52 protein-coding genes and 1 tRNA gene (2 of these 53 cut by a window edge) are annotated in these 57671 nt (G+C 45.3%); 24 read left to right on the top strand and 29 right to left on the bottom strand.

Annotated elements, in window-relative coordinates; all coding sequences use genetic code 11:
* The 10 genes in view from R7093_RS18490 to R7093_RS18445 are tightly spaced (at most 20 nt apart) and all read left to right on the top strand, a layout consistent with a single transcriptional unit that may run on beyond the window.
* Positions 1-1392 carry the 3' portion of a glycosyltransferase family 2 protein gene (locus R7093_RS18490; RefSeq protein WP_248524857.1) on the top strand. Its footprint begins 315 nt before the window's first position, so 1392 of the gene's 1707 nt are visible here — the last part of the coding sequence; the start codon falls outside the window, past its left edge; its stop codon occupies positions 1390-1392.
* Positions 1376-2929, top strand: coding sequence for a histidine ammonia-lyase (gene hutH / locus R7093_RS18485; protein ID WP_170966928.1), 1554 nt, complete (start codon positions 1376-1378; stop codon positions 2927-2929). The genes R7093_RS18490 and hutH overlap by 17 nt, the downstream gene beginning before the upstream one ends.
* Complete coding sequence (locus R7093_RS18480; protein WP_005388315.1) at positions 2929-3375, top strand: acyl-CoA thioesterase; 447 nt, start codon at positions 2929-2931, stop codon at positions 3373-3375. The genes hutH and R7093_RS18480 overlap by 1 nt, the downstream gene beginning before the upstream one ends.
* Complete coding sequence (locus tag R7093_RS18475; RefSeq protein WP_025587200.1) at positions 3375-3995, top strand: LolA family protein; 621 nt, start codon at positions 3375-3377, stop codon at positions 3993-3995. Before R7093_RS18480 ends, R7093_RS18475 begins: the two co-directional genes overlap by 1 nt.
* The gene (locus R7093_RS18470; protein ID WP_318146775.1) at positions 3967-6309 is read left to right on the top strand and encodes an MMPL family transporter; all 2343 of its coding nucleotides are present in this window, start codon (positions 3967-3969) and stop codon (positions 6307-6309) included. Before R7093_RS18475 ends, R7093_RS18470 begins: the two co-directional genes overlap by 29 nt.
* The gene (locus R7093_RS18465; protein WP_005382290.1) at positions 6306-6917 is read left to right on the top strand and encodes a DUF3261 domain-containing protein; all 612 of its coding nucleotides are present in this window, start codon (positions 6306-6308) and stop codon (positions 6915-6917) included. Before R7093_RS18470 ends, R7093_RS18465 begins: the two co-directional genes overlap by 4 nt.
* A gap of 20 nt (positions 6918-6937) precedes the next feature.
* Entirely contained in the window at positions 6938-8125 is a 1188-nt protein-coding gene (locus R7093_RS18460; RefSeq protein WP_318146774.1) for a beta-ketoacyl-[acyl-carrier-protein] synthase family protein, read from the top strand.
* Positions 8118-8582 carry a hotdog family protein gene (locus R7093_RS18455; protein ID WP_017634799.1) on the top strand — a complete coding sequence of 155 codons (465 nt, stop codon included), beginning with the start codon at positions 8118-8120 and terminating at the stop codon, positions 8580-8582. The genes R7093_RS18460 and R7093_RS18455 overlap by 8 nt, the downstream gene beginning before the upstream one ends.
* Complete coding sequence (gene fabG, locus R7093_RS18450; RefSeq protein ID WP_005388326.1) at positions 8579-9304, top strand: 3-oxoacyl-ACP reductase FabG; 726 nt, start codon at positions 8579-8581, stop codon at positions 9302-9304. Before R7093_RS18455 ends, fabG begins: the two co-directional genes overlap by 4 nt.
* On the top strand, positions 9301-10524 hold the full coding sequence (locus R7093_RS18445; protein ID WP_033906903.1) for a beta-ketoacyl-ACP synthase: 1224 nt from the start codon (positions 9301-9303) through the stop codon (positions 10522-10524). Before fabG ends, R7093_RS18445 begins: the two co-directional genes overlap by 4 nt.
* Positions 10525-10708: 184 nt before the next feature.
* Here the strand turns inward: R7093_RS18445 and R7093_RS18440 are convergent.
* Positions 10709-10785 (bottom strand) — tRNA-Arg (locus R7093_RS18440).
* Between the two features lie 203 nt (positions 10786-10988).
* Here R7093_RS18440 and folD point away from each other — a divergent pair.
* Positions 10989-11849 (top strand): bifunctional methylenetetrahydrofolate dehydrogenase/methenyltetrahydrofolate cyclohydrolase FolD, encoded by an 861-nt coding sequence (gene folD / locus R7093_RS18435; protein WP_054702170.1) that lies wholly within the window; start codon positions 10989-10991, stop codon positions 11847-11849.
* 68 nt (positions 11850-11917) lie between these two features.
* On the opposite strand, the gene R7093_RS18430 is transcribed toward folD, so the two are convergent.
* From R7093_RS18430 to R7093_RS18415, 4 genes are all read right to left on the bottom strand, one after another.
* Entirely contained in the window at positions 11918-13117 is a 1200-nt protein-coding gene (locus R7093_RS18430; protein ID WP_005382298.1) for a NupC/NupG family nucleoside CNT transporter, read from the bottom strand.
* A gap of 257 nt (positions 13118-13374) precedes the next feature.
* A complete protein-coding gene (locus tag R7093_RS18425) occupies positions 13375-14319 on the bottom strand; it encodes a LysR family transcriptional regulator (RefSeq protein ID WP_005382299.1) in 945 nt (314 codons plus the stop codon).
* An 88-nt stretch (positions 14320-14407) separates the two neighbouring features.
* Positions 14408-15379, bottom strand: a complete 972-nt coding sequence (locus tag R7093_RS18420; RefSeq protein ID WP_005388330.1) for a lytic transglycosylase domain-containing protein — start codon at positions 15377-15379, stop codon at positions 14408-14410.
* A 48-nt stretch (positions 15380-15427) separates the two neighbouring features.
* On the bottom strand, positions 15428-15709 hold the full coding sequence (locus R7093_RS18415) for a YcgL domain-containing protein (protein ID WP_005382303.1): 282 nt from the start codon (positions 15707-15709) through the stop codon (positions 15428-15430).
* A gap of 197 nt (positions 15710-15906) precedes the next feature.
* On the opposite strand from R7093_RS18415, the gene minC reads away from it, so the two are divergent.
* Genes minC through minE form a run of 3 tightly spaced genes read left to right on the top strand, consistent with a single transcriptional unit; the run spans position 15907 to position 17665 of the window.
* The gene (gene minC, locus R7093_RS18410; RefSeq protein ID WP_005382304.1) at positions 15907-16569 is read left to right on the top strand and encodes a septum site-determining protein MinC; all 663 of its coding nucleotides are present in this window, start codon (positions 15907-15909) and stop codon (positions 16567-16569) included.
* 17 nt (positions 16570-16586) lie between these two features.
* Complete coding sequence (gene minD / locus R7093_RS18405; RefSeq protein WP_005388331.1) at positions 16587-17399, top strand: septum site-determining protein MinD; 813 nt, start codon at positions 16587-16589, stop codon at positions 17397-17399.
* A gap of 2 nt (positions 17400-17401) precedes the next feature.
* Positions 17402-17665, top strand: a complete 264-nt coding sequence (minE, locus tag R7093_RS18400; protein ID WP_005388332.1) for a cell division topological specificity factor MinE — start codon at positions 17402-17404, stop codon at positions 17663-17665.
* Between the two features lie 77 nt (positions 17666-17742).
* On the opposite strand, the gene rnd is transcribed toward minE, so the two are convergent.
* The 7 genes from rnd to R7093_RS18365 form a co-directional block, all read right to left on the bottom strand.
* Positions 17743-18861, bottom strand: a complete 1119-nt coding sequence (gene rnd, locus R7093_RS18395) for a ribonuclease D (protein ID WP_031777213.1) — start codon at positions 18859-18861, stop codon at positions 17743-17745.
* A 78-nt stretch (positions 18862-18939) separates the two neighbouring features.
* The gene (gene fadD, locus R7093_RS18390) at positions 18940-20631 is read right to left on the bottom strand and encodes a long-chain-fatty-acid--CoA ligase FadD (protein WP_005382216.1); all 1692 of its coding nucleotides are present in this window, start codon (positions 20629-20631) and stop codon (positions 18940-18942) included.
* A gap of 106 nt (positions 20632-20737) precedes the next feature.
* A complete protein-coding gene (locus R7093_RS18385; protein WP_005382215.1) occupies positions 20738-21592 on the bottom strand; it encodes an alpha/beta fold hydrolase in 855 nt (284 codons plus the stop codon).
* A 6-nt stretch (positions 21593-21598) separates the two neighbouring features.
* Positions 21599-22156: a Slp family lipoprotein gene (locus R7093_RS18380; protein WP_005382214.1), complete on the bottom strand. Its 558-nt coding sequence runs from the start codon at positions 22154-22156 to the stop codon at positions 21599-21601.
* Positions 22157-22197: 41 nt separating this feature from the next.
* Positions 22198-22503, bottom strand: a complete 306-nt coding sequence (locus R7093_RS18375) for a hypothetical protein (protein WP_017819942.1) — start codon at positions 22501-22503, stop codon at positions 22198-22200.
* Positions 22504-22563: 60 nt separating this feature from the next.
* Positions 22564-23265 (bottom strand): tRNA (adenosine(37)-N6)-threonylcarbamoyltransferase complex dimerization subunit type 1 TsaB, encoded by a 702-nt coding sequence (gene tsaB / locus R7093_RS18370; RefSeq protein WP_017819943.1) that lies wholly within the window; start codon positions 23263-23265, stop codon positions 22564-22566.
* Between the two features lie 29 nt (positions 23266-23294).
* On the bottom strand, positions 23295-25235 hold the full coding sequence (locus R7093_RS18365; RefSeq protein WP_005382210.1) for an ATP-dependent DNA helicase: 1941 nt from the start codon (positions 25233-25235) through the stop codon (positions 23295-23297).
* A gap of 218 nt (positions 25236-25453) precedes the next feature.
* Between R7093_RS18365 and purU the strand changes: the two genes are divergently transcribed.
* The 3 genes from purU (at position 25454) to R7093_RS18350 (ending at position 28486) form a co-directional block, all read left to right on the top strand.
* Positions 25454-26287, top strand: a complete 834-nt coding sequence (gene purU, locus R7093_RS18360) for a formyltetrahydrofolate deformylase (protein WP_005382206.1) — start codon at positions 25454-25456, stop codon at positions 26285-26287.
* A gap of 206 nt (positions 26288-26493) precedes the next feature.
* Positions 26494-28113 carry a serine protease gene (locus tag R7093_RS18355; RefSeq protein WP_318146773.1) on the top strand — a complete coding sequence of 540 codons (1620 nt, stop codon included), beginning with the start codon at positions 26494-26496 and terminating at the stop codon, positions 28111-28113.
* Positions 28114-28117: 4 nt separating this feature from the next.
* Complete coding sequence (locus R7093_RS18350; protein ID WP_054728945.1) at positions 28118-28486, top strand: hypothetical protein; 369 nt, start codon at positions 28118-28120, stop codon at positions 28484-28486.
* Positions 28487-28558: 72 nt separating this feature from the next.
* Here R7093_RS18350 and R7093_RS18345 read toward each other — a convergent pair whose 3' ends face one another.
* Positions 28559-29155 (bottom strand): VOC family protein, encoded by a 597-nt coding sequence (locus tag R7093_RS18345; protein ID WP_025766980.1) that lies wholly within the window; start codon positions 29153-29155, stop codon positions 28559-28561.
* Positions 29156-29375: 220 nt separating this feature from the next.
* Between R7093_RS18345 and argS the strand changes: the two genes are divergently transcribed.
* The 3 genes from argS to R7093_RS18330 all read left to right on the top strand — a co-directional run bounded on the left by argS (position 29376) and on the right by R7093_RS18330 (position 32334).
* Complete coding sequence (gene argS, locus R7093_RS18340; RefSeq protein ID WP_005388349.1) at positions 29376-31109, top strand: arginine--tRNA ligase; 1734 nt, start codon at positions 29376-29378, stop codon at positions 31107-31109.
* A 124-nt stretch (positions 31110-31233) separates the two neighbouring features.
* A complete protein-coding gene (locus tag R7093_RS18335; protein WP_005382194.1) occupies positions 31234-31662 on the top strand; it encodes an HIT family protein in 429 nt (142 codons plus the stop codon).
* A gap of 150 nt (positions 31663-31812) precedes the next feature.
* Complete coding sequence (locus tag R7093_RS18330) at positions 31813-32334, top strand: YqhA family protein (RefSeq protein WP_005382193.1); 522 nt, start codon at positions 31813-31815, stop codon at positions 32332-32334.
* Positions 32335-32442: 108 nt separating this feature from the next.
* Here R7093_RS18330 and R7093_RS18325 read toward each other — a convergent pair whose 3' ends face one another.
* The 5 genes from R7093_RS18325 to znuA all read right to left on the bottom strand — a co-directional run bounded on the left by R7093_RS18325 (position 32443) and on the right by znuA (position 40473).
* On the bottom strand, positions 32443-32673 hold the full coding sequence (locus R7093_RS18325; RefSeq protein ID WP_005382192.1) for a FeoC-like transcriptional regulator: 231 nt from the start codon (positions 32671-32673) through the stop codon (positions 32443-32445).
* Positions 32670-34946, bottom strand: a complete 2277-nt coding sequence (gene feoB, locus R7093_RS18320; protein ID WP_033906911.1) for a Fe(2+) transporter permease subunit FeoB — start codon at positions 34944-34946, stop codon at positions 32670-32672. The genes R7093_RS18325 and feoB overlap by 4 nt, the downstream gene beginning before the upstream one ends.
* The gene (locus tag R7093_RS18315; RefSeq protein WP_005382190.1) at positions 34946-35173 is read right to left on the bottom strand and encodes a ferrous iron transport protein A; all 228 of its coding nucleotides are present in this window, start codon (positions 35171-35173) and stop codon (positions 34946-34948) included. The genes feoB and R7093_RS18315 overlap by 1 nt, the downstream gene beginning before the upstream one ends.
* Positions 35174-36005: 832 nt before the next feature.
* Entirely contained in the window at positions 36006-39383 is a 3378-nt protein-coding gene (locus tag R7093_RS18310; RefSeq protein WP_318146772.1) for a helix-turn-helix domain-containing protein, read from the bottom strand.
* A gap of 202 nt (positions 39384-39585) precedes the next feature.
* A complete protein-coding gene (gene znuA / locus R7093_RS18305) occupies positions 39586-40473 on the bottom strand; it encodes a zinc ABC transporter substrate-binding protein ZnuA (RefSeq protein ID WP_033906913.1) in 888 nt (295 codons plus the stop codon).
* A 78-nt stretch (positions 40474-40551) separates the two neighbouring features.
* Between znuA and znuC the strand changes: the two genes are divergently transcribed.
* Both znuC and znuB read left to right on the top strand, forming a co-directional pair.
* A complete protein-coding gene (gene znuC, locus R7093_RS18300; RefSeq protein WP_213893642.1) occupies positions 40552-41340 on the top strand; it encodes a zinc ABC transporter ATP-binding protein ZnuC in 789 nt (262 codons plus the stop codon).
* The gene (znuB, locus tag R7093_RS18295) at positions 41333-42118 is read left to right on the top strand and encodes a zinc ABC transporter permease subunit ZnuB (RefSeq protein WP_005382183.1); all 786 of its coding nucleotides are present in this window, start codon (positions 41333-41335) and stop codon (positions 42116-42118) included. The genes znuC and znuB overlap by 8 nt, the downstream gene beginning before the upstream one ends.
* A gap of 119 nt (positions 42119-42237) precedes the next feature.
* On the opposite strand, the gene sucD is transcribed toward znuB, so the two are convergent.
* The 8 genes from sucD to sdhC all read right to left on the bottom strand — a co-directional run bounded on the left by sucD (position 42238) and on the right by sdhC (position 51947).
* Complete coding sequence (gene sucD / locus R7093_RS18290) at positions 42238-43110, bottom strand: succinate--CoA ligase subunit alpha (protein WP_005382181.1); 873 nt, start codon at positions 43108-43110, stop codon at positions 42238-42240.
* Positions 43110-44276, bottom strand: coding sequence for an ADP-forming succinate--CoA ligase subunit beta (sucC, locus tag R7093_RS18285; protein WP_318146771.1), 1167 nt, complete (start codon positions 44274-44276; stop codon positions 43110-43112). Before sucC ends, sucD begins: the two co-directional genes overlap by 1 nt.
* 213 nt (positions 44277-44489) lie before the next feature.
* Complete coding sequence (odhB, locus tag R7093_RS18280) at positions 44490-45698, bottom strand: 2-oxoglutarate dehydrogenase complex dihydrolipoyllysine-residue succinyltransferase (protein ID WP_005382177.1); 1209 nt, start codon at positions 45696-45698, stop codon at positions 44490-44492.
* Between the two features lie 28 nt (positions 45699-45726).
* Positions 45727-48552 carry a 2-oxoglutarate dehydrogenase E1 component gene (gene sucA / locus R7093_RS18275; protein ID WP_005382176.1) on the bottom strand — a complete coding sequence of 942 codons (2826 nt, stop codon included), beginning with the start codon at positions 48550-48552 and terminating at the stop codon, positions 45727-45729.
* A gap of 171 nt (positions 48553-48723) precedes the next feature.
* A complete protein-coding gene (locus tag R7093_RS18270) occupies positions 48724-49434 on the bottom strand; it encodes a succinate dehydrogenase iron-sulfur subunit (RefSeq protein WP_005382174.1) in 711 nt (236 codons plus the stop codon).
* A gap of 15 nt (positions 49435-49449) precedes the next feature.
* Positions 49450-51216 carry a succinate dehydrogenase flavoprotein subunit gene (gene sdhA / locus R7093_RS18265; protein WP_318057852.1) on the bottom strand — a complete coding sequence of 589 codons (1767 nt, stop codon included), beginning with the start codon at positions 51214-51216 and terminating at the stop codon, positions 49450-49452.
* Positions 51217-51561: a succinate dehydrogenase, hydrophobic membrane anchor protein gene (gene sdhD, locus R7093_RS18260; RefSeq protein WP_005382169.1), complete on the bottom strand. Its 345-nt coding sequence runs from the start codon at positions 51559-51561 to the stop codon at positions 51217-51219.
* The gene (sdhC, locus tag R7093_RS18255; RefSeq protein ID WP_017634811.1) at positions 51555-51947 is read right to left on the bottom strand and encodes a succinate dehydrogenase cytochrome b556 subunit; all 393 of its coding nucleotides are present in this window, start codon (positions 51945-51947) and stop codon (positions 51555-51557) included. Before sdhC ends, sdhD begins: the two co-directional genes overlap by 7 nt.
* Before the next feature lie 396 nt (positions 51948-52343).
* Between sdhC and R7093_RS18250 the strand changes: the two genes are divergently transcribed.
* Positions 52344-53633: a citrate synthase gene (locus tag R7093_RS18250; protein WP_005382163.1), complete on the top strand. Its 1290-nt coding sequence runs from the start codon at positions 52344-52346 to the stop codon at positions 53631-53633.
* Positions 53634-53725: 92 nt separating this feature from the next.
* On the opposite strand, the gene R7093_RS18245 is transcribed toward R7093_RS18250, so the two are convergent.
* Positions 53726-54484, bottom strand: coding sequence for a Nif3-like dinuclear metal center hexameric protein (locus tag R7093_RS18245; protein ID WP_025766984.1), 759 nt, complete (start codon positions 54482-54484; stop codon positions 53726-53728).
* A gap of 232 nt (positions 54485-54716) precedes the next feature.
* On the opposite strand from R7093_RS18245, the gene R7093_RS18240 reads away from it, so the two are divergent.
* Entirely contained in the window at positions 54717-55490 is a 774-nt protein-coding gene (locus tag R7093_RS18240) for a DUF1853 family protein (protein ID WP_318146770.1), read from the top strand.
* 61 nt (positions 55491-55551) lie between these two features.
* Here R7093_RS18240 and pgm read toward each other — a convergent pair whose 3' ends face one another.
* Together pgm and seqA are read right to left on the bottom strand one after the other, a co-directional pair.
* A complete protein-coding gene (gene pgm, locus R7093_RS18235) occupies positions 55552-57198 on the bottom strand; it encodes a phosphoglucomutase (alpha-D-glucose-1,6-bisphosphate-dependent) (protein ID WP_065274259.1) in 1647 nt (548 codons plus the stop codon).
* Positions 57199-57290: 92 nt separating this feature from the next.
* Positions 57291-57671, bottom strand: partial view of a replication initiation negative regulator SeqA gene (gene seqA / locus R7093_RS18230; protein ID WP_005382149.1) — the 3' portion only. It continues 162 nt past the right edge of the window; only the last 381 of its 543 coding nucleotides appear in the window; the start codon falls outside the window, past its right edge; it ends in the stop codon at positions 57291-57293.

The following is a 57671-nucleotide window of genomic DNA, read 5'->3' as shown; positions in this document are numbered from 1 at the left end:
AACGCCAGCGAAACAAAACCAGATAACCTGATTTCGGGCCAACCGATATACGACGAGAGCGTACCTAAATCCCGTTTGTATGGTCGCTACGCTACGCACGTGTGGGTGTGGATAGAAACCTTGTCACTGTCTATCAAAGACAGCATGTGCGGTTTTCGCGCCTACCCAGTGGCGAAAACGGTCGCCGTGTTGAACAAGTACAGTATCGGCAAACGCATGGATTTTGATATCGAAATTCTAGTGCGAATGTACTGGGAAGGCGTCGACATTGATTTTGTTCCAACGCGCGTGATCTACCCTGAAGGTGGCATTTCCCACTTCGACGCATTGTGGGATAACGTCAAGATAAGCTGGATGCACACTCGCCTATTTTTTGGCATGTTGCCGCGCATTCCTTCGCTACTCGCCAGAAAGCGCCAAAACACAGATGACAGTAATGCCCACTGGTCGAAACGAAAAGAACAAGGCACGATTTTAGGCATCAAAACCTTACTCGCGGTTTACCGCTTGTTCGGCAGAAAAGCGTTTGACCTGATTTTAAAATTAGTCATGCGCTACTACCACTTCACGGGTAAATCTGCCCGTGAAGCGTCTGAGATTTACCTGCAAAACTTGCAGTACTACGCAACGCAGCAGAGCATCGCACTACCAAAACAGTTGGACAGCTATCATCATCTGCTTTCTTTTGGGCGAACCATGCTCGACAAACTGGCAGCATGGCAAGGTGACTTTAACGTCGATAACCTAACCATTCACGGCCAGCATCATTTCGAAGAGATGGCGCAGAAAAAACAAGGCGTGCTCATTTTAGGCTCGCACCTTGGCAATATCGAACTCTGCCGTGCGCTTGGTCGTCGACACTCTCATGTCAAAATCAATGCCTTGGTATTTACCCAACACGCTGAACAATTTAATGCGGTAATGAAGGCGGTAAACCCAAATTCGGAACTGAATCTGATTCAAGTCAGCTCAATGGGACCAGACACCGCGATTCTGCTTCAACAAAAAATCGAGCAAGGCGAATGGGTGGTGATCGTTGGCGATCGCACTTCCACCAGCAAAGAAAATCGTGTCGTTTGGGCAGATTTTCTTGGTAAACCTGCACCATTCCCGCAAGGCCCATTCATGCTAGCCTCGGTATTAAAAGCGCCGGTTTACTTACTCTTCGGCCTACGCGACGATGAAGCGAACACTCCGCATTTTAATGTGTACTTTGAACACTTTAGTGACCAAATCACGCTACCGCGCAAGGAGCGTCAGCAGGCACTAGAACACGTTGTTCAACAGTACGCCCACAGATTAGAACACCACACACTGCAAGCGCCGTTACAGTGGTACAACTTTTTTAACTTCTGGACTTTAAGTAATCAGCCACATGACAAACAACAATAATCACAACATCACTTTTGGTGCCCAATCTTTAACCATCGAAGATGTCGTTGCCATTGCTCAAGGTGCAAAGGCAAACATGAACACCTCGCCAGAATTTACCGCGAAGATTGATCGTGGCGTGGCGTTTCTGGAACGGTTACTGAAAGAAGAAGGCGTTATTTACGGCGTAACCACGGGTTATGGTGATTCATGCACCGTGGCGATTCCACCTGCTCTTGTGGATGAACTTCCGTTGCACCTTACGCGCTTCCATGGCTGTGGCTTAGGTCAAATCCTTTCTCATGAGCAAGCTCGTGCGGTGTTGGCGACACGTTTATGTTCATTGTCGCAAGGCGTATCTGGCGTGTCTCACGATCTGTTGAACCAAATCGTTGCGCTTATCAACCACGACATTGCGCCGCGTATTCCACAAGAAGGCTCGGTGGGTGCAAGTGGCGATTTAACGCCTCTGTCTTACCTAGCGGCGACCTTAATTGGCGAGCGTGAAGTGCTTTACAAAGGCGATGTGCGACCAACACAAGAAGTGTTTGCAGAGCTGGGCATTGAACCAATTCGCCTAAAACCAAAAGAAGGTTTGGCGTTAATGAACGGTACATCCGTGATGACTGCCCTCGCCTGTCTTGCCTACAAACGAGCAGAATACCTAGCGCAGCTTTGCACCAAGATTACCGCGATGGTCTCTGTGGGTATGCAAGGTAATGACTTCCACTTTGATGAAGCGTTGTTTGCGGTAAAACCTCACCCTGGTCAACAGCAAGTTGCGGCTTGGCTGCGTGATGATCTCAATGCTGAACGTCCGCCACGCAATAGCGACCGACTGCAAGATCGCTACTCGCTGCGTTGTGCGCCACACGTGATTGGCATGGTTCAAGACTCACTGCCTTGGCTACGTCAATTGATTGAGAATGAACTAAATAGTGCCAATGACAATCCAATTATCGATGGCGACAACGAGCGCGTTCTGCACGGCGGTCACTTCTACGGTGGTCATATCGCAATGGCGATGGACACATTGAAAGTGAACATTGCCAACTTAGCTGATTTGCTGGACCGTCAGATGGCGCAACTGATGGATTACAAGTTCAATAACGGCCTGCCGTTTAACTTAACCGGTGCAGAAGGCGAGCGTAAACCGATCAACCACGGCTTTAAAGCGGTTCAGATTGGTATCTCAGCTTGGACGGCAGAAGCGTTGAAAAACACCATGCCAGCGAGCGTTTTTTCTCGCTCAACCGAATGTCACAACCAAGACAAAGTGAGCATGGGCACCATTGCGGCTCGTGATTGCCTACGCGTACTTGAGTTAACAGAGCAAGTTGCTGCGGCTTCACTCCTAGCAAGCGTTCAAGCGGTTGAGATTCGTCGCCGTCATAACGAATTGGACGAACACCACATGAGTCAGAGTTTGCGAGTAATTCGTGACGCCGTACTGAGCGAGTTTGAATTTGTGATTGAAGATCGCCCGTTAGAACAAGATTTGCGTCATTTCATTGAACGCATTCAGCAACGTCATTGGCCACTCTACGCGGAGGTATAATGCAAGAGCAGGTTCTCTACCCATTAGAAGCGGAGGTGACTATGGTCACCTCATTCCAAGATGCTGACCCGATGGGCGTGATATATCACGGCAACTTCTTTCGGTATTTTGAAGAAGCGCGTCGTGTGCTGATGGAGAAGATCCAATACAGCTATCGCGATATGCAAGACTCTGGGTACATGTGGCCGATCATCGACACGCGCGTTAAATACGTCAAGGCGATTCCGTTTAATCACACCATTCGCATTACCGCGCAACTCACTGAGTGGGAAAACCGCTTACGTGTGGATTACGTGATTTACGACGCCGAAACGAATCAACGTATGTGCAAAGCGCATACAACGCAAGTCGCCGTATCCATTGAAAAGCAAGAGATGTGCTTTGTGTCTCCAGCAGTCTTTTTAGATAAAGTAGAGCAATGGCACAACCATGGGAGCCTGAACTAATGCAAAAGTGGTTACTCTCTTTTTTGTTGATATTTTCTGTTCCAGCACTGGCCACACCGACTGCAAACGTAACGGATTTGGCATCGCTTCAGCAGCAGTTGTCTCAGCATGAAATCGTACGCGGAGATTTTACGCAGCAGCGTCATCTGGAAATGTTCAGTCAACCTCTAACCTCTAAAGGTCAGTTCACACTGAGCAAAACACATGGCTTGTTGTGGCAACAAACAGAACCTTTCGCAGTCAATTTGGTATTGACGGAAAACAAACTTCGTCAGACTTTTGCCGACCAAGCACCGAAAACGATCTCTGCACAAGAAAACCCAATGGCATTCTACTTTAGCCACGTGTTTTTATCCGTGTTCCACGGGGATACTTCTGCACTGCAAGAACAATTCACACTCGATTTTTCAGTTGAGAACAATCAGTGGCAGCTCGTTTTAGTGCCCAAACAGTCGCCATTAAATGCGGTGTTTCAATCCATCACTCTTTCCGGTAAAACGCACATAGATCGCCTAACCCTACAAGAGCTGCGTGGCGATAAGACCGAAATCACGTTTGCTAACCAGACCTCTCTACCTCAGGAACTCACGGATGCCGAAGACGCTCAATTCCGTTTCTAAACTCAGTCTCGGCACTCACACCTTTGCTCTGGTTTGGCTCAATCTCGTTGTTTTAGCGGGCGCGTTGCTACTCAAACAATGGGTTTGGAGTGCAGAATCTCCGATTGAGACCAACATTTTAAAACTGTTGCCGAAGAACCAACAAAACCCAGTGGCTGAGCAAGCCTTTGAGTCGGTCTCGGCAAGTATGAGCGACAAAGTCATTTTCGTGATCACAGCGCCGGACAAAAATGCCCTTTTTGCAGCGGCCACTGAATTTGATAAGGGGTTACGACAAAGTAATCATTTTCGCGATGTGGTGGGGAAAATCTCACCTCAAGAGCAGCAAGCTTGGGCGAGTTACTACTTTAAGCACCGTTTCCAATTGCTGACGCCTGAACAACGAGAGCGTTTAAGCAAAAATCCAGAGCAGCAAGTGCAGCATGTAATTCAGTCTCTGTACAACCCGTTTTCTGGAGTGACCGGGCAAGAGTTACAAAATGACCCTTTCTTGTTATTTCGTGATTATTTAAGCCAAGTTACCCAGCAATCTTCCTCTTTCCGGTTGGATAACGGCTATCTATCCGTCGAAAAAGACGGTGCTCAATACTTGCTTATTACTGCTGAGATAAAAGACTCGCCTTATAGCCTAACTGGGCAGCTTGCAGTCCCTGATATTCAAGCGCTAGAACAAAGCGTCGCGCAGAAATATGGCGCTGAAGTCGCACATACTGGCGTTCTATTTTACGCCGACTTTGGTACGCAAAGTGCAAAATCGGAGATCAGCACCATCGGTGTGTTCTCTCTGCTCGGTATCATTGCATTGTTCGTGTTGGTCTTTCGTAGTGTGATGCCACTGTCTCTCGCGCTGCTTTCCATCACCATTGGTTTGCTCGTTGCGTTGTCCGTTACGACGTGGATTTTTGGAAAAGTCCATCTGTTCAGCTTAGTGTTTGGCGCAAGTTTAATCGGCGTGTCTATCGACTACGCATTCCACTACCTAACCGAACGTCTTGCGGCGGGAAATGAATGGGATAGCGAGCAAGGGTTAAAGCATATTTTCATAGCTATCACACTTGGCTTAATCACCAGTTTGATCGGCTATTTGGGCATGTTAGTGGCACCGTTTCCTGGTTTGCAGCAGCTTGCGCTGTTTTCATCCATTGGTCTGATTGCCGCTTACATCACAGTGGTAGCTTGGTATCCGATACTGGCTCGTAACCCATCGCGCACCATTTCGACTTTACCGGGACAATCACTGTTGGCGAAATGGTTAACGCTTTGGAATCAACCTCGAATTAAAGTCGGATTACCGATGTTATGTGTGGTTGCGAGTGGCTTTTTCTTGCTGCAATTGAACTACGATGACGACATTCGTCTGCTGCAAACGATGCCGAAAGATCTCAAGCAGCAAGAAACCTTGATTACGACGCTCAGTGGCATGCAATCTTCGCAGCAAATGTTGGTCGTTACCGCCGACGATGACGAAAGCCTAATGAAAAAGCTGGAGTCTTTGACACCAACTTTAGAAGCGTGGAAAGCGGAAAGCACCATCGAAAGCTACCAGAGCCTGAGCCGCTACTTGAGCTCAGTGGAACGTCAGCAACAAGACTATCAATTGATTCGCGATCTTTACGCGACACAATCCAGCCCACTTACTTCCGGGTTGGGCTTAAGTAAAAAGCCCAAAATGGACGCCGACTTTATCCCTGTTACGGTTGAACAGTACTTGCAAAACCCGGTATCAGCGCCTGTACGTTTTCTTCATTTGGGTAAAATTAAAGAAAAATCGGCAACGGTTGTGGTGTTAAACCAATTGCAAGACTCCGCTGTTGTTAAGGCATTTGCCAAATCACAGTCTGATGTTGTTTACCTAAACAAAGCTGAAGAAATATCCGCCCTATTTGGTGAATACCGAATCAAAATCATGGAGCTATTGGCAGCCGCCAGTGCTGTGATCTTTCTGGTATTAATCAAGCGGTACGGTCTGCAACACAGTTGGCGAGTTTTACTGCCATCATTGATTGCTTGCGCCTGCGGTCTGGCAACTGCTGTCGCGATGGGAACAACATTAAACCTGTTCAACTTGCTTGGCTTGGTGCTCATTCTTGGTATCGGGATCGATTACACTCTGTTCTTTGCCGAGAAAGCCCGCAGTGTGAGCACACTATTGGCGATCACCCTTTCGGCAATCACCACTGTGTTGTCATTTGGGTTGCTGTCACTAAGCCAAACTCACGCGATTCACAGTTTTGGCATTACGGTGTTAAGTGGTATTTTTGTCGCTTGGCTGCTCTCTCCGATTGCAATTAAAACAGAGGAAACGACGTCATGATTTTCAATCACGCCTTTCGCTGCGCGACGTTATTCGCACTGAGCCTGTTTTTAAGTGCATGCAGCTTGGTCCCTCACCAATCGACGCCTCAGGTCGACATTGACGAGCACACCCAAGTTAGCTTACCCACTCCCGCAAGCTTGGGCTATCAGTTGTCTGCCAGTCAGTTAATTACGGCTTCTTGGGCAATAGATGGTAAAACCACATCTGAGCAACTTCCGGTACAACTGCAAGTGACCAACAACGAAGTGGTGCTGGCAGGCTTCTCATCCTGGGGGACAAGAGTACTCTCACTGTCTTACGATGGAGAACAAATTCAAACCGAAGTGCTCAACGGTTTACAAGGTTCGCTACCGCAGCCAGAACAGGTATTATTTAACCTGATGATCACGCTCTGGCCGAGTTCCGCTTGGGAAGGATCGTTAAATGAGGTAAGGTGGCGAATTATTGATAAAAATAATTCTCGCGCCATCTTTGATAGCGACGGTGAAAAGATCATTGAGATTCAATACAGCTCTTCTAACAAGTTAGAGGGTAAGATTGATTTTCATCACCTCAAACATCAGTTTTCAATTTCTATTCAAACACTGCAACATCAGATTAATTAAGAACAATTTAGAATAACAATATGCCTATTCGCTCTTCTCAACCTTTGTATATTCAGGCCTGTGGCTTTCACTCTGCCATGGGACAAGATGATGCGCTCATCCACCAGTGTTTATCGGGAGCGAAGCCATCCAACATGGTGGTTGACCGAGATATTTTAAATTCAGGCCGCCAAACAGTAATCGGTCGAATTGCACAGACGTTACCGCAATTACCGACCGCACTCAGCCAGTTTGATACGAGAAACAACCGCCTCGCACTTTCGGCTTTGCAGCAAATCGAAGGCGACGTGCGTGACGCCATGGCTAAATATGGTCGTGACCGTATCGCAGTCGTGATCGGCACCAGCACATCTGGCATTTCAGATGGCGAAATCGCATTTGGTGAAAAGCTGGCAAAAGGTAATTTTCCTGCCGACTACCATTACACCAAACAAGAGCTTGGCAACTGCAGCGATTTTATTGCCGCCTACTTTGATTTGAGCGGCCCACATTACTCAGTTTCAACCGCCTGTTCTTCTAGTGGCCGTGTCTTTTTAACCGCGCAACGCATGATTCGCTCTGGCATTGTTGATGCGGTTATTGTGGGTGGTGTGGATACCATTTGTCGCCTCACACTAAACGGCTTTAACGGTTTAGAAGCTCTATCCGATAGCCTTTGTAAGCCGTTTGATCAACATCGCAACGGCATCAATATCGGCGAAGCCGCAGCATTAATGTTGCTAAGCAAAACACCTGCGCCCGTTGCTCTTCTCGGAGCTGGCGACAGCTCAGACGCACACCATATTTCCGCACCACATCCAGAAGGGTTAGGCGCAGAAGAAGCGATGAAAAAAGCGTTGGCCAATGCAGGACTTACAGCGCAAGACATTGGTTACATCAACGCGCATGGCACAGCAACGCCGTTAAACGATGCGATGGAAAGCAAAGCCATTCATCGCTGCTTTGGTGACTCCGTTCCCGTAAGCTCGACAAAGCCACTTACCGGACACACATTAGGCGCAGCAAGCGCAACGGAAGCCGCGATCGCTTGGCATATTCTCAAGTACAACCTTGATTTGCCAATACAACACTGCGAAACCAAAGCAGACGATATCCATATATCGTTAGTTGAGACGCCAACCAAACTCGGTAACAAAGCGATTCTCAGCAACTCTTTTGCTTTTGGTGGCAATAATATTAGTCTTATTTTTGGTTACTCTCATGACTAAACTTCCTCCCATCGAACAACTTTTGCCACACGACAAACCAATGATCTTGGTTGATCGTGCTTTGGATGTTCAACAAGATACGATTCACTGCCAGGTTGATATCGCAGAACACAACCCGTTCTTCGACTCGGCCTCTCAAACTGTGCCAGCTTACGTTGGCATTGAGTTTATGGCGCAATCTGTCGCGGCGTGGTCTGGTTACCACGCATTAATGAAAGAACAAGCGCCACCGATTGGCTTTTTACTTGGTAGCCGTCGATACACGTCTGAATGCGATACGTTTTCTCGCGGACAGGTGCTCGATGTGTATGCTGAAAAAGTTATGGAAGATAACGGTATGGCGGTTTTTTCAGCCCGTATTGAGCTACAAGGAACTGTTGTAGCGACTTGCCAATTGAACGTTTACGTTCCATCAGAAGAAAAATTACAAGAAATGAAAATCAGGAGTCAACAATGACCCGACAAGTCCTCGTTACAGGTGCCAGCAAAGGCATCGGTAAAGCCATTGCCGTTCAATTAGCCAAAGATGGTTTCCAAGTCATTGTCCATTACATGGGCGATCAGCAAGGCGCGCAAGACACCCTAAACACCATCGAACAGCATGGTGGTAGCGGTCGTCTTATCCAATTCGACATCAGTGACCGTGCAGATTGTCGTGAGAAGCTCGAAGCCGATATCGCCGAACACGGCGCTTACTATGGCGTCGTAAACAACGCTGGCATCACAAAAGATACCGCTTTCCCTGCGATGACCGAAGAAGAATGGGATGGTGTGATTCATACCAACTTAGATAGCTTCTACAACGTTCTTCACCCTTGTGTTATGCCAATGGTGCAAAAGCGCAAAGGCGGCCGAATTGTTACGCTTGCATCAGTCTCTGGCCTAATGGGGAATCGTGGTCAAACTAACTACAGCGCAGCGAAAGCGGGCGTAATTGGTGCAACAAAATCACTCGCGCTTGAACTGGCAAAACGCAAAATCACCGTCAACTGCGTTGCTCCAGGGCTTATCGACACAGGCATGGTAGACGAACACGTGAAAGAACACGCGATGCCGCAAATTCCTTTGCGCCGCATGGGAGAGCCAGAAGAAGTTGCTGGTTTAGTCAGTTACCTTATGTCTGACATCGCAGGCTATGTAACTCGCCAAGTCATTTCGGTAAACGGAGGCCTAGTATGAGCCGTCGAGTTGTTGTAACCGGAATGTCAGGCGTGACTGCGTTTGGTAACGATTGGCAATCTGTCGAACCAAAACTGCGTGATTGCCAGAACGCGACGCAATACATGCCTTCTTATGAACAGTATGATGGGTTGAACACCAAGCTCGCGGCACCAATTTTAGATTTTGAACTGCCAAAGCACTACAAGCGCAAGCAAGTACGCGGCATGGGGCGTGTTTCCAAATTGGCGACCGTCGCAACAGAAAACGCACTAAGCCAAGCAGGTTTGATTGGTAACGACGTACTCACCAATGGTCAAACGGGTATCGCATACGGCTCATCAACAGGCAGTACTGACGCAATCGGCGCATTTGGTGTCATGCTGAATGAGAAAACCACTAAAGCGATCACCGCAACGACTTACGTGCAAATGATGCCGCATACCACGGCAGTGAACGTTGGTCTATTTTTCGGTTTGAAAGGCCGAGTGATCCCAACCAGCAGTGCATGTACCTCTGGCAGCCAAGCAATCGGCTACGCCTACGAAGCGATCAAGCACGGCTACCAAACGGTCATGGTTGCTGGTGGCGCTGAAGAATTGTGCCCAACGGAATCCGCTGTCTTCGATACCCTTTTTGCCACCAGTCTAAAGAATGAAGACCCGAAAAGCACACCAAGACCTTATGACTCCGATCGCGATGGTTTGGTGATTGGTGAAGGTGCGGGAACGCTAGTTCTGGAAGAGTACGAACACGCCGTCGCTCGTGGCGCGAAAATCTATGCAGAAATCATCGGTTTTGCCAGCAACTGTGATGCCGCACACGTCACTCAACCACAGATGGAAACCATGCAAATCTGTATGGAAATGGCTTTGCAAAACGCGAGCATTCCTGCTGAGAAGATCGACTATGTATCTGCTCACGGCACTGCCACCGACCGCGGCGATATTGCGGAAAGCAACGCAACAGCGAATGCTCTGGGCAAAGTGCCAATAAGTTCACTCAAGAGCTACTTTGGCCACACACTAGGCGCCTGTGGCGCGATTGAAGCGTGGCTAGGTTTAGAAATGATGCACACAGGTTGGTTTAACCCAACGCTCAACCTAGAAAACCTCGACGAGCAATGTGGCGATTTAGACTACATCGCCGGACAAGGCCGAGAGCTGGACGTGAAATATTTGATGAGTAACAACTTCGCCTTTGGCGGCATCAACACCTCCATCATCTTTAAAAAGATGTAATTCCCTTAGTAAATGCAAAGCGCTGGTTAACCAGCGCTTTTTTGTTGGTGGCTATCCAGATTGCTAGAAATTGCAATGACTAGAATGCCATTCAAAAGTTGTAGATAGAGTGGCAATTACAGCCAAAAACCTAAAAACGACAAAGCCCCGACAACTCAAAGAGTTATCGGGGCTTTTGAATAAATGGCACGCCCTATTGGATTCGAACCAATGACCACATCCTTAGAAGGGACGTGCTCTATCCAGCTGAGCTAAGGGCGCGCTACAGGGACAGGATTATACGAGTTCAAACGGGTAAATCAACGGGTTTTCATAACATTCTGATCTGAATGCCTAAAAAAAGTCCATTAAAACGCTTAATGTTCAAAAACACCACAAAGCAAACGTTTGCGTATGGATGTTGATAAGAAATTCTGCGACAATGCGCCGCAGATAATCTGCCTTCTTAATTTATAAGGAAAGTCATGACTGCTCAAAATATAGACGGAACTCTCATTTCCCAAACTGTTCGATCCGAAGTGGCTGCACGTGTTAAAGCACGTGTTGAAGCTGGGCTACGTGCTCCTGGTTTAGCAGTGGTTCTAGTTGGTGAAGATCCTGCTTCTCAGGTTTATGTCGGTAGCAAACGCCGCGCATGTGAAGAAGTTGGGTTTGTTTCTAAGTCTTTTGACCTTCCTGCGTCTAGCTCAGAAGAAGAGTTACTAGCGCTGATTGATGAATTAAACAATGATGATGAAATTGACGGCATTCTAGTGCAATTACCCCTTCCTGCAGGTATAAACACAACACATGTTTTAGAGCGCATTCACCCAGAGAAGGACGTGGATGGCTTCCACCCTTATAACGTTGGCCGTCTTGCGCAACGTATTCCAAAGCTTCGCTCTTGCACGCCAAAGGGCATCATTACCCTACTCGACCGTTACAACATTGAGCTACGTGGTAAACATGCGGTTGTGGTTGGCGCATCAAACATTGTTGGTCGTCCAATGACACTTGAGCTGCTGCTTGCGGGCTGCACAACAACAACATGTCACCGTTTTACCAAAGACCTAGAGAGTCATGTGCGTCAAGCTGACGTTGTCGTGGTTGCGGTTGGTAAGCCTAACTTCATCCCTGGTGAGTGGATTAAAAAAGGCGCAGTGGTGGTCGATGTCGGTATTAACCGTCTTGACTCAGGCAAACTAGTTGGCGACGTGGAATACGACAAAGCACGTGAAAGTGCGAGCTTTATTACTCCTGTTCCTGGTGGCGTTGGCCCAATGACCGTCGCAAGTTTAATTGAGAACACGATGCTCGCTTGCGAACAGTTCCACACAGACAAATAACGTAAAACTTCAGATACGAAAAAGGCTCCGCAAGGAGCCTTTTTGCTAATTGTTGATATCTATTTCAATTACAGACTTAAAATCACGCCCGCAATCGAAGCGCTCATTAAGTTCGCCATGACACCAGCGATAATCGCACGGAAACCATGCTTAGAAACAAATGCACGCTTTTCTGGTACCAAAGAGCCCAACCCACCAATCAGCATCGCCATGCTTGAGATATTTGCAAAGCCACACAAAGCAAACGTCACGATTGCTTGTGAGTGTTCACTAAGTTGAGACTTCACTTCTGCAAGCTGGATGAAAGCGACGAACTCATTCACCACAATCTTGTTACCAATCAGCGATCCTGCTGTGGTTGCTTCTTGCCATGGTATACCCAACAACCAAGCGACTGGCGCAAACACAAAACCTAGGATTAGCTCAAAACTTAAGGGGGTCCCAATAAGATCACCTATCCAGCCTAACATGCCGTTTAGCATTGCAATGACACTGATAAATGCCAGTAACGTACCACCGACCGATACAGCAATGCGTACTCCCGCCATGGCACCATCGGCTAATGCTTCTACTACGTTGGTTGCACGTGGAATTTCAACTTGGCTAATGTCGATATCTGCTGCTTTATCCGTATCTTCTGGCATTAAAATTTTTGCCATCAACAAGCCGGCAGGTGCAGACATAAATGCAGCAGCAATAAGATAGTTGAGGTCGACACCCAGTGATGCGTAACCAACCAACGTTCCGCCAGCAACTGACGCTAAACCACCTGTCATAACTGCAAAGAACTGCGAGTCAGTCATGTGTTTTAGGTAAGGCTTTACCATTAATGGTGCTTCAATGGTGCCAACAAAGATATTCGCCGTAGCAGACAAAGACTCAGCACGACCGATACCCAGCAGCTTTTGAATACCACCACCGATAAAGTTAATGATTTTTGGCATCACACCAATGTGATAAAGACCTGAGATAAGAGAGGAGAAGAAAACGATGATACCCAGAACATTGATCGCAAAGGTGAAGCCCCCTGTCGCCAAATTACCGAATAAAAACGCAATGCCCTCTTGACCATAGTTGATCAAATTCGACACAACACTGCTCACTGAATTCAGCGCATCTCGTCCTGCTGGTACATATAAAACCAACAACGCAAACAGTACCTGCAAAGCAAACGCAAACGACACTGTTCTCAGCTTTATATTTTTTCTATTTGTAGAAAGTAGCCATGCTAGGAATAGTATGGCTACGATACCAATAATTGAGTTCATAAAATGAATCCGACAGAAGGGGGATATGGAAGGCACCGGATTGTATAGCGGACTCAAAATGCTGCAAGTTGAGGATGTTAACAGTGTGAAAAGTTTAAGCGACCAATAACTGACCAACAAAATAACCAATTGAATTTATTAAAGATAAACGTTTGCTTATTTTAATTATTTCCATATGGAAAATATGTTTCTGGTTCAGGAAAAATTTTTGTGAAGTGAATCACCTTATGTGTCGTTCTACAACGTCATTGATCCTGTTATTTAGGAATAGAGATGTAAGGCGCCAAACGTTGGTCCCAATGACAAGGGTTGCCGATCTTCTGTTTGATAAAGTTAATCACTGCGGATATTTTTTTTGGCATATGCTGGCGGCTTGGGTATACCGCATAAAACGGCATCGACTGGCTGGCTTTCCAGTCAGGTAACAGCTGTATTAACTTACCCGTTCTAAACTCATCCCCCAGCAAGTAAGTGGCAAGGTAGGCAATACCCCAACCTGCAATAGCCGCATCCCGAACGGCTTCTGCCAGATCCACTGAATAGTTACCCGAGACTTTTACATTCAATTCTTGCTGATCTTTGGTAAACGCCCACCCCGTATAGTCACGCTCCCAGCTTCTGTATATGAGGCAGTTGTGAGCAGATAGGTCATCCGGTTCTGCTGGCGTGTCATGTTTCAATAAGTAATCTGGCGATGCCGCAACAACAAACTGGCAATCCGTCAAACGCTGCGCAATGTAACCTTCAGGCAAATGCTCGTTGTTGGTTACCCATAAATCGAGCCCTTCGGCTAACATATCGACCTTATAGTCAAACAGATGTACTTCCACTTGAAGTTGAGGATACAGTTCGCGTAACTCTTGAATCGCTGGAATAATGTGTAAGGTACCAAATGATTGCGACAACCCAAGACGTACCAAACCTGCTACTTCATCCCGCTGGGTTTCCATCTCTAATGTGGCGCTGCTCACCGCTTGTACCACTTGCTCACAGTGATGAAAAAAGGTTTTCCCTGCCTCAGTCGGCGTAAAGCTTCGCGTAGTGCGTTGAACAAGCTTGATACCAAGAGACGCTTCTAACTGACTCAACTGTTTGCTCACATGAGACACCGACACGCCTAAGCTCTTTGCAGCAGCTGTGAAGCTTTTGTGTTTAAGAAGAGCGGAGAAAATCACCATTTGTGCGGCACGTTCAGATAACACGCTTTACCTCGATTTGGTTATAGAAAAAACAAAGGGCTCCGAAGAGCCCTTGTATTGAAGACTGAATGCCAAATTGTTTGATGGCAGATCAGTATTTAATGCGGTCAGCCAAGTGACTCACAGCAAGTGCGAAGTAGTAAGAGCGGTTCCACTTCATCAATACGTTGTAGTTATTGTAAACCAGATACGTACGACCATTCTCGTCGTCCGGCATGATCAACCATGCTTTGATGTCTTCATCCAGTTTTGGCAACGGGCTACCGTCATATTTTGTGATACCTAATTGGCTCCACTCTTGAAGGTATTTGCCTTTTTCAGCCGTGCGCCCTTCTAGACTGCGATCAATATTTTTAGGAACCTTAACTTGGCGACCCCAAGTATATTTATCATCCCAACCAGACTTGCTCAAATAGTTAGCGGTTGATGCAAACACGTCCGCTTCAGATTGCCATATGTCTTTTTTACCATCCCCGTTGCCGTCAGCAGCAAAACGAAGGAAAGAGCTTGGCATAAACTGGCATTGACCCATCGCACCAGCCCATGAGCCTTTAAAGTTCTCTAGCTCAATATGGCCTTGATCGAGGATCTGCAGTGCCGACATAGTCTCTTTACGGAAAAACTCTTCACGACGGCCTTCAAATGCCATTGTGGATAGTGCATCAATCACTTTAAAGTTGCCGGTAAACTTACCAAAGTTACTTTCAACTCCCCAAAGTGCCACAATAAAGCGCGGGTGGACACCGTACTCATCGCCTATACGCTTTAGCTCGGTGTAATGCTCTTTGTAGAGTTGTCTGGCTTGCTTCACCTTCCATTCAGGCACCGCGCGAGGAATGTACTCATCCAATGTCAGTTTCTTTTCTGGTTGGTTTCGGTCCGCTTTTACTGCTCGGGGCTTGTACTCAACATTAGCAAAAGCAGCACTAATGACCTGCTCTGAGATACCTTTATCACGAGCTTCAGCACGCAGCTTATTCAAGTATTCATCAAAACCCTCGCTACTTGCAAAAGCCGAGGTACACATACCAACGCTAAGCATGGTAGCCAGTATCTTTTTCATATTGCCCTCCTTGAGCAAGGCAGAAATCCCAGATGAAAAACGATGACGTTATTCGCCTTTCTGCTGGGCTTTTTGTTCTTTGTACTTTTCTAATAGGTTCTCCGGCGGCGGTGGAACCTGAAGAAAGAAGCCATCATTTTGTAATGAAGCCTTCACTTTTTCGATATCAACTTGTGCCAATTTACGGCCATCAAGTTTAATCGTCATGACAGCGATAGGCTTACCGAACATCTGCATTAAGGTGTCAGGAACCTGTGAAAAATCATCCTTTTTCGGAATATAGAGATAAGTACCTTCTTTTTTCGAGCTTTTATAAATAGAACAAAGCATGACACGCCTTTTATGCTGATTTAGCCGCGTTGAGTGCGGATTAGGTTGAAAACGTCAAATTCTCGCAAACTTAATAGCAAATTTGAGATTAATTCACCTATTTGCCCACGAGAGAACTTGCTGCGTCAAAGGATGAAATATAACATGACATACCTAGTTTAAGGCAACGCTCTTTCAATAAAGGCAAGAAGTCCACGATGACCCATTCACCAGACCTTAAAGGTAGCAGTTTTACATTGTCAGTTTTACACCTTTCTGACAATGAGATCGCAAAGACTGTCGAATTTTTGCAAGAAAAAGTTTCTCAAGCACCTTCTTTTTTTGCATCCGCGCCTTTGGTAATCAATATAGCAAAAGTACAAGGCGACATTGATTTCCCTAAGCTTAAACAAGGCATCTCAGATGCCGGTTTTATTCCGGTCGGTGTAACGGGCTGTAAAGACAAGCGTGTACAAAACCTTGCTTCCGAAGCTGGCTTCGCCATTATGTCGGCGAGCAAATCGCCAAGCCAAGCACCTGCCAAAATGGCACCAACGAAAGTAGTTCGTACGCCTGTCCGCTCAGGACAACAGATCTACGCAAAAGATGGTGATTTGGTGGTGCTAGCGCACGTAAGTGCAGGTGCTGAAGTCATTGCTGACGGCTCTATTCATATCCATGGCACACTTCGAGGTCGTGCGATTGCAGGAGCAAGTGGTCAGCAGGAAGCGCGTATTATTTGCCACGATTTACAAGCAGAACTGGTATCCATTGCGGGTGACTACTGGTTAAGCGATCAAATTGAAAGCGAGTACTGGCAAAAGAAAGTAATGATCAGTAAAGCCGATGAATCATTACATTTAGAAGTTCTCGCGATTTAATCTAAAAAGGAAAAAAAATGGCACGCATTATTGTAGTAACGTCTGGTAAAGGTGGCGTTGGTAAAACCACTTCAAGCGCAGCCATCGCCTCTGGTCTAGCTCTTAAGGGAAAAAAGACCGCGGTGATCGATTTTGACATCGGTTTGCGTAACCTCGATCTAATCATGGGCTGTGAGCGCCGCGTCGTGTATGACTTTGTAAACGTCATTAACGGCGAAGCGACATTAAACCAAGCGCTGATCAAAGATAAGCGCACGGACAACCTATTTATTCTTCCTGCTTCTCAAACTCGTGATAAAGACGCACTGACAAAAGATGGTGTTCAGCGCGTATTCGGCGAACTTGATGAAATGGGCTTTGATTTCATTATTTGTGATTCACCAGCAGGTATAGAGCAAGGCGCGTTAATGGCCTTGTACTATGCCGATGAAGCCATTGTCACAACGAACCCAGAAGTCTCTTCTGTGCGTGACTCTGACCGCATTCTCGGTATTTTAGATTCTAAGTCACTGCGTGCAGAACAAGGGCTAGAGCCAGTAAAACAGCATCTGTTACTGACTCGCTACAACCCATCTCGCGTCACTCAAGGCGAAATGCTAAGCGTTGAAGACGTTGAGGAGATCTTACATATTCCACTACTGGGCGTGATTCCAGAAAGCCAAGCCGTGCTTAACGCGTCAAACAAAGGTGTGCCAGTCACTTTTGACGATAACACCGATGCGGGTATGGCTTATTCTGACACCGTTGATCGCTTATTAGGCAATCAGGTTGAATTTCGTTTCCTTACTGAGGAGAAGAAAGGACTCTTTAAACGACTCTTTGGAGGCTAGACATGTCATTATTAGAATTTTTCCGTCCACAGAAGAAAACTTCTGCGAATCTAGCTAAAGAGCGTTTGCAAATCATTGTCGCAGAGCGCCGCAGCCAAAATGATCCTGCGCCGTCTTACTTGCCTCAATTAAAAGAAGACATCTTGAAGGTGATCAGCAAGTACGTGGCAATTGATCCAAATATGGTTGACTTAACATTTGAGCACAAAGACGACGATATCTCAGTTCTTGAGCTAAATGTGAAGCTACCAGACGAAGAAAAGTAATCAGTTTCTCTCGCCAGACGAATGCTCTAATTAGAACGAAAAAGGTTGGCATCGAGGCCAACCTTTTTCATCTTTCATTACTTTAATGCTTTGTTCATCTTGTCGCCGAGTAAATCCAAACGCCACCCTTGCATCAAATCAGGCAACACTTCTGGGTCACGATCTTTTTTCCAAACCCAACTGATCAACTGATTGATCTGCTTTTTAGAGGCAAGGAACTCCGTGGCTAAACCAGACTTCTGCGAAGCCGATTTCACCAAGTCTTTCATATTTTTGAAGACCTGCTTGTAACCCGGATAGTCCATTAAACGCTCAATTTTCGCAGGATACTCTTCAGAAGGTGTTTGCTTCGCTTGTTTAACAATCGCGGCAATCTTCGCGCCATGGCGGTTAATCGCTCGGATATCAATATCTTCTGCTTCCATCTTCTTAAAGTTCGTTAAACCAAGACGAGCGACCGTTAATAGATCACCTTCTTTGAAGATAAAGTTCAGCGCTAAATCTCGTTTGATTGCTTCACGATAACGCCACGTCGCCAATGGCTTTAAAATCGCCAGCTCAGAAGGTTTTAATTGCCAAGCGCCCTTAATATCAAGGTAGGCATTCTCTTCATTGGTTACGCGAATACGTTTCGAAACGAGTAAATCACTTTCTTGCTGTACAGCTTCCCACCAACCTGCTTGCGTCACCTTATCGAACAGCTTTTCGTATAACGGTAACAAGTAATGAACATCTGCGGCAGCATAATCTAATTGCTTTTGTGTCAGTGGACGAGCCATCCAGTCGGTACGTGATTCACTTTTGTCGAGCTCTACGCCTAAATATTCTTCCACCAGCGATGCGAAGCCTGTCGATAGGCCGTGACCGAGAAAAGCGGCCATCAGCTGCGTATCCACCATAGGGAATGGTGTACAACCAAAAGCGTTTTGGAAAACTTCTAAATCTTCACCACATGCGTGCAGCACTTTTAGCACAGAAGTATCTTTTAATAGCGCTACAAACGGCGTCATATCCGTTAATTCAGTCGGATCAATCAGCGAGAGGCGATTACCATCGAAAAGCTGAATCAGACCTAACTGCGGGTAGAAAGTGCGAATACGAACGAATTCGGTATCCAGCATCACTACGTCTGCCTCTCGGGCATGAGTGCAAACCTCTTCTAGGTCTTTGTTTTTAGTAATAATTTGATAGTTCACATACTTCTCGCTATAAAAATGCCAGCAAAACGCTGGCATTCTATCATTTTTTAAATCTCTCGACTCGACGAAATCGGCTTATGCGCTTTTCTTCGCAAGTTCAGCGTCATTCTCTTCGCGTAAAACACGACGCAAGATCTTACCGACATTGGTTTTAGGTAAGTCTTCGCGGAACTCAACCAACTTCGGAACTTTGTAGCCAGTTAAGTGTTCTCGACAATGCGCGATCACTTCGTCTTTGGTCAAGCTCGGATCACGTTTCACGACATAAATCTTCACTAATTCACCAGACACTTCATGCGGCTGACCAATAGCAGCAACTTCAAGTACTTTGCCGTGTAGTGCTACAACGTCTTCAATTTCGTTCGGGTAAACATTAAAGCCTGATACTAAGATCATGTCTTTCTTACGGTCAACGATATGCAGGAAGCCTTCGTCATCGAACTTAACGATGTCGCCAGTTGATAGCCAGCCGTCTTCGTTAATCGTATCTTTCGTTGCTTCAGGTCGTTGCCAGTAACCTTGCATAACCTGAGGACCACGAACTTGAAGTTCACCAGTTTCAGTATTCGCAAGAGCGTTGCCTTCTTCGTCCACGATACGAACTTCTGTTGATGGTACCGGCAGACCAATAGAGCCATTGTATTCAACAAGATCATGCGGATATGCCGCCACCAACGGAGAACACTCTGTTAGACCGTAACCTTCGAGCAAATAGCAACCCGTGGTCTTTTGCCATCTTTCTGCCACTGAGCGCTGCACTGCCATGCCGCCGCCAACGGCTAAACGTAGATTACTGAAATCCAACTCGTGGAAATCTTCATTGTTGACCAATGCATTAAATAAGGTATTCACGCCCGTAATCGCAGTAAACGGATGCTTTTGTAGCTCTTTCACGAACCCTGGAATATCTCTAGGGTTGGTAATAAGTAAGTTACGACCACCCATTTCGACAAACAGCAGACAGTTTACGGTAAGAGCAAATACGTGATACAGCGGTAATGCTGTTACGACTAATTCACGCCCCGGAGATAAAACCGGTCCGTACGCGCCTTTTGCCTGTAGAACGTTCGCAATCATGTTGCGGTGAGTCAGAATCGCGCCTTTCGCGACACCTGTCGTCCCCCCCGTATATTGCAGGAATGCAATGTCATCCCCAGACATAAACGGTTTAACGTATTGTAGACGACGACCTTTACGTAGAGCCTGACGCATTGAGATTGCACCAGGTAAATCGTACTTAGGCACCATGCCCTTAACGTACTTCACGACAAAATCGACAATCGTACCTTTCGCTCGTGGCAGCATTTGACCAAGACTGGTTAACACTACGTGTTTGACTGGTGTTTTATCGACAATTTGTTCTAACGTATTCGCAAAGTTAGACACAATCACAATCGTCGTCGCACCTGAGTCATTCAATTGGTGTTCAAGTTCACGAGGAGTGTAAAGTGGGTTAACGTTTACGGCGATACAACCTGCACGCAAAATACCAAACAACGCCACTGGGTATTGCAGTAGGTTTGGCATCATCAGAGCAACACGGTCACCCTTTTGCAGTTTTAACTCGTTTTGCAGATACGCTGCGAATGCGCGACTACGCTCTTCCAATTTACGGAAGGTCATAACCGAGCCCATGTTCATGAATGCTGGTTGGTCTGCATATTTTTGTACAGACTGTTCAAACATTTCTACCAAAGACTCATATTGCTCTGGATTAATGGTTTCAGGTACGTCACTTGGATAACGTGAAAGCCATGGTTTATCCACGATGTTACTCCTCGTTTATAACTGGCTAAAAAATAGCGTCCTTTTTATTTTGAAAGCTATTACAGCACAGCGAACGTGCTTGAGCACGCAACTCTCAAACACTTGTTTAAATTTTGTTAACTACACCAAGAATTCGCGTTGCGACCTCGAGTATTTGCTCTAAATGACAGTGATGACCACCCTTGACAGAAACCACTTGCGGTGGGTTCTCTCCCCAATCAGCTTGGTTAGATGGTAAATTCTGAAATCCTTGATCGCCTAATACAATCAAATGAGGACAACGTATTTGGCTGGTAATCGAGTTAGCATGCGCTTGCGCCATTCGGTAAAGCGACGCACATTTTAACTTGGCGTCATGCCGCCAATACCATTTATCTCCTCGCTGCTCTGTTCCACGCTCGACTATCGGTAGAAGTTGCTCAGCGGTTAATTGGTTGGCTTGCATGCGTAATTTTAACGCCAGATCGAAGGAGGCAATGGCTCGCTCTGGCTTGTTTTGCTGTCTTATTCGACTTAAAACGCCATCGCGAAGACGAGGCAAACTGTTAGTAGGATCCTCATGAAGAGGTCCTGCTCCCTCAATTTGCACAAGAGCTTCGACCTGCTCTGGAAACGCTGCACTATAGCAACTTGCGATTAAAGCACCAAGTGAATGCCCTACTAATATCAGTCTGTTTGGTGATAATTCGTCCAAAAACTGATACAAATCGGCAATATAGTCGTGAAAGGGGTAATAATTATCGTGAGATTTATGACTCGATAAACCGTGACCAAAATGATCGATGGCGAGGAGGTGTAAGTGAGGATTAAGTTGATTCAACTGCTCCATGAGCGCTTTAAAGCTGCCCGCATTATCTAACCACCCATGAAGAAAAACGACTGACAAGTCAGCCGTTTTCTCGTTCCCTATCTCAAGGGCTGCCATTTTGCCGGCAGGAAGCTCGAATTGACGCTCATGCATCGCAGATTATTTGACCTGTTTTATCACTTTACCGTCTTGCGGGAAATCATTACGCCACATGCGGCAGTTAATCGAGTAACATGGGTAAAAGTAGGTTGGCGAGTCATACATGCGTACACGTTCTTCAATTTTCCATAAACGGTACCCTTCCCCCTTAATTACTGGGAAGATGTAACCGTGCTCACCGATCTTTCCTTCTTCTTCCCCTGCTCCTTTGCCTACAACCGTCACCAAACGGCCTTCACTAAAGGCGACAGGCTCTAAATAGCCATCAAAATAGGCGACAAAACGCCCCGTAGGCTCTTCATCAATATCAGGTTTACCAGACTTACTGATAGGAAGGTTTACAATCTCTAGACGCGTTTTATCTTTAAAGTTATCCACTTTAGCGATGATTCCACCAAGGCGAACATCTTCACTCACTTGCCCCTGAGACTCAGCAAACGCTTTATAGTCTGTAACGACCAATTCTGTGCTTGCATTTAGCTCCTCTGGCAAAGAGCTACACGCAGACAAACCAACCGTAGCAAATAATGCGAGAAAAAACCGTCCAAAAACCTTCATAAACCACCTTTCAATATTAGTAACCCCAAGCTGGGGAGATCTCACACGTAAATATCGACACCAAGTAATTGAGCCAGTTCCTCTTTTTTAGCTCGATTCATGACATCCATGTACTGCTCCATTGCTTTACGTGCGCCCCCTTCAGGAAGGTCATATTGCACTTGAGCTCGGTGAATTTGGGACTCATCCACGTGTTTTATGGAGTGCGCCACGGCGTTAGCAACCTTTGAAGGCTGACCTACAGGCTGCTTTGTTTGTGATTTATTTACCTGCTTCTTTTGACTGGCTTTATGAGTGCGATTTGCACCGGGAATCAAAGAAGGAGGCAAGCCATTAATCGACGCCATAGCACTCCATAAAAATACAGGGCAAACGCCCTGCTTTTTGTCAGGTTAATGAAAAACGGACTATTCGCGACCAGGAAGTTTTTTCCATGTCACATTATCACGTAAATAAACAGGGCTCGAATCTTCGACCGGCACGGTATTACCCTTTTTAAATTCTTGTTCAGCAAGAATCACGATGTCTTGTGAATCAGGGTACAGAACGTCACTATGCGTCAAATTAAACGGTAGGTCTGCTAATACTTCTTGGTAAGCATCCCAACCAGTACCTGCTGTCGTCCACGTTTTGTCGTCTGCTTGTGCTTCTTCAACGAGACGTGCTGGTGGAATTACGCACTCTGCATCCATCTCTGCCCACTCACCGTTTGCTTGGCGAGTGTAACGTGCCCAGTAAACTTCACCCATACGTGCGTCAATAGCCACAGCGACATCGGTCACACCATGTAAGCGATAGCTACCTTGAGCCATTGCAGCCAGCGTTGAAACGCCGATCATAGGTAAGTCAGCACCGAACGCCAAACCTTGTGCGATACCAATACCGATACGAACGCCAGTAAAGCTACCTGGACCACGTCCAAACGCTAACGCATCCAGCTCTTGTAGAGTCAGGCCAGCTTCTTTGAGTACTTCATCAACCATTGGCAGTACTTTTTTGGTGTGATCGCGTGGTGCAACCGCGCTACGTGAAATCACTTGATCATTAGCCAACAACGCAACTGAACAGTTTTCAGTCGCTGTATCGATAGCAAGAATTTTTGCGCTCATTTAACTCTCTACAACTCTCATTTATTGGGTTATGCCTCAGCACTTGCGTCTGTGACAGATTGTTCTGCTTTCAGGAATGCTTTGATTCCATCTAAGTCTCGCGTCCTTGGGATAGGTGGTAGACTTCCGAGGAAAATACCACCATAGTCTCGCGTGACGAGGCGATTATCACAAATGATCAACGCACCGTGATCCTTCTGATCTCGAATTAATCGCCCGACTCCCTGCTTTAACGTAATCACTGCATCCGGGATTTGTACTTCAGCAAATGGTTCACCGCCACGTAATCGACAATCCTCGATACGGGCTTTGAGTAACGGATCGTCAGGGGCGGTAAACGGTAATTTGTCGATAATAACACAGCTCAGCGCATCACCTCTAACATCAATCCCTTCCCAGAAAGCGCCCGTCGCCACGAGTAAAGCGTTACCCAGTTCCATAAACTCCGCCAAGGTTTTCTGCTTACTCATCTCCCCTTGCATTAACACAGGCAGCTCAAGTACTTCTCGGAACTTCTCACCTAGTTCACGCATCATGCTGTGCGAGGTACATAAAAAGAAGCAGCGACCATCATTTTCTTCAATCACCGGAGCAAGCATTCGGACTAACTTATCCGCTAAGCCGTTACTGTTTGGCTCTGGCAAATACCTTGGCACACAAAGGCGCGCTTGCTTTTGATAATCAAAGGGGGACGGCAGAGAAAATTGCTTTGTAGGCTTGAGGCCAAGGCGCTCAGTAAAGTGCTTGAAATCGCCCGATACGGCTAGGGTTGCTGACGTGAAAATCCAAGCGCCTTGTTTAATCTCTATTTGCTCATGGAACTTGTCCGCGACAGAAAGAGGCGTAATGTGCAGAGCGAAATGACGAGGCGAGGTATCGTACCAGTATGAGTAACCGGTAATATCGACATCACATACCCGGTCGATACGGCCTTTGATCAAATTGGCTCGTTCAAAGGCGGTATCCAGTAATTGACTGCGCCCTAAGGCTATTTTGAGTACATCAATCGCCAATTCGAGGCTGTCAGTTAAGCGCAATAATTCTCGCTTAATAGAACCTGATTGCAACGCCTCACGCCAGTTGCCACGAAAGCCTGGCTCACCCAATACAATCCGCATGTCCATTGCGCTTTGCATGAGTTTGTCGCCCACTTTTTGCAATTGACGCATATCTTTGGCTTCGGTGCGATAGGCTATTTCAATGTCTTTGGCAAGATCGTGAATTTGGCGGCTTGAAACTGACTGGCCGAAATATTCGCTCGCAATATCTGGCAACTGATGAGCTTCATCAAAAATAAACACATCGGCTTCTGGAATCAGTTCACCGAATCCTGTTTCTTTGATCGCTAAATCAGCAAGAAACAAGTGATGGTTCACTACAACAATGTCGGAATCCATGGCTCGCTTACGCGCTTTCAATACAAAGCAATCAGTGTAGCTCGGACATTCTTTACCTAAACAGTTATCATTGGTTGAGGTGATAGTCGGAATGATCATGCTGTCTTCTGGCAGATCATCACAATCACCAAGGTCACCTGTTTTGGTTTCTGATGACCAAGCACGCACTTTAACCAGTTGAGTTAATAACGTCGGGTCAGATTCATTAGTGTGGCTTTCGACCATTTGGCGGCTCAAACGATCCAAACACAGATAATTAGAACGCCCTTTTAATAACGCCACTTGGCCATAAAAACCAAGCGCATTGACCATGAGCGGTAAGTCACGATGGTACAACTGCTCTTGCAAGTTTTTCGAGCCTGTACTGATGATCACTTTTTTACCGCTTAACAGCGCAGGGACTAAGTAGGCGAAGGTCTTACCGGTTCCGGTTCCTGCCTCCACCACCAACTGGGTTTGATCTTTGATCGCACTGCTGACGGCTTCCGCCATATCGATTTGTGGCTGACGAGCTTGAAAGCCAGGAATGGCCTTACCTAACGCGCCATCAGAGGAAAAAGTTTTTGCGATCATGCTTGGTATTGAGTTTGAAAAATTATCGAGAGTATATCAGAGGAATAGGAGTGACATCAGCCCACAATCTGACCAGCTTGCGGCGACACGCGGATATTTTGTTGAAACCAACGTAAGAATAGATTATTTATGGTGAAACATGGCAGTACAGTTACACCCGCCAGGGAATAATAACAAATTCGTACGCTAAAATATTAATGCATGGAAGTACCTGATTTATGGAAAAGAAAACACTGTTGACCCACTGTTCTGACGCCCCGGGTCTCATCTCGAAAATTACTAATATCTGTTACAAGCACCAACTCAACATCGTTCACAATAACGAATTTGTTGATAATACCAGTGGCCACTTTTTCATGAGAACGGAGTTGGAGGGGTACTTCAACGATCAAACGTTTCTTGCCGACTTGGACCAAGCTCTCCCGCAAGGTGCTAAGCGTAAATTGGTTGGCTCTCGCCGTAAGCGCATCGTCATTCTCGTCACAAAAGAAGCGCATTGTTTAGGCGATATTCTGATGAAAACCTACGATGGAAGCCTAGATGTTGAGATCGCCGCTGTGGTGGGGAATTACGACAAACTGCAAACTCTCACTGAACGCTTCGACATTCCTTACCACCATGTGACCCATGAAAACCTTAGCCGTGAAGAACACGAGCAGAAGATGCTAGAAGTGATCGATCAATACGATGCTGACTTTTTGGTGCTAGCTAAATACATGCGCGTATTAACGCCGACGTTTGTTGAGAAATATCACCACAAAATCATTAATATTCATCACAGCTTCTTACCTGCTTTTATTGGCGCGAAGCCATATCAACAAGCTTACGATCGCGGTGTGAAAATCATCGGTGCAACAGCACACTTCGTGACTAATGATTTAGATGAAGGGCCGATCATCAAGCAAGACGTAATTCCTGTCGACCATACATTCAATGCCCAAGATATGGCGCAAGCGGGACGCGATGTAGAGAAGAACGTATTGAGTAAGGCTTTGAATAAAGTGATCAATGACCACGTCTTTGTTTATGGGAATAAGACAGTGATCCTGTAATCCCTCCGTACTAGTTACAACGATAGTGAAACCCGTCCAACTTGGCGGGTTTCATCTTTTCAGAAGATCCCCCCTCCAATTCTAACCATCAAAGTTAAACCGATACGTTATAATTTTTCATTTCGCCACAACTATTTACTGAGAGAATGATTCCGTTTATCATTTGCCCTCCTTATAATAAACCACGTTAATATTACGGAATTAAAATGAAAAAAACGTTAGTGGCTTTTCTGATTGGGCTGACTTTACCAGCAACCACAATCGCAGATACTCTTGAGCCTGTTCAGAATGATGTATCCACTCGCATTATCGGCGGCGAACCTGCCAACACTTCCGACTGGAAATTTATTGCTTCACTGGTACGTAAAGGACAACCTACATCTATTGGTCACTTTTGTGGTGGCAGTTTCCTAGGTGGAAAATACGTATTAACTGCTGCGCACTGTGTGGAAGGTCTTAATGCGGACGATCTGGATATCGTTCTTGGTCTTTATGACAAAAACAGAGAGTCTCAAGCACAGCGCATCGCCATTAAAAATATCTATTCACATGATGAATATAACAACATAACAACGAACAATGACATCGCTCTTATTGAATTAGAACGCAATATCGATAGCGCAACTATTGACCTGGCAACGCCAGAACTTTTAGATAGCGTACGCGTAGGAGACAAGTTGCACGTGGCTGGATGGGGAAATACGTCCACGACAGACCGAATATACCCAACCGTTTTACAACAAGTAGATTTGGAATACGTAGATCGAGCTACCTGCCAAAACCTACCAGGAAACTACTCTAATGTATCAGATGACGGTATTTGCGCCGGATACTATTGGGGAGGTAAAGATAGCTGCCAAGGAGATAGCGGCGGTCCACTCATCGTTGATGATAACGGTATCAACAAATTGCTAGGCGTGGTCAGCTGGGGGGATGGATGTGCTCAACCAAACGCTTATGGTGTTTACGCCAACGTCGCTCATTTTCAACACAATGGATGGATAGATAGCCATCGCAATACTATCAGCTTCACTAAGTACCGAGATCTTCGTTTCGTTGAGCGAAAAGCGCAGCAAGAGACCTTTACTATTCGTAATGACGATACTATCCCATTCAACATCTACCAAAGCACAATATCATACGGAAGTACCATCGAGAAAAGCACTTGTACTGGTACCTTAAAGCCTTCGCAAAGCTGTCAAATTACCGTCGGCTACCAACCTAGCTATTCGGGATCAGAAACAACGATAGAGCTCTTTACCGATCATCCGAAACTGTCCAGACTCACAACAACTTTCGAGTATTCAGGTGTAGATAAAGCAAGCAGATCAGTGCGTAATGCCATTCCGCTAGCAGACGCAAATGTTTATACCGGTCAAAACGCTTGGACGGCTGAAAATGGTGAACTGCAATCAGCGGATATGGGAGCTTATCCTGGTATATCTGAGCTGGTTTTGACCGATCTTCCGAAGGGCAAACTTACCATGGATCTCAAAGTAATGTCCGATGGTTTTGATTACTTGTTCATCTTAGTTAATGGTGAAATTTACGATAGCACCAACCAACTCCTCGATTATAAAGAGATCCAGATCGATCTTTACAAAGCATCTAATACGATAACGTTTGAATACGTCCAACACCCGTTTTCAAGTGGCATTTACAGCGCGCAAGCATTTGTTCGCAACATAAATATGTCAGTCAGCACAGATAATACGGGCGATGCTGGTAACGACGTTAATAAAAAGTCTAGTTCAGGCGGCAGTTTATCTATTGGCCTACTGGTGTTAATGGCTGCAGGTTCATTCGTACGACGCAAAAAAAGGTAACGAGATGAAACATAGACTCAAGATATTCCTACTTGGTTTGGGCACTATCAGTTTAACTGCATGTTCAGCAAACGCAGGACTGCAAACAAACCAGACGTCTGAGCACCAAGCAATGATGGTAGAGACTTATAGGACAAGTGAGAGTCAAATTTCATTTATCGCCGAGTCTAATGGCTGCAGTAAGAACGATGACTTTAGCTTGAAAATAGAGCAAAAATCTTCAACGGAAGCCCTGCTCACAATCGTGAGGAACAAAGTGGATCATTGTAAACGAATGCCGTTTCCAAAGACTTTCACACTCACTCTAGATGAAGAGTTGATAGGCAAAAAACTTTCCATTACCAACCCAAAACGCAAATCACCGGCTAAATAGTAATTCGCTTACGAAAGGGAGCCTCGGCTCCCTTTTTACCTCTCGCAACTCAGCAATTCTCACCCTAGCGTTTTACGCCTGCTCAGACTCCACAATACGCTTAAGTGAATGCGGGTGCAGTTTGATACAAATGCCTTGGTACTTAAACGCCACTGTTGGGTTATTCAAGCGTTCGCCATCCCCTTTCGGGCTCGACAGTTTGATCTTCACACCCAGCTCTTCTAACTCATTAAAGCGTGCGCCAAACGCTGGATAAGTGTGTCTCAAATCAGCAAGAAACTCATCTGCGGTTTCGGCATGAGACGGAATCACAAACTCCACATGTTCCCAGCTTTCAGTTGGGTAGATTTTGCCTTCCGCAGGGTATGGCAGCTCCAGACACTCAATCTTCCAGCCACGACTTTCCAACGCTTTATCGAACTCAATAACAATAATTGGGCGACCGTTGATTTTCGCTTGTGAAATCACCTTTCCGTATTGACTCCAAGCCTCATGCGCAGCTTTTGCGGTATCAGTATCGTTAATACGCAACGCAATATGGTCAGCTTGAGCAAAGCTCAGATCCAGTTTTAACAGGGATGCAAACTCTTCAATCTTCGCCATAAATGCATCCAAATCTTGGATCATCAATTCAGGCGCTAGGCGTTTTTCAACTAGTTGAGTCGTCATTGTGGTTCTCTTTTGGGGCGATTTATCTCATTACTCTGAGCGCAATAGTAAACGCAAACCAAACCACATTTCCATTCAATCGAAAAAGTATAAATTTCCCCAATTCCTCTCTGTATGAAAAGCAATAAAGTTGTTATCATTAGCCCCATTTTTGTGAACTCCAACAGAACTCGGCACTTACTTCGCCGAGTTCTTCGTCCTTGAATTGAAGGAAACGCGTGTGAATATCCAAGCACTTATTAATGACAAAGTATCTCAGGCTCTAGAAGCCGCTGGCGCACCTGCAGGCAGTCCTGCGGCAGTACGCCAATCAGCAAAGCCACAATTTGGTGACTACCAAGCAAACGGCGTAATGGGCGTTGCTAAAAAACTGGGTACTAACCCACGAGAATTTGCACAGAAAGTACTGGATGTTCTAGACCTAGATGGTATTGCAAGCAAGACAGAAATCGCTGGTCCTGGTTTCATCAACATTTTCCTAAGCGAAGAGTTCCTAGCAAAACAAGCGGAAGCAGCACTGGCTGACTCACGTCTTGGCGTTGCAGCAGACGAAGCTCAAACTATCGTTGCTGACTACTCTGCACCAAACGTAGCTAAAGAAATGCACGTTGGTCACCTACGTTCAACCATCATCGGTGATGCGGTGGTACGTACTCTTGAGTTCCTAGGTCACAAAGTGATCCGTGCGAACCACATCGGCGACTGGGGTACTCAGTTCGGTATGCTTATCGCAAACCTTGAACGTGTACAACAAGAGTCTGGCGAAGTTTCTATGGAGCTTGCGGACCTTGAAGGCTTCTACCGCGAATCGAAAAAGCTGTACGATGAAGATGAAGACTTCGCAGTAAAGGCGCGAAACTACGTTGTGAAACTGCAAAGCGGTGACGAGTACTGTGCAGAAATGTGGAAAAAACTCGTTGATGTAACCATGATCCAAAACCAGCGCAACTACGACCGTCTAAACGTGTCACTGACTCGTGACGACGTGATGGGCGAGAGCATGTACAACGACATGCTTCCTAAGATCGTTGCAGACCTAAAAGAACAAGGTCTTGCCGTTGAAGATGATGGCGCGCAAGTTGTATTCCTAGATGAATACAAGAACAAAGATGGCGAACCAATGGGCGTTATCGTTCAAAAACGCGATGGCGGTTTCCTATACACAACAACAGACATCGCATGTGCAAAATATCGTTATGAAGAGCTAAGCGCAGACCGTGTGCTTTACTTCATCGACTCACGTCAACACCAGCACCTAATGCAAGCTTGGACAATTGTTCGTAAGGCAGGCTACGTACCTGAGTCAGTATCTCTTGAGCACCACGCGTTCGGCATGATGCTTGGTAAAGATGGTAAGCCATTCAAGACTCGTGCGGGTGGTACCGTTCGCCTTGCCGACCTTCTAGATGAAGCAGAAGTTCGTGCAGCACAACTGATCGAATCTAAAAACCCTGAGCTAGATGCGGAAGAAAAAGAGAAGATCTCTAAAACAGTTGCAATGGCAGCGGTTAAATACTCTGACTTATCTAAACACCGTACGACTGACTACGTGTTCGATTGGGACAACATGTTAGCGTTTGAAGGTAACACAGCACCATACATGCAATATGCATACACTCGCGTAGCTTCTATTTTCGCTAAAGCTGGTGTTGCTATGGACGCTCTCCAAGGCGACATCAAAATCACTGATGAGAAAGAGAAAGCACTTATTGCTAAACTTATGCAGTTCGAAGAAGCGGTTCAATCTGTCGCTCGCGAAGGCCAACCGCACATCATGTGTAGCTACCTATTCGAACTAGCAGGTCAGTTCTCTAGTTTCTACGAAGCGTGCCCTATCCTAGTTGCTGAAGACGAAGCTGTGAAACAAAGCCGTCTGAAACTAGCTGCGCTAACAGCGAAGACCATCAAGCAAGGTCTGTCTCTACTAGGTATTGATACTCTAGAGCGTATGTAATCCGCTTTTACGTAGGTAGCTTAAGTAGCACAAGCTAAATGATGACAAAGGTTGACGTGAAAGCGTCAACCTTTTGTTTTATCTGGCGTATACTGATGTCATTCAATTCAAATCGGACAACATAATGAGTTTTGAACTGCACCCTCAACTGGCAAAAGACACCACCGTTATCGGCCACTTCCCACTGTGTGTGGCGCTTCTGCATAAAGATAACGCCGTGCCATGGGTTATCTTGGTCCCTAAACGTGCAAACCTAAAAGAGCTTCACCACTTGCCAATGCAAGAACAGCAACAGTTTTTGCTAGAGTCTCAAGCGGTAAGCCAAGCACTGGAAGCAACATTCCGTCCAGACAAGCTAAACCTTGGTGCGCTAGGTAATATGGTGCCACAGCTGCACATTCACCATATTGCTCGCTTCAAAGATGACGTAGCATGGCCGGGACCGGTTTGGGGTAACACCAAAGGTGAATTCCGTACAGAAGAAGAGCAAAACGAATTGCTTGGTCGCATTAAAAATGTGCTGTCACTGAGTTCTATTTTCCAAAAAGCATAAGCACTGCTAGCGAAAATAATTCGCCTTTGAATACGGCTGAAATAGACAGAGAAAGATTAATACGTATTTGTAACAATCTTTCTCATTTTTCTGGGATTATCACTAAAATAAAACTTGTTTAGACTACCAGCTCAGTTAGAGAGGGTCATCATGAAACAAGTCTTCAACACATTCCGATACGTCAGCTGGATCGCCATTATCTGTTCTATGGCTGCTTCATTCTTGCTTTTTCTTATGGGTGCAGCAAAAACCTATTCGGCATTTGCGGTCTTCATTCTCAATCAAACACCTCCAGAAGCACTCGCACATTTAGATAAAGCAGACATCGCGATCGCTTATTTGATCAAGTCACTGGATACGTTTCTTGTCGCACTAGTTTTGTTCATCTTTGCTCACGGCATCTACACACTATTTATTTCCAACAAAGCTAAAGCGAAAACACAAGAGCAGTCGGTTTTGCATTGGATCAGAACCCCAAACATCGGCCATCTAAAAAACATTTTGGCTGAAGTCATCATCGTGATCTTGTTTGTGAAGTTCTTAGAGCTCGTGCTGATTAACTTCGACAGCTTAGATTGGACGATCTTAACATTACCTATTTCGATTTTAGTTTTAAGTCTTGGTTTAAAGTTCCTAGAGTTAGGCGCGACTAAACACTCTGAAGAACATTAATTTCGCTGTATTCACAAACAATAACCAGCAAAATAAAAGCCGCATCATTGCTGATGCGGCTTTGTCGTTTTTACGTGATAATTTTTAGGTGACTAATTTTGATAGTCGCTACATGGTGACTGTCAGAGACAAACCATCTTGTTTAGTCACTGAGTAGCGAACACGAGTCACGTCATGAGCTTTATTAGTGTCGACTAGGCGGCTAATTTTGCCCTTCTTAATCCACACGTTTAACATCGCGTCGGCGCCATCTTCACTCATCCCAAACTGTTTAGCCAGATCTGACTGGGAGACGGTTCCTTTGTCTGCAATGTATTGATAAAGCTCTTTTAAAATCATGCTACTTGCGCCTCTAATGCACCGTTTTGTTTCTTACCAACTTGTTTGAACACACGGTATGTGCCAAAGAAGATAGCTACGATCACAGCCATCCAAATACCACTTGTTACTGGGCTATCTGCGAAATGCGTCAATTGGTTGTAGAACGTCGCACATAGGTAAGCCAAGCCCATTGTCCAAACCGCGATAAAGCGTGCGAACTTATGACCAAACTCACGTACGTAAGCACCCATCGCCGCCACACAAGGAGTGTACAGTAGGATAAAGATTAGGTAAGCAAATGCGGCATTGCCAGAAGCAAACTGCGATTTAATGTTACCGAAGATAGAAGCATCGACTTCTTGTTCTTCGGCAACGGCATTTGAGTCAGTTAAGTCACCCACTTCAATACCTAGTGGATCTGAGTAGCTCAAACCGGCTAAGTTTTCAGGGATACTCATTACTGCCTCTTCTAGGCTGCCCATTAGATCAAATTCTGCGTCTTCACCGTCACTTGGCGTCGTGTATAGACTGTTAAGCGTACCAACTACCGCCTCTTTTGCGAAGATACCAGTAATGATACCTACCGTCGCTGGCCAGTTATCTTCTTGAACACCGATTGGCGCGAATACTGGAGTTACAACTTGCGCAGCTTTAGAAAGCACCGAGTTTTCGCTGTCTTCATTACCAAAACTGCCATCAGTACCCAATGAGTTGAAGAAACTCAGAATAGCAACAACGATAACGATGGTTTTACCTGCACCAAGTACAAAGCGCTTTAGCTTTTGCCAAGTTTTGATCACCACGTTTTGTAGCGTCGGAAGCTCGTAATCTGGCATTTCCATCACTAGGCTATCGCTGCTACCTGGGTAAAGCGTGTGCTTAAGGAAAAGACCTGTGAAGATCGCTGCCACAATACCAAGTAGGTAAAGTGCGAATACAATGTTCTGGCCAGAACCTGGGAAGAATGCCGCAGCGAATAGCGCGTATACAGGCAGACGAGCACCACATGACATAAATGGCGCCATAGATGCAGCCAGTTTACGCTCACGTTCTTGGTCTAGAGTACGAGTTGCCATGATTGACGGAACGTTACAGCCAAAACCAAGAACCAACGGTACAAATGCTTTGCCCGGTAGGCCGATCTTCTGCATCACTTTATCTAGTACGAATGCTGCACGAGCCATGTAACCTGAGCTCTCAAGTACCGCTAGGAACAGGTACAAACACGCGATAACCGGAATGAAGGTTGCAACCGTCTGGATACCACCACCGATACCATCAGCAAGAACCGTCACTAACCACACAGGCAAATGACCGTCTAACAAGTGATGCCCACCATCAACCAACAATGCGCCCACACCAATGTCAAAAAAGTCGATAAATGCACTACCGATGTTAATCGAGAACATAAACATCAGGTACATAACAACAAAGAAGAAAGGAATTCCAATCCACTTGTTCAAAATAAACTGGTCGAGTCTTTCAGTCACACTACGACTTAACTTGCCTTCGCTTCGGCGAACTTTTTTACACTGTTCATGCAGATGCGTGTACTTAGTATCCGCGACATGCAAATCGATATCCAAATCTAACGTCGTAATGACTTCCAAGACTTTGCTTCTATCAATATCAGAAAGACTATTGAGCACCATTGTGTCTTTTTCAAGCGCACGAATCGCTAGTGCACGATGAGCGACGGTTTGGTCGTTAAAAAGTGCGGAAACCGTTTGAATTGCCGACTCCATCTTCTCACCATAATGCAAAGACAATTCTTTAAGTGGCACTCCTTGAACGATGGATTTATGGAGCTTTTCTTTAAACTCTGCCACTTGAGTTTTATTGGTTGCAGATAAACTGACAACCGGACAACCTAACGTTTTCTCAAGCTCTGCAACGTTAATCATCTGACGTTCACGCTTTAGCGCATCCATCTTGTTGAGGACAACAATCATAGGGCGACCAAGTTCGCGAAGTTGCAGCGTCATGTATAAGCTGCGCTCTAAACTTGTAGCATCCACCACGTTAATAATGAGATCAGCAGGATGAGTTAGAACCGCACGCGATGCGATGGATTCATCAATACTATTACTATCATTACCACTGTCTAATGAGTAAATACCCGGAAGGTCAGTGAGCAAAAACTCATCCCCAGCATGCTTGAATTGTCCCGTTTTCTTTTCAACCGTGACGCCTGCCCAGTTACCAACTTGCTGTTTTGCGCCAGTTAAACCATTAAATAGCGTCGTTTTACCACTATTAGGGTTACCTACGGTTAGCACTTGATATTGCATTACACTCGCTCCACTTCAATTTTCTGAGCAATTGTTTCTCGCAATGCGACAGACACACCACGGACTTCGACTTGTAAAGGATCGCCCATTGGCGCACGTCGAATCACTTTGACTTCTGTATTGGGAAGCAGCCCCATTACCATGAGTTTCTTTCTGATATCTGATGAAAGACCATCTAACAACCGAATCGTCACCGTATCGCCAGGATTAATCTCTGATAACTTCATAGTGGCCCTTAAGAGTATTGCTAATGAGAAATATTATTATTTAATAAGTTTAGGTTGCCAATATTACTCCCCTATCCCCCTTCAATCCTTGTGTGAAATCAAAGATTCCGTAAATGTTTTCACGCTTTCAAACGTTAACTTCGTAAATTTCCTCTCGTTATTTACGTCAAAATTAACAATTAAAAATGACACCTAACGAAACAAAAATGTCACAAACCAAGACAGAAAACAAAAATTCAAATTAAAACAATGGGTTAAGTAAAAAGCCAAACGTTGTCGCTTTTCTCATATAAATATGGCGTTATTTTTATAAGAAAAATAAGTAACCTCTCGTATAGTTACTCCATCGAGAGGGCCACCTCTCTAATAAATTCCAGAGGTGGCATGGCAACATGTCACTCCGGCAGCAAGCGAAGGTGTCCTTGACACCCGTGGTATAGTCCCCCCGGCTATACCACGATATTTTTTTTCACCTCTTTCAAAACTTCTTTACCTTATCCATCTTTTCAACACAGTTTTCGTTTTCACGAATGTCACATGCCATCATTCACCCAAATGAACAACGCTCTTTTGATACAGCAATGCAACTGTCATTTATTTGTTGCAACTATCAGTAAATCATTCTCTTGAAGCCATTTATGCTTATTGCTATGAACATCGCGACTAACAGATAGAACGTGATCGTGCTTACGTGTTGAGAATGGATTTGTAGGCTAGATGTGATGAAGAAACAATGAAACTTACTGCGTTAGCAACTGCAGCAATAATAGAGCACTGTATGCAGCTCCCCAGCATCTTAACTATTAACTAGGGAGCGTATAATGAAGGTTTTCTAGTTAATTTCTTGGCTTTCTTGAGTCAAAGCAAACTTGGAAGGGGGCAAACCAAAATGCAGCTTAAACTTTTGGCTAAAGTAAGATGGATCATTAAAGCCACAGTTAAAGGCGACTTCACTGATTTTCTCACCCGCCAATAACTGTTCACACGCCGTTTCTAAACGAACCTCTGTGACATAGTCTTTTAACGTTCTTGACGAGGCAGATTTAAAACGTCTCTGCAAAGAGCGTTCAGACATATACAGCATTTTAGCGGCTGACGCAGTGCCAAATTCAGGATCATGGTAATGCTCTGCCACTAATTGATAGACTTTTTGCAACCACTCTTTCTCTGGTGTGACTTGATCTTCTGCAATAGTTACAGGATTGAGTTCTTGCTGCGGTTCATCCAGATAACTACTTTCCTTCGCAGATGGCCATGTAATCTCGACTTTGTTTTGAGCATCAGAAGAGAAGACAGCCAAATAACCACCACTCGTTGTCACTAGTTGGGCAAGGTGGTCAATACTCAACTCAGAGTGATTTAAGTTAGATGGAAGCCCAGTCGCGACTTTATTAGGTAATTGCGTCCCGTAATCAAGAAAGCTCAATGACACAATATCATGCCCCTTTTCTAGCATAATTCTAACCGTTTGACCCCGGAAAGAGCGCTTGATGATATTGGCAAAAATGCTATTGAAAATAACATCAAGATTAAAGCTTTCCAGAGCAACCCGGCTCTGCTTACTCTCATCTTCTAGCTCTACCAAAATACCCGCTTTTGCAAAGTCATCTTGCCATACATCAACCACTGACTGAGTTATCTGACTCAAGTTGTAGTTCTGGCTCCCACCACTTACATCACTTGGAACACTTTTGAGTTCATTTAACTGCCAATTCGTTTTAGCCAAATGATCCTCTGTCGCAGTATCCAGAGGCATAGGTAGTTTCGCCACAATAAAGTCGACGCTTGATTTTATGGATAGAGCTACATGGTCTACGAGTAGGTTTCTAACTTGAATCTGTTTACGTAATTGCTGGTTGCTCGTAAGCAACACTCTACTTTGATGTCTTAACTGATTCGTTTTGAGGGTCACTTGAGCTGCTAGATCACGGTTAGCCTGTACAACGTAGCGCGAGCGCCAGAATACGAGTACTGCAACGACCGCAATACTAGCTACGACAAAGCCTAAAATAGCAAATCGCGATAGATACCAAGGATGAAGGACGATAAAGTGAGATTCTAAACCAACGACTCCAGCGGCAACTTGAGACTCATTACTGACCTGCAAGTGATATTCACCGGAACTAAGGTGCTCGAGTGTCAGTTGGCCCCCCTCTAACGTTTGCCATGGGTCATCGTTGTTCAATCGATAGTACAAGTTTTGACTGTCTGGTTTTGGCATCACACCGAATAAAAAACTCAGCGAAGATCCATATGGCAGTGTGAGCCCATTCAGATCGGCACTACCAACTTGCAGAACTTCATTTTCAAGCACAACTTGGCTAACAATAAACTTAGACTCTGGGGGATTAGATACAAGCAGCTTGGATGCTTCTGCTTTTACGAGTCCGTACTTCGACCCCAGAACAAGCTCTCGCTCACCAATTTCTGTCTGCTGTATAACGCTACAAATACCAGGGAGGAACTCATTGTTCATTAAGCCTGATGACGATGAGTAATGTTTCACTAACTCACCCGAAAGGTGGTAATAGCCTAAACCGACAGAGGAAGCTAACCATACACCTTGCCTGTCTCTGATCAAGCAAGCAGGTCTGGCGTTGGGCTCACTCATTTCAACAACACGTTTTTCATCGCTTCGTGTATCAGTTTTAAACACACCATAAGATGAAGCAAACCACTGGCTGCCATCAACCGCCGTGGTCATGTCTAATGATTCACCAAACTTTTCTGAAAAACGGATAAACTGGATGTTGTCATTACTGTATTGGTATACGCCATGATCGGTGCCTATTAATAGGGCGTCTTCAGTATCATATAGGCGCGTAACCTTAGCAGGCAAATACTGACTTACCAGCCACTCACTTCCAAAGTTTCGTACGCTTTGTGCAGCAGTATCAACATTGTAAAGATGGTATCCGCTTGATACCCAAAGACGGTCATCACCATCAACGGTCACATGCTCTACGGCATGTCCGGCCATAACCTGTAAATAAGGAAATGTAATCTTGTTGAGACCATTTAGCTCAAATATTTCCAGCCCTTTTGAGGTTGCAAGCCAAAGCATGCCGTTTTGAAACGCAAATTCATTGATCTGCGACTCCAACTCTAAGACTTGGTTAATCCCACTCTTTCCTGAACGATAAATCTTTCGGTCATCAGCAAACCAAAGCGCACCATCAGGACCTTCAATAGTTTGCCGAATTCGTCCTGATAGGGTGTGTGAGTCATAACTACTAAAGGTCACTCGTTCAAATTTTTTACTAAATAGCGAGTAATAACGAATACCTTGGTTAGTCGCAATCCACATCCCTCCCATATTGTCACTCAACAACGAATAAATCTTCGTGTTATCTAACTCTAACTCAAGAAAACTTGCAGGCGCGACTTCGGTGACCTCACCTGAAAAAAATGAGTACAAATAAAGGCCATGCTCTGTCCCCACCCAATACTCTTGATTTGTCTCTGCGAATGTCAAAACATGTGAGCCGCCAATTCTAATCACTTCTTTATCAGGCTGGTAAATGTTGAAAATTAAAGCGCCACGCAATGTACCTATCAAAATTTCTCTTCGCGTGTGTGAATAATAGACTTTCTCAATGTAGTTTTGACCTGAGGCAGCGACATGGTCAAACTTATCACCTTCAGAAAGATAGAAGCCGGAAGTCGTTGCTAGTGCCCACTTCGTTTCAACTAGCACCGCATCATTAATGTAAACGTAGCTATTATTACTATGTTGATAGAGCTGCAATAGAGAGAAAGAGTTTAACTCGCTAGTGTCGATATTGTAGGTATAGAAATGCGCGCCATCACTCACCCAAATATAGTTCTTTGAAGACCCTATTTTTCTTATTTGTGAGCCTGGATTTAAACTAAAGACTAAACGTCGCTCCTGATTTGGATAAGTTCGATAGACCTCATTTTCAATAAAGGTCCAAAAAGCACCTTTATGATAGGCCAACTGCTTGGCCGACGTTTGTAGGAAGCTACCTGATTTAGGCAATATAGTTTGACCATCGTAAAACAGGACTCTCCCGTGTACGTCATGAATCCACAAACCGCCCTTTTCACCCAAGAACAACTTTTTAGCCGCGATAAAAGTACCCTTTGCCTGAGTTGGCAAAGGGTAAAAGATTGCATTTGCATTATGAAGCGCAAATGCTTGGTAGGATAAGACGAAGCCCAACAGAGCAAGGGCTAATTGGCGTAGCAAGACGAAAACCTTTTGTATCAATTTGTGCTCTGAAAGTGACCGTTCATCGTTTGTAAAACATGGATTGATACGGTTATTTTGAGCTGATAATTATTGGTAATGATATCTCAATTACTTTCTGAGAAAAGGCTCGCCTTACCAAAGGTTGTAATTCTTACTACTGGATCACGTTAAAAAGACTACTCCTACATTACGACAGCACTTAATCTGACTTTTTGTTCAAGCATTGCTCAAAACTATTCGCCATATTGTTGAGAAAAGTAAAGTAACTGCCAGGTTTTGCTTCAATTGTACTCCCTAACGGGTCAAGCTCGCCTTTAGCGACATCACTGCCTCTCATTACGCTCTGAACGACAGCCGGGGTAAACTGAGGTTCAGAAAATACACAAGCCACATCTCCACCACTTAGCTTTTGACGAATTTGAATTAAGGTCTTCGCTCCTGGCTTGCGTTCTGGGCTCACAGTAAAATGCCCCATTTGATTTAGTTCATAACGATCTTCGAAATAACCGTAAGCATCATGGAATACAAAGTAACCTTTGTTTTTTACTGGTGCCAGCTTCTGCTTTATCTGTTGGTCAGTGTCTTTTAGCTCGAGTTCAAACTTTTTGAGGTTCGCTTGATATTGAGCTGCATTTTCCGGATCAAGTGATACAAGTTGATTCACAACAGCCTTGGCCACTTGTTGTGCTTGGCTTACACCTAGCCAAAAGTGCGGATCATGTGAGCCATGATCGTGCCCATCATGGTCATGGTTGTGCTCACTATCAAATTCACGCAATTCTAGATTTGGAATTTGACTAATAGTCAAAGTATTCGATCTATCCGAAACAACTTTCTCTAGAAACGGTTCAAGATCATGTCCGTACCAGATAACCAAATCAGCCGAAGCGACCTTTTTAACATCCGATGGACGCAAAGCATAGTCATGGGGTGATGTGTTAGACTGCAATAGCACGTCTGGTGAAGTTACTCCTTGAGTAAGCTCTGTTACTAACAACTGAATAGGTTTGATACTCGTCAGTACCGTTACCGCCTGTGCTGGCAGTGTTAACATTGCTGAGGCAGCAAGAATTAATGCTCTTTTCATAGTTTTACTTGGGATATGGCGTGGAAAGTGAGATAATGTTACATTATAACATTATTGATTTGCAAATGAGTTTCATTCATGTCTTCCTTAGTCCATCTTGAGCAGTTATGCGTCGAGTTCGATGGCCGCAGAGTTCTCGATAACATTAGTATGGAATTAGAAAAGGGCAAAATAACTACCCTAATTGGTCCCAATGGAGCGGGAAAATCAACGTTAGTCAAAGTTATCTTAGGTCTTCAAAAGCCGACTAGCGGCAAGTTGAACCGACAAAGAAAACTGAAAATTGGTTACGTTCCTCAAAAGTTGAAGCTCAATGACTCCCTTCCATTGAATGTAAACCGCTTCCTAAATTTAGCAGGAAAATACAGTAAGCAGGAGTGCATTGATGCATTAAGGCTTGTTGGCGCTGAACATTTACTTAATAGTAATATGCATCGCTTATCCGGTGGTGAAAACCAACGAGTGTTACTGGCGCGCGCTCTGCTTCAGCGTCCTCAGCTGTTGGTATTAGACGAACCAGCTCAGGGTGTGGATATCCAAGGTCAAATCGATCTCTATGACTTAATTGAGAGCATTCGTCACCGCTTTGATTGTGGCGTATTTATGGTGTCGCATGACTTACATTTAGTGATGGCGAAAACGGACGATGTTATTTGTCTGCATCACCATGTTTGCTGCTCAGGTTCACCTGCCACTATTACTCAGCACCCTTCTTACATCGCACTATTTGGCAATGCTGCGAGAGAGTCTCTCGCGTTTTATCATCACGACCATGAGCACCATCATCACGATTTATCCGGAACGCCAGTAAACGGTGATGCGACATCATGCTCCCACCATAAACACGGACATCACCATCATGATTGAGTTTCTCCTACCTTCTATTCTTGCTGGTATTGGTATTGCGATCATTGCCGGTCCACTTGGGTCATTTGTCGTTTGGCGTAAAATGGCTTACTTCGGAGATACCCTAGCTCATGCATCGTTAATGGGCCTAGCGCTGGGCTTCTTGCTCAACGTAAATCTCTACCTTGCGCTACTCGTCTGCTGTTTAGCTCTGGCCGTTTTGCTTGTCACTCTGCAAAAGCAACAACTTGTGGCTACAGACACGTTGTTAGGTATCTTGGCACACAGTGCACTCTCTATCGGTTTAGTATCGGTTAGCTTTTTGGAAAACGTGCGCGTCGATTTAATGAGCTACCTATTTGGGGACTTACTTGCCGTCTCTCCACAAGATCTGATGTTTATTTACGCAGGTGTTGTTGCGGTGAGTGCGTGTTTGTACGTCTTCTGGCGCCCACTGCTTTCTAGCACTGTTAGTGAAGAACTTGCCGCTGTTGAGGGCGTGAATACAGACTTAGTTCGATTGGTGTTAATGCTAATGGTGGGTGTAGTAATCGCAGTAGGTATGAAGTTCGTTGGCGCGTTGATCATGACTTCGCTCCTAATTATCCCAGCAGCAACAGCACGTAAAGTCTCTTCATCACCAGAGCAAATGGCATTGTTCGCATCTATTATTGGCTCAGTGGCAGTACTGATGGGGCTTAGCCTATCATGGCACTTCGATACACCGGCCGGCCCTTCTGTAGTGATCAGCGCAACATCCTTATTTATGCTGAGCCAGCTGATTAAAAGCAAAGCATAATCGCATTGAGCATTAAACGCGAAAGACCTTGCTAACAACAAACATAAACCCACGGAAACGGAAAAAGAAAAGCCTGCGAAGTCGCAGGCTTTTTAATACTTATTAAGTAGTGTGGTCGATTACCAACCCGTCACTTCACGTAGACCTTGGCCAATCTCTGCTAGAGATTTCACAGTTTTAACGCCAGCCGCTTCTAGTGCAGCGAACTTGTCTTCAGCAGTACCTTTACCACCAGAGATAATCGCACCAGCATGGCCCATACGCTTACCAGGAGGCGCAGTTACACCAGCAATGTAAGAAACCACTGGCTTCGTTACATTTTCTTTAATGTATGCTGCTGCTTCTTCTTCTGCAGTACCACCGATCTCACCGATCATAACGATCGCTTCTGTCTCAGGGTCTTCTTGGAACAGTTTTAGGATATCAATGAAGTTTGAACCCGGGATTGGGTCACCACCGATACCAACACAAGTAGACTGGCCGAAACCTTCGTCAGTGGTTTGTTTAACTGCTTCGTAAGTTAGAGTACCGCTACGAGATACAATACCTACTTTGCCTTTCTTGTGGATGTGACCAGGCATGATACCGATCTTACACTCATCAGGAGTGATAACGCCCGGACAGTTAGGACCAATCATGCGAACGCCAGTTTCTTCTAGCTTCACTTTCACGTCGATCATATCTGTAGTAGGGATACCTTCAGTAATCGTTACGATTAGCTCGATACCCGCGTCAATCGCTTCTAGGATTGCATCTTTACAGAAAGGAGCTGGTACGTAGATGACTGTCGCTGTTGCACCAGTCGCTTCTACTGCTTCGCGAACTGTGTTGAATACAGGAAGACCTAGGTGAGTTTGGCCGCCTTTACCTGGAGACACACCACCAACCATTTGCGTACCGTATGCGATAGCTTGCTCTGAGTGGAAAGTACCTTGACCACCAGTGAACCCCTGACAGATTACTTTAGTGTCTTTGTTAATTAATACAGACATTATTTAGCCTCCGCAGCAGCAACAACTTTCTGAGCAGCATCAGTTAGCGACTCAGCAGCAATGATATCAACATCAGAATTAGCAAGAACTTCGCGACCTAGGTCAGCGTTAGTACCTTCAAGACGAACAACAACAGGTACGCTTACGCCTACCTCTTTAACCGCACCGATAATACCTTCTGCGATCATGTCACAACGTACAATACCACCAAAGATGTTAACAAGTACCGCTTTCACATTGTCATCAGATAGGATGATCTTGAATGCTTCAGCAACACGCTCTTTCGTCGCGCCGCCACCTACATCTAAGAAGTTAGCTGGTTTGCCGCCGTGTAGGTTTACGATATCCATCGTACCCATTGCTAGGCCTGCACCGTTAACCATACAGCCAACGTTACCGTCTAGTGCTACGTAGTTCAGCTCCCACTGAGCTGCGTGTGCTTCACGCTCATCTTCTTGTGAAGGATCGTGCATTTCACGAAGCTTAGGCTGACGATACAGTGCGTTTGAGTCGATGTTGATCTTACCGTCAAGACATAGCAAGTTGCCTTCGCCAGTAATCACAAGTGGGTTGATCTCTAGCAGAGCAAGATCGTACTGAGAGAACATAGTGCCAAGACCCATAAAGATCTTAACGAATTGTTTGATTTGGTCGCCTTCAAGACCAAGTTTGAACGCTAGCTCACGACCTTGGTAAGCTTGTGGACCTACTAGTGGGTCAATTGCTGCTTTGTGGATGAGTTCTGGCGTTTCTTCCGCAACTTTTTCAATTTCCACACCACCTTCGGTAGAAGCCATGAAAACGATCTTACGGCTAGCACGGTCAACTACCGCACCTAGGTATAGTTCGTTCGCAATATTTGAAGCATCTTCAACAAGGATTTTTGTTACTGGCTGACCGTTAGCGTCAGTTTGGTAAGTCACTAGGTTTTTACCTAACCACTTCTGTGCAAACTCTTTAACGCCTTCTTTTGTATCGTGTAGCTCTACGCCACCCGCTTTACCACGGCCACCAGCGTGAACCTGACATTTAACTACTTTCTTGGCTGTACTAATACGGCCTGCGGCTTCAAAAGCTTCTTGTGGTGTATCACACGCGTAGCCTTCTGGCACAGGCAAACCGAATTCTGCAAACAGCTGTTTGGCTTGGTATTCATGCAAATTCATTTCGATATTCCGTTTGTTTTTCCCTTAAGGGATTTATTATTTCCATAACGCTGCAGTCTTGGCTGCTTGTACGTCTGTAGGGTCTTCTCAAATCAATCCTTCATCATGAGTTCTCATACTGAAGGATTCAAATGAAGGCCAAACGTTGAGCTAGTCTAGCCATTGAAATTTTTAACGTCTAGCTACCTACGATAACTAGACGTTTTAGCGATATTAAACGTCTAATAGGAGACGTGCTGGGTCCTCTAGTAACTCTTTAATCGTTACTAGGAAGCCAACTGATTCACGACCATCAATTAGGCGGTGATCGTAAGATAACGCTAGGTACATCATCGGCAAGATTTCAACTTTGCCATCCACTGCCATCGGACGCTCTTGGATCTTATGCATACCAAGAATCGCTGATTGAGGTGGGTTGATGATTGGTGTAGACATTAGTGAACCGAACACACCACCGTTTGTGATAGTGAAGTTACCGCCCATTAGCTCGTCTACCGTTAGCTTGCCATCACGACCTTTAATAGCCAGCTCTTTGATGCCTTTTTCAACATCAGCGAAACCAAGCTTGTCACAGTCTTTTAGGACAGGTGTAACTAGACCACGTGGAGTTGATACCGCCATGCTAATGTCGAAGTAGTTGTGGTAAACAATGTCATCGCCATCAATCGAAGCATTTACTTCTGGGTAACGCTTAAGCGCTTCTGTTACTGCTTTCACGTAGAAAGACATGAAGCCCAAACGAATACCGTGACGCTCTTCGAACTGATCTTTGTACTGCTTACGAAGGTCCATGATTGGTTTCATGTTCACTTCGTTAAACGTCGTTAGCATTGCCGTGTTGTTCTTCGCTTCTAGCAGACGGTTAGCGACTGTCTTACGAAGGCGAGTCATTGGAACACGCTTCTGACTGCGAGCCGCTGCCGGCACGTCAACCACTGCTGGCGAGTCTTCTTTTGACGCAGATTTAGCGTTCGCAAGATGCGCTTCAATATCTTCACGCGTAATACGACCACCAACACCAGTGCCTTTCACTTGGCTTGCTTCTAAGCCATGTTCAGCCAACAAACGGCGCACTGCTGGGCTTAATGCGTCATTACTTTCTTCGCTAAGCGCAGCTTTGTGACGCTTATCAGGAGATGCTTCAGTACCTTCTGTTTTGTCTGCAGTTGGTTCACCTGCAACTGCGCCTGGCTTCAATTTAGCAATGATTTGTTTAGAAAGTACTGTCGCACCTTCTGCTTCAACAATAGCTTCTAAAACACCAGCTTCCGGAGCTGGAACTTCTAGCACAACTTTGTCTGTTTCGATGTCAACCAAAACCTCGTCACGCTCTACTGCGTCGCCTGGTTGTTTGTGCCATGTCGCTACGGTTGCATCAGCAACTGATTCAGGTAAATCTGGAACCAGAATTTCAATTGTCATATCTGTTTCTTCCTTTAACTTCTAATTCTTAATTCGAAGTTTTTGAGTTCACGTTCAGAGCGTCTTCAACCAACGCTTTTTGTTGTTTCAAGTGCACCGACATGTAGCCAACTGCTGGCGAAGCAGAAGCTGGGCGACCTGCGTATTTAAGATTTGCACCTGCAGGAATAGCGGCACGGAAGTTATGTTGGCTACAGTACCAAGCACCTTGGTTCTGAGGTTCTTCCTGACACCACACGAAGTCTTCAACGTTAGTGTATTGAGCAATTGCTGCTTGTACTTCTTCCATTGGGAATGGGTAAAGCTGTTCAATACGCACGATAGCAACATCGTCTTGCTCGTTGTTACGGCGCTGCTCTAGTAGGTCAAAGTAAACCTTACCAGCACAGAACACGACACGTTTCACTTTGCTTGGTTCTAAATCATCTACTTCTGGAATTGCAGATTGGAATGTACCATCCGCCAAGTCTTCAATCGTTGAAGTACATAGAGGGTGGCGCAGCAAAGATTTCGGCGACATAACAATGAGAGGTCGACGCATTGGGCGTACAACCTGACGACGAATCATGTGGTACACCTGAGCCGGTGTTGAAGGAACCACAACCTGCATATTTTGCTCAGCACAAAGCTGAAGGTAACGCTCTAAACGTGCAGATGAGTGCTCAGGGCCTTGACCTTCATAACCATGAGGTAGAAGCATAGTAAGACCGCACAAACGCGCCCACTTTTGCTCGCCTGACGAGATAAACTGGTCGATAACAACTTGTGCACCGTTGGCAAAATCACCAAACTGTGCTTCCCAGATAGTTAAACCACCTGGTTCGGCTGTTGCGTAACCGTATTCAAACGCCAACACAGCTTCTTCTGACAATACTGAGTCAAAGACTTGGAATGGCCCTTGGTTGTCATGAATATTCGCTAATGGAATGTAAGTGCTTGCATCGGTTTGGTTATGAAGAACCGAGTGACGGTGGAAGAAAGTACCACGACCCGAGTCCTGACCAGAAAGACGAATACGCTTGCCATCGTCAACCAATGTAGCATACGCCAATGTTTCAGCCATACCCCAGTCAATGGCTTTTTCACCGGTCATCATTGCTAGACGATCGTTGTATAGCTTATTAACACGGCTTTGCAGTTTATGGCTTTCTGGGTACTGACACAGACGATTGCCTAGCTCAATAAGGCGTGTCTTGTCGTATTTTGAATCCCACTCCATATCCCATTCGTGCCCTAAGTAAGGGGACCAGTCTACAGAGTGCAACGCCATTGGACGCCATTCTTTAACAACCACTTCACCGCGATCTAATGCATCGCGATACTCATTGACTAACTGAGTCGCTGTCTCGATATCTGATTCATTTTTATCGATCAGAACATCTGCATACAATTTGCGTGGTGTAGGATGCTTTTTGATTTTCTGGTACATCAAAGGCTGAGTCGCATTTGGCTCATCCGCCTCATTGTGGCCGTGGCGACGGTAACATACAAGATCGATCACGACATCGCGCTTGAACTCGTTACGGTAATCCAATGCAATGCGAGTAACAAAAGCAACTGCTTCTGGGTCATCTGCATTTACATGGAAAATTGGCGCCTGCACCATCTTCGCGATATCGGTACAGTACATCGTAGAACGCGTGTCACGAGGATTAGACGTCGTAAAGCCTACTTGGTTGTTGATGACGATACGTACCGTACCACCAACTTGGAACCCACGAGCAAGAGACATGTTGAACGTTTCGGCAACCACACCCTGACCAGCGATTGCAGAATCACCGTGGATGGTGATAGGAAGCACTTTGCTACCTTGATTATCACCCAAGCGATCTTGACGTGCTCGAACTGAGCCCATGACTACTGGGTTTACGATTTCTAGGTGCGACGGGTTAAATGCAAGTGCTAAGTGAACATCACCGCCAGGAGTCGCAAAATCAGCAGAGAAACCTTGGTGATATTTCACATCACCCGTACCCCAAGTTTCGTCGTGTTTACCGGCGAACTCATCAAACAGGTCTTGAGGTTTCTTACCAAGTACGTTCACCAGCATGTTCAAACGACCGCGGTGAGCCATACCGATAACCACTTCACGCATTCCACTTGTACCCGCATGACGGATCAACTCTTTCGTCATCGGAATCAGCGCATCACCACCTTCTAAAGAGAAACGTTTTGCACCTGGGAATTTCGCCCCGAGGTAACGCTCCAAACCTTCAGCGGCTGTTAGCTCTTCTAGGAATGTGCGCTTCTCATCTTTGTTGAATGATGGCTGGCCTACGACAGACTCAAGGCGTTGCTGAATCCAACGCTTTTGCTCTGTGTCAGTCATGTGCATGTATTCAGCACCGATGGAACCGCAATAAGTTTTGTTGAGGGCTTCATAGATATCTTTCAACTTCATGGTTTCTTGCCCAACAGCAAAAGAACCTACGTTGAAAGTTTCTTCGAAGTCATCTTCGGTAAGATTATGAAAAGCAGGGTCTAACTCCGCCACTGTTGGGCGTTGCCATAGACCTAGTGGGTCTAATTCTGCAGCTTCATGCCCGCGGAAACGGTATGCGTTGATTAGCTGTAGAACTTTTACTTGTTTTGCATCGACATCTGGGTCACTAACTTGGACATTGTAATGCTTTGTTTCTCTAGCGAGTCGTCGGAAGTAGTCACGGACACGTGAATGTGGTTGTTCTGCCACTTCTTCTGATGGCTTAGGCAAGCCTTCAAAAACACGTTTCCACTCCTCACTTACCAGATCGGGATCACTTAGATACAGTTCGTAGAGGTCCTCTACATACGTTGCATTGGCGCCAGCCAAGTGTGAAGACTCGAGCCATGCCTTCATCACGCCGTTGTGCATATTTTCCCTTAACCAGTAGTTTTCACGTTTGCTTCGGTCTTTGCCGAGCTATAAGAGCCGACTAAAAATACGGTCGGCAATTTTTGTATTCTTTACTCGAATATTACTGAAGCAGTGAAGCGGTCATATCGGGTGATCCGCAACACTGCGACATTCCTAAGAGCGAGTAAATTAAACCGAACGATTAACCAACATCGACTTAATGTGACCGATGGCTTTCGTCGGATTTAATCCCTTAGGACAAACACTTACACAATTCATGATGCCATGGCAACGAAAAACGCTAAATGCATCATCAAGATCAGACAAACGTTCATCTGTTGCCGTATCGCGGCTATCAATTAGCCAACGGTACGCTGCGAGAAGACCAGCTGGGCCGATGAATTTATCAGGGTTCCACCAGAATGATGGGCAAGACGTTGTACAACATGCACACATGATACATTCGTACAATCCATCTAAATGCGCACGATCATCAGGCGATTGTAGGTTCTCACGTGATGGTGGTAATGCACCATCATCAATCAAGAATGGTTTAACTTTCGCATAGTTATCATAGAACTGCGTCATGTCAACGATAAGATCGCGCACGACAGGTAACCCTGGTAGTGGACGAATAACTATCTTATCGCCTTGTAGAGCAGATAACGGTGTGATACACGCTAGGCCGTTTTTACCATTCATATTCAAACCATCAGAACCACATACCCCTTCACGGCATGAGCGACGGAACGCGATGCTTGGATCTTGCTCTTTTAGCAGAATCAATGCATCAAGCACCATCATGTCTGAGCCTTCGTCTACCTCAAGGGTATACTCTTTCATGTAAGGCTTGGTATCCACATCCGGATTGTAACGGTATAAAGAGAAGTTTAATTTCATAGTCGTATCCTCCCTTTAGTATGTACGTACTTTCGGCGGGAAAGCTTCACGATGCGTTGGCGTCATGTTCACATCACGCTTAGTCATCGCTTCTGTTTCCGGATTGTAGATAGAGTGGCATAGCCAGTTCTCATCATCACGCTCAGGGAAATCGAAACGAGCATGTGCGCCACGACTCTCTGTACGGTAGTTTGCTGCAACGGCAGTTGAAAACGCGGTTTCCATCAGGTTATCAAGTTCTAGACACTCAATACGCTGCGTGTTGAACTCTGAAGACTTGTCCGCTAGATGCGCATCTTTCAAACGTTCGCGAATCACTTTCAACTCTTCTAGACCGGTTGCCATCGCATCGCCTTCACGGAATACCGAGAAGCTGTTTTGCATGCATGCTTGTAGGTCTTTACGAATCTGAACTGGATCTTCACCACCAGTGCTGTTTTCCCAACGCATAGTACGCGATAGAGACGCTTCAATATCAGATTCTGTTGCAGGACGAGCTTCTGCTTGCGCTGCTAGCGTTTCGCCAAGGTGCAAGCCAGTAGCACGACCAAATACGACCAAGTCTAGTAATGAGTTGCCGCCCAGACGGTTAGCTCCGTGTACCGATACAGAAGCAATCTCACCACATGCGTAAAGGCCTTGTACTTCCATCTCGCTACCGTCGGCCTTCTGCTTAATTGCTTGGCCAGAGACTTGAGTAGGTACACCACCCATCATGTAGTGACAAGTTGGAATTACTGGAATTGGCTCTTTCACAGGGTCAACGTGTGCAAATGTACGAGACAGTTCACAGATACCTGGTAGACGTGATTCAAGTACTTCTTTACCAAGGTGATCAAGTTTCAACTTGATATGTGGACCCCAAGGACCATCACAGCCGCGGCCTTCACGGATTTCAATCATCATTGAACGAGCAACCACGTCACGACCAGCGAGGTCTTTCGCGTTTGGTGCGTAGCGCTCCATGAAGCGTTCACCATCTTTATTTAGAAGGTAACCACCTTCACCACGACAACCTTCCGTCACTAGAACACCCGCGCCAGCAATACCTGTTGGGTGGAACTGCCACATTTCCATGTCTTGCATTGGAACGCCTGCGCGAAGTGCCATACCAACGCCATCACCCGTGTTGATGTGCGCGTTAGTGGTCGATGCGTAAATACGACCTGCACCACCTGTAGCTAGAATGGTTGCTTTCGATTTGAAGTAACAGATTTCACCCGTTTCCATACAAATCGCAGTACAACCCATGATTGCGCCGTCTTGGTTTTTCACAAGATCCAAAGCGTACCACTCCGAGAAGATGGTTGTTTTGTGTTTTACGTTTTGCTGGTAAAGCGTGTGAAGAAGTGCGTGGCCAGTACGGTCTGCAGCTGCGGCTGTACGAGCAGCTTGCTCACCACCAAACTCTTTAGATTGACCACCGAATGGACGTTGGTAGATGGTACCGTTATCGAAACGAGAGAATGGCAGACCCATTTTTTCAAGCTCGATAACTGACTCAGGACCATTTTTACACATGTATTCAATCGCGTTCTGGTCACCGATGTAGTCGGAACCTTTAACGGTATCGTACATGTGCCATTGCCAATCGTCTTTGTGCGAGTTACCCAGAGCAACAGTAATGCCACCCTGTGCAGACACAGTATGAGAACGTGTTGGAAATACTTTTGACAACAAAGCACATGATAGGCCTTGTTCTGAAATTTGTAGTGCAGCGCGCATACCTGCACCACCAGCGCCGATTACTACGGCATCAAACTCACGAACTGGAATAGACACTTACGCACCCCACAGAATAAATAGACCAGAGAAGACATAGCCGAATAGCACGGCAATAACACCAAGTTGTAGTGCGCCACGTAGTTTCGCGCACTTAATGTAATCAGTTAATACTTGCCACAAACCAACCCAAGCGTGAATCAGGATCGAGACAAGTGCCAACATGGTGAATACTTTAGTGAAGGTACCACCAAAGAATTGGGTCCAAGATGCGTAAGAGATATCTGAAAATGCACAGAAGCTAATCAGATAAATCGTGTATAGCGTCATAATGATTGCAGTTGCACGAATTAGTAGGAAATCGTGTACACCATTACGACCAAATGAAGATACGTGTTTTACCATACCAAGATCCCCGCCAATAATGATAATACTGCTGTTGCACCAAACGCGACTTTAGCGCTCATCGTGCCTGAATCTAGTTCTTCAAAGTGACCTAGATCCATCAATAAGTGACGGATACCACCTGCGATGTGGTAGGCAAGTGCAGTAAGAATTCCCCACAGGATGAATTTTACGAAGAAGCTATCGACGATGTCAGCGGCTTCCATAAAACCCATTGGGGATGACAGAGAAATGGATAGTAACCACAGTAATATACCCACCGCAACAAACGTAATTACCCCAGACACACGGTGTAGGATGGATGCGATTGCTGTGATAGGAAAGTGGATGGTCTGTAAATCTAAATTAACAGGTCTTGACTTTCTTTCTTTCACGGGCTTGCTCACTCAGCTCCATTGAGCATTTATTGTTATAACCAATTTCAGCTTCCAAACGTACAAAAGTTAACATCTATTTAACAAATATCGCGAGTAACCACTCAGATAATTGTAAACAAGTTGTTAACAAACGGAATCCAGCAACAAACCTCACTCTTTGTTTCTAGCCCCGAATTTATAAGGATTTAACTAAAATTTTCTTTGCCAATATACGGCGAGCAACATTCTAATACAATTGGTGTAACAAATTATGCTACATAGAACAGATTTTTAACGATTTTCATGAGAAAAATCATAACAAGTGCACACAAAGATGGAGAAAAATTGACTTTAAGCTTTAACAACAGTACAAAAATGGCACATAAACATCCTGGACGGATTAAATAATAAACAAAGGAGATTGTTATGGCGGATAAGAAAGCGACCCTTCATGTTGAAGGTCAAGCGCCAATCGAACTGCCAATTATGGACGGTACGCTAGGTACACCTGTAATTGACGTTCGTAAGCTGGGAGCCAATGGTTACTTTACTTTTGACCCAGGTTTTCTTGCCACTGCATCTTGTGAATCATCAATCACGTACATCGATGGCGGCAAAGGTATTCTTTTGCACCGCGGTTTCCCGATTGATCAATTAGCCAATAACGCAGATTACTTAGAAGTATGTTACATCCTTCTTTATGGTGAAGCCCCTACCCGAGAACAATACGAGCAATTCAAAACGACCGTTACTCGTCACACAATGGTACACGAGCAAATCGCAAGCTTTTTCCATGGCTTCAGACGCGATGCTCACCCAATGGCGGTAATGTGTGGTGTAGTTGGAGCACTTGCAGCCTTCTATCACGACTCTCTTGACATTAACAACGACGAACACCGCGAAATTGCAGCGTACCGTCTGCTGTCAAAAATGCCAACACTGGCGGCGATGTGTTACAAATACTCTATCGGTCAGCCATTTATTTACCCTCGTAACGACCTTAGCTACGCTGAGAACTTCTTGCATATGATGTTCGCAAACCCTTGCGAAGAGTATGAAGTAAATCCTGTGGTTGCCCGTGCGATGGATAAGATTTTCACTCTACACGCGGATCACGAACAGAATGCGTCGACATCAACTGTACGCCTAGCTGGCTCTTCTGGTGCGAACCCATTTGCATGTATTGCCGCTGGTATTGCATCCCTTTGGGGACCTGCTCACGGTGGTGCAAACGAAGCCTGCTTGAGAATGCTAGAAGAGATTGGCAGCGTCGATAACATCCCTGAATATGTAGACCGCGCGAAAGACAAAGATGACCCATTCCGCTTAATGGGCTTTGGTCACCGCGTTTACAAGAACTACGACCCACGTGCGACAGTAATGCGCGAAACGTGTCATGAAGTTCTCAAAGAGCTAAACATTCAAGACCCTCTGCTAGACGTTGCAATGGAACTTGAGCGCATTGCACTTTCTGATGAGTACTTCGTGTCTAAGAAGCTGTACCCGAACGTAGACTTCTACTCAGGTATCATTCTTAAAGCGATTGGTATTCCAGTTTCTATGTTTACGGTTATCTTCGCGATTTCTCGTACCATCGGCTGGATTGCTCACTGGAACGAAATGCACAGCGATCCACTGAACCGCATCGGTCGTCCTCGTCAGCTATACACTGGCGAAACACAACGTGAGTTTTCTCCACTTCACGAACGTGAATGATCTTTTAGTACGAAGATAGACAAACAAAAGGGTTGAGATTTTCGTCTCAACCCTTTTTTCTTTTTTGCGTTTAACGTTATTAATGGAGAACGCTAAACCGGATTATCAATATCGATAAACTCCACATGTAGGCCATATTCATCCGCTAGCCATTTGCCTAAGGCCTGAACACCATAACGCTCAGTAGCATGATGACCTGCAGCAAAGTAATGAATGTCCATTTCACGAGCAGTATAAGTGGTGCGCTCTGAAATTTCTCCAGAGATAAATGCATCCAGCCCGTGCTGTACAGCAAGTTCAATGAAATCCTGCCCTCCACCAGTACACCAGCCGACTGTCTCAATCATCTTATCAGTATTCTCTGGAGCGATATGCAGAGGCTCTCTTTCAAGAACTTGGTTGATCTTACTCGCAAATTCAACACCAGACATCGGCTTTTTCAAGCGCCCAAACATAGCAACTGACTGAGGGTGCCCTTCAAGCCCACCTTCTACTTCGATTTCAAGTAAGCGAGCTAATTCAGCGTTGTTGCCTAGCTCTGGATGAATATCTAGAGGAAGGTGATAACCATATAAGTTGATATCATTTTTGATCAGGCTACGAATTCGTTTACCTTTCATGCCACGAATTGGCTCAGGCTCACCTTTCCAAAAATAGCCATGATGAACAAGCAATGCGTCTGCATTAAGCTCAATCGCTTTATCGATTAAGGCTTGAGAGGCGGTTACGCCAGTGATAATACGCTTTACGGCTGGCGTCCCTTCTACCTGTAACCCGTTTGGTGCGTAATCTTTAATTAACTGCGGTGACAGTTTGTCATTAAGAATCTGTTCTAGCTTTAAGTTATTCATTATTACTTCCAATTTCTAGCGCATGTAAACCTAAATAACCTCTCGATGAAATCAGACCGAGAGTGTGCAACCTAGTTGATACAACAACGTTTTGACATCTGGCACCTTGATATCATTTAGGTATTTAAAGTGTATCTCGAACCCTAATATCGATGCTAGCCACCCTACCCTCAAAAGCAAATTTAGTTACAATAACAAAGCTTGTCGCCTCACCATACATTTAGGGATACGGATGAACCAACTGCAACGCTTTTACCAATGGATCGCCACTTCACCTCCGCTTTTCAAGTTACGCCCTCCGTTTGCAACCTTAGAAGATGTCTCGGTCAAACCTTTGAATAGCTCAGAACAATACAATGGTAATCCGAGACTGGGTTTTTTATATCAGCACCTATGCACTGCGGCTCTTTCTAATTCAGAACGATATCAGATTATTGCCGAAGAAATTCAGTTAAACGACGCTGAAGGTAAGACCATTGGTGCTATCGATTTGGTGTTGAGGAATACAGAATCAAATCAGATAGAACATTGGGAAGTGGCGATTAAGTTTTATCTTCTTTACAACGGCATTTGGTATGGCCCGAATGCTCACGACCAGTTACATGCGAAATTGGATAGAATGCTCACGCATCAACTGAAAATGAGCGATCGCCCGGAATTTCAAAAAATAATTCCTTTAAACGACTCTCCAGAAGAGCGCCTAATGATGCAAGGACGACTCTATATTAATCCATTTACTCCAGAGCCAACTCCTAAGGAGTGCTTGGGTTATGAATTAAATCCAAGTCAGATTAGTGGTTACTGGTGCTATCAAAGTCAATGGGATTTAATTAGTAAACCCCTTTATCATTTACATAAACCATGCTGGGCGACCGGTACAGACGATTTCTCTCAACCTATTGAAAAGCCTTTAGATCGATTCATACACGCACAAACGGAAGACGGTCAATTCTGGTTTGTGGTACCAGATTCATGGCCCGGAGATAAAGCTGTTCGGGGCACTTAAACATGAAAGGGTTGATGTTTTCACATCAACCCTTTGCTAGATACATTGACCATTGGATGTTTTACAAACCAGCGGCTGCAAACACTTGATTAACGATCTCTTGTGCTTCTGCTTCGATTTGTTTTAGGTGCTCTTCACCTTTGAAGCTTTCACAGTAAATCTTGTAGATGTCCTCTGTGCCTGATGGACGAGCAGCGAACCAACCGTTAGCTGTCGTTACTTTAAGGCCACCAATCGCAGCACCATTGCCTGGTGCATGCGTTAGACGAGCAGTGATCTCATCACCTGCTAGAGTTTCAGCCGCAACCATTTCTGGTGACAACTTCTTCAATACGTCTTTTTGTGGGCCATTTGCTACAGCTTGAATACGGTTGTACTTCGACTCACCGTGCTTCGCCGCTAGCTCTTCATAGTAATCTTGTGGGTTCTTACCCGTTACCGCAGTGATCTCTGCTGCTAGAAGGCATAGCAAGATGCCATCTTTGTCTGTTGACCAAGGCGTGCCATCTTTACGAAGGAAAGACGCACCAGCACTTTCTTCGCCGCCGAAACCAAACTTACCAGTGTACAGACCGTCTACAAACCATTTGAAACCAACAGGCACTTCACATAGCTCACGACCTAGATCCGCAACAACACGGTCAATCAGCGCACTTGAAACTAGTGTTTTACCAACAGCGACATCTTTACCCCACGCGTCACGATGACGGTACAAGTAGTCAATACAAACGGCTAAGAAGTGGTTCGGGTTCATCAAACCTTTTGGCGTAACGATACCGTGACGGTCGTAGTCAGGATCGTTACCAAATGCTAAATCGTATTCGTCTTTCAGTGCCAATAGACCCGCCATTGCGTAAGGAGAAGAACAGTCCATACGCACAACGCCGTCTTTATCTAGCGACATGAATTGGAAAGAAGGATCGATCGATTCACTTACTAGCGTTAGGTCTAGGTTGTATGCCTGACCAATTTGACGCCAGTAATCGATACCGCTGCCACCCAATGGATCTACACCAATCTTCAGGTTCGCTTTTTGGATTGCTTCCATATCAATAACGTTCACCAGGTCATCGATGTATGGCTTCACCAAGTCCATCTCTACAAACAGATCCGATGCTTTTGCTTCTGCTAGTGGTAGGCGTTTAACACCTTGTAAACCTCCAGCAATCAATTCGTTCGCACGATCTTCGATAGCTTGAGTCAACTCAGCTTCTGCAGGACCACCATGTGTCGGATTGTATTTGATACCGCCGTCTTGTGGTGGGTTATGTGATGGGGTAATAACGATACCGTCTGCTTTTTCATCGTGTTTGATGTTGTAAGTCAGAATCGCGTGTGAAATACCCGGTGTTGGCGTGTAACCGTTGTCTTGTTGGACAATCACTTTCACACCGTTTGCAATCAGTACTTCAATCACACTTGAGAAAGCAGGCTCAGATAGCGCATGCGTGTCTTTACCCACAAACAACGGGCCAGTTGTGCCTTGCTCAGCACGAACTTCTGCTACCGCTTGAGCGATCGCTAAAATGTGGTTTTCGTTAAAAGTGTGCTTGTCTGCAGTACCGCGGTGGCCAGAAGTACCAAATTGAACTTTGTGTTCTGCGTTTGCCGCGTCTGGTTGAAGTAAGAAGTAGTTAGCGACGAGTGCTGGGATATTGTGAAGATCTTCCTGCTGCGCTTTTTGCCCAGCACGAGGGTGCATAGCCATGTTTGACATCCTTTCTTTCAATACAAATAAAATTAAAAAAGCCTCATAATATCCGCTCACTGCGACGCATTATGAGGCTTCTATCAGGTTTCTTAGATTGAACCTGTTACTTTTTCTATTAAGTCAGGTTGGAACCCCATGTGTGCCATAACTTGTTCAACCATCTGTCTTTTACGACTTGTATTGTTATTCGTGATAACCCAAAACGGTGTGCCAGGAATGGCTTTTGGCTTGGTCGTATTACCGTTTGCTAGCAAGGTTTCTTCATTATCTGCAAAGTACACGCGTTTGCGTCCTTTTACATTCGTAGCCTGGGCGAAACCTTCTGGATTCAATTTATGTAAGGTCGATAATACCAACATAAAGCGATCAATCGCTTTTTTTAGACCGGCAAACTCATCAGAAATAAGCAGCGAACGCATTTCTTTCACTACATCAACAGATTCCGTTTTACCCGCATCTTTACTTACTAC

This window comes from Vibrio sp. 1580, from assembly GCF_033340055.1.
The sequence above is the reverse complement of the archived record's forward strand: the minus strand, read 5'-3'. Positions and strand labels throughout refer to the sequence as shown.

Bases quoted from the DNA above. Each gene is read 5' to 3' on its own strand.
- R7093_RS18465 (WP_005382290.1), top strand. From the start codon at position 6,306: ATGATTTTCAATCACGCCTTTCGCTGCGCGACGTTATTCGCACTGAGC.
- R7093_RS18325 (WP_005382192.1), bottom strand. From the start codon at position 32,673: ATGATTTTAAAAGAGCTTTATCAATACATTGCAGACAAAGGAACCGTC.
- hutH (WP_170966928.1), top strand. From the start codon at position 1,376: ATGACAAACAACAATAATCACAACATCACTTTTGGTGCCCAATCTTTA.
- minD (WP_005388331.1), top strand. From the start codon at position 16,587: ATGGCACGCATTATTGTAGTAACGTCTGGTAAAGGTGGCGTTGGTAAA.
- R7093_RS18415 (WP_005382303.1), bottom strand. From the start codon at position 15,709: ATGCTTTGTTCTATTTATAAAAGCTCGAAAAAAGAAGGTACTTATCTC.
- R7093_RS18380 (WP_005382214.1), bottom strand. From the start codon at position 22,156: ATGAAGGTTTTTGGACGGTTTTTTCTCGCATTATTTGCTACGGTTGGT.
- R7093_RS18350 (WP_054728945.1), top strand. From the start codon at position 28,118: ATGAAACATAGACTCAAGATATTCCTACTTGGTTTGGGCACTATCAGT.
- R7093_RS18245 (WP_025766984.1), bottom strand. From the start codon at position 54,484: ATGAATAACTTAAAGCTAGAACAGATTCTTAATGACAAACTGTCACCG.
- R7093_RS18445 (WP_033906903.1), top strand. From the start codon at position 9,301: ATGAGCCGTCGAGTTGTTGTAACCGGAATGTCAGGCGTGACTGCGTTT.
- znuB (WP_005382183.1), top strand. From the start codon at position 41,333: ATGATTGAGTTTCTCCTACCTTCTATTCTTGCTGGTATTGGTATTGCG.
- odhB (WP_005382177.1), bottom strand. From the start codon at position 45,698: ATGACAATTGAAATTCTGGTTCCAGATTTACCTGAATCAGTTGCTGAT.
- sdhD (WP_005382169.1), bottom strand. From the start codon at position 51,561: ATGGTAAAACACGTATCTTCATTTGGTCGTAATGGTGTACACGATTTC.
- R7093_RS18365 (WP_005382210.1), bottom strand. From the start codon at position 25,235: ATGATCGCAAAAACTTTTTCCTCTGATGGCGCGTTAGGTAAGGCCATT.
- znuC (WP_213893642.1), top strand. From the start codon at position 40,552: ATGTCTTCCTTAGTCCATCTTGAGCAGTTATGCGTCGAGTTCGATGGC.
- R7093_RS18375 (WP_017819942.1), bottom strand. From the start codon at position 22,503: ATGGCGTCGATTAATGGCTTGCCTCCTTCTTTGATTCCCGGTGCAAAT.
- R7093_RS18270 (WP_005382174.1), bottom strand. From the start codon at position 49,434: ATGAAATTAAACTTCTCTTTATACCGTTACAATCCGGATGTGGATACC.
- R7093_RS18455 (WP_017634799.1), top strand. From the start codon at position 8,118: ATGACTAAACTTCCTCCCATCGAACAACTTTTGCCACACGACAAACCA.
- R7093_RS18420 (WP_005388330.1), bottom strand. From the start codon at position 15,379: ATGAAAAAGATACTGGCTACCATGCTTAGCGTTGGTATGTGTACCTCG.
- tsaB (WP_017819943.1), bottom strand. From the start codon at position 23,265: ATGAGCGCAAAAATTCTTGCTATCGATACAGCGACTGAAAACTGTTCA.
- sucC (WP_318146771.1), bottom strand. From the start codon at position 44,276: ATGAATTTGCATGAATACCAAGCCAAACAGCTGTTTGCAGAATTCGGT.
- R7093_RS18315 (WP_005382190.1), bottom strand. From the start codon at position 35,173: ATGAAGTTATCAGAGATTAATCCTGGCGATACGGTGACGATTCGGTTG.
- purU (WP_005382206.1), top strand. From the start codon at position 25,454: ATGGAAAAGAAAACACTGTTGACCCACTGTTCTGACGCCCCGGGTCTC.
- R7093_RS18475 (WP_025587200.1), top strand. From the start codon at position 3,375: ATGCAAAAGTGGTTACTCTCTTTTTTGTTGATATTTTCTGTTCCAGCA.
- R7093_RS18250 (WP_005382163.1), top strand. From the start codon at position 52,344: ATGGCGGATAAGAAAGCGACCCTTCATGTTGAAGGTCAAGCGCCAATC.
- feoB (WP_033906911.1), bottom strand. From the start codon at position 34,946: ATGCAATATCAAGTGCTAACCGTAGGTAACCCTAATAGTGGTAAAACG.
- R7093_RS18460 (WP_318146774.1), top strand. From the start codon at position 6,938: ATGCCTATTCGCTCTTCTCAACCTTTGTATATTCAGGCCTGTGGCTTT.
- znuA (WP_033906913.1), bottom strand. From the start codon at position 40,473: ATGAAAAGAGCATTAATTCTTGCTGCCTCAGCAATGTTAACACTGCCA.
- pgm (WP_065274259.1), bottom strand. From the start codon at position 57,198: ATGGCTATGCACCCTCGTGCTGGGCAAAAAGCGCAGCAGGAAGATCTT.
- R7093_RS18430 (WP_005382298.1), bottom strand. From the start codon at position 13,117: ATGAACTCAATTATTGGTATCGTAGCCATACTATTCCTAGCATGGCTA.
- R7093_RS18470 (WP_318146775.1), top strand. From the start codon at position 3,967: ATGCCGAAGACGCTCAATTCCGTTTCTAAACTCAGTCTCGGCACTCAC.
- sucA (WP_005382176.1), bottom strand. From the start codon at position 48,552: ATGCACAACGGCGTGATGAAGGCATGGCTCGAGTCTTCACACTTGGCT.
- R7093_RS18355 (WP_318146773.1), top strand. From the start codon at position 26,494: ATGAAAAAAACGTTAGTGGCTTTTCTGATTGGGCTGACTTTACCAGCA.
- R7093_RS18240 (WP_318146770.1), top strand. From the start codon at position 54,717: ATGAACCAACTGCAACGCTTTTACCAATGGATCGCCACTTCACCTCCG.
- folD (WP_054702170.1), top strand. From the start codon at position 10,989: ATGACTGCTCAAAATATAGACGGAACTCTCATTTCCCAAACTGTTCGA.
- R7093_RS18330 (WP_005382193.1), top strand. From the start codon at position 31,813: ATGAAACAAGTCTTCAACACATTCCGATACGTCAGCTGGATCGCCATT.
- minE (WP_005388332.1), top strand. From the start codon at position 17,402: ATGTCATTATTAGAATTTTTCCGTCCACAGAAGAAAACTTCTGCGAAT.
- R7093_RS18335 (WP_005382194.1), top strand. From the start codon at position 31,234: ATGAGTTTTGAACTGCACCCTCAACTGGCAAAAGACACCACCGTTATC.
- R7093_RS18345 (WP_025766980.1), bottom strand. From the start codon at position 29,155: ATGACGACTCAACTAGTTGAAAAACGCCTAGCGCCTGAATTGATGATC.
- sucD (WP_005382181.1), bottom strand. From the start codon at position 43,110: ATGTCTGTATTAATTAACAAAGACACTAAAGTAATCTGTCAGGGGTTC.
- fabG (WP_005388326.1), top strand. From the start codon at position 8,579: ATGACCCGACAAGTCCTCGTTACAGGTGCCAGCAAAGGCATCGGTAAA.
- minC (WP_005382304.1), top strand. From the start codon at position 15,907: ATGACCCATTCACCAGACCTTAAAGGTAGCAGTTTTACATTGTCAGTT.
- R7093_RS18385 (WP_005382215.1), bottom strand. From the start codon at position 21,592: ATGCATGAGCGTCAATTCGAGCTTCCTGCCGGCAAAATGGCAGCCCTT.
- R7093_RS18480 (WP_005388315.1), top strand. From the start codon at position 2,929: ATGCAAGAGCAGGTTCTCTACCCATTAGAAGCGGAGGTGACTATGGTC.